Origin of the sequence: Rhodobacter sp. Har01 (assembly GCF_020564565.1) — a bacterium.
Classification (GTDB): domain Bacteria; phylum Pseudomonadota; class Alphaproteobacteria; order Rhodobacterales; family Rhodobacteraceae; genus Pseudogemmobacter.
The window spans coordinates 1-46,893 of record NZ_JAJCTD010000011.1; the positions used below are offsets into that span (position 1 = coordinate 1).

The 46,893-nt window shown below is 66.1% G+C and carries 60 protein-coding genes, 1 tRNA gene and 2 pseudogenes; 50 read left to right on the top strand and 13 right to left on the bottom strand.

The annotated features are described in order from the left end of the window. The 13 genes and pseudogenes from tuf to brnA form a co-directional block, all read left to right on the top strand. A pseudogene (tuf, locus tag LHP98_RS17835) lies at positions 1-164 on the top strand (elongation factor Tu); the annotation flags it as partial. 60 nt (positions 165-224) lie between these two features. After that, positions 225-533: a 30S ribosomal protein S10 gene (gene rpsJ, locus LHP98_RS17840; protein ID WP_023666234.1), complete on the top strand. Its 309-nt coding sequence runs from the start codon at positions 225-227 to the stop codon at positions 531-533. Positions 534-545: 12 nt separating this feature from the next. After that, positions 546-1,274, top strand: a complete 729-nt coding sequence (rplC, locus tag LHP98_RS17845) for a 50S ribosomal protein L3 (RefSeq protein ID WP_227253916.1) — start codon at positions 546-548, stop codon at positions 1,272-1,274. Then, positions 1,271-1,891, top strand: coding sequence for a 50S ribosomal protein L4 (gene rplD / locus LHP98_RS17850; RefSeq protein WP_227253917.1), 621 nt, complete (start codon positions 1,271-1,273; stop codon positions 1,889-1,891). Before rplC ends, rplD begins: the two co-directional genes overlap by 4 nt. Then, the gene (locus LHP98_RS17855; protein ID WP_227253918.1) at positions 1,888-2,184 is read left to right on the top strand and encodes a 50S ribosomal protein L23; all 297 of its coding nucleotides are present in this window, start codon (positions 1,888-1,890) and stop codon (positions 2,182-2,184) included. The genes rplD and LHP98_RS17855 overlap by 4 nt, the downstream gene beginning before the upstream one ends. Positions 2,185-2,346: 162 nt before the next feature. Then, complete coding sequence (rplB, locus tag LHP98_RS17860; RefSeq protein WP_227253919.1) at positions 2,347-3,186, top strand: 50S ribosomal protein L2; 840 nt, start codon at positions 2,347-2,349, stop codon at positions 3,184-3,186. A gap of 3 nt (positions 3,187-3,189) precedes the next feature. Beyond that, positions 3,190-3,468 (top strand): 30S ribosomal protein S19, encoded by a 279-nt coding sequence (rpsS, locus tag LHP98_RS17865; RefSeq protein ID WP_227253920.1) that lies wholly within the window; start codon positions 3,190-3,192, stop codon positions 3,466-3,468. A 3-nt stretch (positions 3,469-3,471) separates the two neighbouring features. Continuing rightward, positions 3,472-3,852: a 50S ribosomal protein L22 gene (rplV, locus tag LHP98_RS17870; RefSeq protein WP_227253921.1), complete on the top strand. Its 381-nt coding sequence runs from the start codon at positions 3,472-3,474 to the stop codon at positions 3,850-3,852. Continuing rightward, entirely contained in the window at positions 3,852-4,583 is a 732-nt protein-coding gene (gene rpsC / locus LHP98_RS17875) for a 30S ribosomal protein S3 (protein WP_227253922.1), read from the top strand. Before rplV ends, rpsC begins: the two co-directional genes overlap by 1 nt. 13 nt (positions 4,584-4,596) lie before the next feature. Continuing rightward, positions 4,597-5,010 carry a 50S ribosomal protein L16 gene (gene rplP / locus LHP98_RS17880; protein ID WP_227253923.1) on the top strand — a complete coding sequence of 138 codons (414 nt, stop codon included), beginning with the start codon at positions 4,597-4,599 and terminating at the stop codon, positions 5,008-5,010. Between the two features lie 80 nt (positions 5,011-5,090). Beyond that, positions 5,091-5,714 (top strand): TIGR02466 family protein, encoded by a 624-nt coding sequence (locus tag LHP98_RS17885; RefSeq protein WP_227253924.1) that lies wholly within the window; start codon positions 5,091-5,093, stop codon positions 5,712-5,714. A 40-nt stretch (positions 5,715-5,754) separates the two neighbouring features. After that, positions 5,755-6,024: a BrnT family toxin gene (locus LHP98_RS17890; protein ID WP_227253925.1), complete on the top strand. Its 270-nt coding sequence runs from the start codon at positions 5,755-5,757 to the stop codon at positions 6,022-6,024. Further along, complete coding sequence (brnA, locus tag LHP98_RS17895; RefSeq protein ID WP_227253926.1) at positions 6,011-6,262, top strand: type II toxin-antitoxin system BrnA family antitoxin; 252 nt, start codon at positions 6,011-6,013, stop codon at positions 6,260-6,262. Before LHP98_RS17890 ends, brnA begins: the two co-directional genes overlap by 14 nt. Before the next feature lie 6 nt (positions 6,263-6,268). On the opposite strand, the gene LHP98_RS17900 is transcribed toward brnA, so the two are convergent. Further along, complete coding sequence (locus tag LHP98_RS17900) at positions 6,269-6,697, bottom strand: hypothetical protein (protein ID WP_227253927.1); 429 nt, start codon at positions 6,695-6,697, stop codon at positions 6,269-6,271. A gap of 233 nt (positions 6,698-6,930) precedes the next feature. Between LHP98_RS17900 and rpmC the strand changes: the two genes are divergently transcribed. From rpmC to LHP98_RS18050, 30 genes are all read left to right on the top strand, one after another. Further along, positions 6,931-7,131, top strand: coding sequence for a 50S ribosomal protein L29 (gene rpmC / locus LHP98_RS17905; protein ID WP_227253928.1), 201 nt, complete (start codon positions 6,931-6,933; stop codon positions 7,129-7,131). Between the two features lie 11 nt (positions 7,132-7,142). Continuing rightward, on the top strand, positions 7,143-7,382 hold the full coding sequence (gene rpsQ, locus LHP98_RS17910; protein WP_108644075.1) for a 30S ribosomal protein S17: 240 nt from the start codon (positions 7,143-7,145) through the stop codon (positions 7,380-7,382). Between the two features lie 64 nt (positions 7,383-7,446). Beyond that, entirely contained in the window at positions 7,447-7,815 is a 369-nt protein-coding gene (gene rplN / locus LHP98_RS17915; RefSeq protein ID WP_013066055.1) for a 50S ribosomal protein L14, read from the top strand. Next, on the top strand, positions 7,815-8,120 hold the full coding sequence (gene rplX, locus LHP98_RS17920) for a 50S ribosomal protein L24 (protein WP_227253929.1): 306 nt from the start codon (positions 7,815-7,817) through the stop codon (positions 8,118-8,120). Before rplN ends, rplX begins: the two co-directional genes overlap by 1 nt. Next, complete coding sequence (rplE, locus tag LHP98_RS17925; RefSeq protein ID WP_227253930.1) at positions 8,120-8,680, top strand: 50S ribosomal protein L5; 561 nt, start codon at positions 8,120-8,122, stop codon at positions 8,678-8,680. Before rplX ends, rplE begins: the two co-directional genes overlap by 1 nt. 18 nt (positions 8,681-8,698) lie before the next feature. Continuing rightward, positions 8,699-9,004 (top strand): 30S ribosomal protein S14, encoded by a 306-nt coding sequence (gene rpsN, locus LHP98_RS17930; protein ID WP_227253931.1) that lies wholly within the window; start codon positions 8,699-8,701, stop codon positions 9,002-9,004. 13 nt (positions 9,005-9,017) lie between these two features. Next, complete coding sequence (gene rpsH / locus LHP98_RS17935) at positions 9,018-9,416, top strand: 30S ribosomal protein S8 (protein ID WP_227253932.1); 399 nt, start codon at positions 9,018-9,020, stop codon at positions 9,414-9,416. Positions 9,417-9,426: 10 nt separating this feature from the next. Then, positions 9,427-9,960, top strand: a complete 534-nt coding sequence (gene rplF, locus LHP98_RS17940) for a 50S ribosomal protein L6 (protein WP_227253933.1) — start codon at positions 9,427-9,429, stop codon at positions 9,958-9,960. A gap of 14 nt (positions 9,961-9,974) precedes the next feature. Continuing rightward, positions 9,975-10,334 carry a 50S ribosomal protein L18 gene (gene rplR, locus LHP98_RS17945; protein ID WP_227253934.1) on the top strand — a complete coding sequence of 120 codons (360 nt, stop codon included), beginning with the start codon at positions 9,975-9,977 and terminating at the stop codon, positions 10,332-10,334. An 11-nt stretch (positions 10,335-10,345) separates the two neighbouring features. Continuing rightward, a complete protein-coding gene (gene rpsE / locus LHP98_RS17950) occupies positions 10,346-10,921 on the top strand; it encodes a 30S ribosomal protein S5 (RefSeq protein ID WP_227253935.1) in 576 nt (191 codons plus the stop codon). A 2-nt stretch (positions 10,922-10,923) separates the two neighbouring features. Next, on the top strand, positions 10,924-11,142 hold the full coding sequence (gene rpmD / locus LHP98_RS17955; RefSeq protein ID WP_227253936.1) for a 50S ribosomal protein L30: 219 nt from the start codon (positions 10,924-10,926) through the stop codon (positions 11,140-11,142). Positions 11,143-11,476: 334 nt separating this feature from the next. Further along, a complete protein-coding gene (locus LHP98_RS17960) occupies positions 11,477-11,917 on the top strand; it encodes a GFA family protein (protein ID WP_227253937.1) in 441 nt (146 codons plus the stop codon). 99 nt (positions 11,918-12,016) lie between these two features. After that, entirely contained in the window at positions 12,017-12,415 is a 399-nt protein-coding gene (locus LHP98_RS17965) for an ectoine synthase (protein WP_227253938.1), read from the top strand. A gap of 204 nt (positions 12,416-12,619) precedes the next feature. After that, the gene (gene rplO / locus LHP98_RS17970) at positions 12,620-13,087 is read left to right on the top strand and encodes a 50S ribosomal protein L15 (protein WP_227253939.1); all 468 of its coding nucleotides are present in this window, start codon (positions 12,620-12,622) and stop codon (positions 13,085-13,087) included. Between the two features lie 107 nt (positions 13,088-13,194). Further along, positions 13,195-14,553, top strand: a complete 1,359-nt coding sequence (gene secY / locus LHP98_RS17975) for a preprotein translocase subunit SecY (protein ID WP_227253940.1) — start codon at positions 13,195-13,197, stop codon at positions 14,551-14,553. A 3-nt stretch (positions 14,554-14,556) separates the two neighbouring features. Then, positions 14,557-15,210 (top strand): adenylate kinase, encoded by a 654-nt coding sequence (locus LHP98_RS17980; protein WP_227253941.1) that lies wholly within the window; start codon positions 14,557-14,559, stop codon positions 15,208-15,210. A gap of 185 nt (positions 15,211-15,395) precedes the next feature. Then, on the top strand, positions 15,396-15,764 hold the full coding sequence (gene rpsM / locus LHP98_RS17985) for a 30S ribosomal protein S13 (RefSeq protein ID WP_227253942.1): 369 nt from the start codon (positions 15,396-15,398) through the stop codon (positions 15,762-15,764). 15 nt (positions 15,765-15,779) lie between these two features. After that, complete coding sequence (rpsK, locus tag LHP98_RS17990) at positions 15,780-16,178, top strand: 30S ribosomal protein S11 (RefSeq protein WP_227253943.1); 399 nt, start codon at positions 15,780-15,782, stop codon at positions 16,176-16,178. Between the two features lie 118 nt (positions 16,179-16,296). Further along, on the top strand, positions 16,297-17,313 hold the full coding sequence (locus tag LHP98_RS17995; protein ID WP_227253944.1) for a DNA-directed RNA polymerase subunit alpha: 1,017 nt from the start codon (positions 16,297-16,299) through the stop codon (positions 17,311-17,313). Between the two features lie 139 nt (positions 17,314-17,452). Next, positions 17,453-17,866 (top strand): 50S ribosomal protein L17, encoded by a 414-nt coding sequence (gene rplQ, locus LHP98_RS18000; protein WP_227253945.1) that lies wholly within the window; start codon positions 17,453-17,455, stop codon positions 17,864-17,866. A 169-nt stretch (positions 17,867-18,035) separates the two neighbouring features. Continuing rightward, entirely contained in the window at positions 18,036-18,647 is a 612-nt protein-coding gene (locus LHP98_RS18005; RefSeq protein WP_227253971.1) for an autoinducer binding domain-containing protein, read from the top strand. 54 nt (positions 18,648-18,701) lie between these two features. Then, positions 18,702-19,289, top strand: a complete 588-nt coding sequence (locus tag LHP98_RS18010; protein WP_227253946.1) for an acyl-homoserine-lactone synthase — start codon at positions 18,702-18,704, stop codon at positions 19,287-19,289. A gap of 149 nt (positions 19,290-19,438) precedes the next feature. Continuing rightward, positions 19,439-20,830 carry a trypsin-like peptidase domain-containing protein gene (locus tag LHP98_RS18015; protein ID WP_227253947.1) on the top strand — a complete coding sequence of 464 codons (1,392 nt, stop codon included), beginning with the start codon at positions 19,439-19,441 and terminating at the stop codon, positions 20,828-20,830. Positions 20,831-20,860: 30 nt separating this feature from the next. Next, on the top strand, positions 20,861-22,174 hold the full coding sequence (locus LHP98_RS18020; RefSeq protein WP_227253948.1) for a replication-associated recombination protein A: 1,314 nt from the start codon (positions 20,861-20,863) through the stop codon (positions 22,172-22,174). Positions 22,175-22,206: 32 nt separating this feature from the next. After that, the gene (ttcA, locus tag LHP98_RS18025; protein WP_227253949.1) at positions 22,207-23,079 is read left to right on the top strand and encodes a tRNA 2-thiocytidine(32) synthetase TtcA; all 873 of its coding nucleotides are present in this window, start codon (positions 22,207-22,209) and stop codon (positions 23,077-23,079) included. Between the two features lie 90 nt (positions 23,080-23,169). Beyond that, a complete protein-coding gene (locus tag LHP98_RS18030) occupies positions 23,170-24,711 on the top strand; it encodes a putative bifunctional diguanylate cyclase/phosphodiesterase (protein ID WP_227253950.1) in 1,542 nt (513 codons plus the stop codon). A 155-nt stretch (positions 24,712-24,866) separates the two neighbouring features. Further along, the gene (gene yidC, locus LHP98_RS18035) at positions 24,867-26,879 is read left to right on the top strand and encodes a membrane protein insertase YidC (protein WP_227253951.1); all 2,013 of its coding nucleotides are present in this window, start codon (positions 24,867-24,869) and stop codon (positions 26,877-26,879) included. Continuing rightward, positions 26,876-27,634 carry an MOSC domain-containing protein gene (locus LHP98_RS18040; RefSeq protein ID WP_227253952.1) on the top strand — a complete coding sequence of 253 codons (759 nt, stop codon included), beginning with the start codon at positions 26,876-26,878 and terminating at the stop codon, positions 27,632-27,634. The genes yidC and LHP98_RS18040 overlap by 4 nt, the downstream gene beginning before the upstream one ends. Then, positions 27,625-28,275: a ribosome biogenesis GTP-binding protein YihA/YsxC gene (gene yihA, locus LHP98_RS18045; RefSeq protein ID WP_227253953.1), complete on the top strand. Its 651-nt coding sequence runs from the start codon at positions 27,625-27,627 to the stop codon at positions 28,273-28,275. Before LHP98_RS18040 ends, yihA begins: the two co-directional genes overlap by 10 nt. 59 nt (positions 28,276-28,334) lie before the next feature. Beyond that, positions 28,335-29,951 (top strand): MFS transporter, encoded by a 1,617-nt coding sequence (locus tag LHP98_RS18050; RefSeq protein WP_227253954.1) that lies wholly within the window; start codon positions 28,335-28,337, stop codon positions 29,949-29,951. Here LHP98_RS18050 and LHP98_RS18055 read toward each other — a convergent pair. Then, a complete protein-coding gene (locus LHP98_RS18055) occupies positions 29,948-30,679 on the bottom strand; it encodes an SDR family NAD(P)-dependent oxidoreductase (RefSeq protein WP_227253955.1) in 732 nt (243 codons plus the stop codon). The two genes, LHP98_RS18050 and LHP98_RS18055, sit on opposite strands and share 4 nt — an antisense overlap. Positions 30,680-30,814: 135 nt before the next feature. Here LHP98_RS18055 and argB point away from each other — a divergent pair, with 135 nt between their 5' ends. The 3 genes from argB to LHP98_RS18070 all read left to right on the top strand — a co-directional run bounded on the left by argB (position 30,815) and on the right by LHP98_RS18070 (position 32,956). Next, a complete protein-coding gene (gene argB, locus LHP98_RS18060; protein ID WP_413687726.1) occupies positions 30,815-31,693 on the top strand; it encodes an acetylglutamate kinase in 879 nt (292 codons plus the stop codon). Positions 31,694-31,820: 127 nt separating this feature from the next. Continuing rightward, the gene (locus LHP98_RS18065; protein WP_227253957.1) at positions 31,821-32,456 is read left to right on the top strand and encodes a ferredoxin; all 636 of its coding nucleotides are present in this window, start codon (positions 31,821-31,823) and stop codon (positions 32,454-32,456) included. Then, positions 32,453-32,956, top strand: a complete 504-nt coding sequence (locus LHP98_RS18070) for a SixA phosphatase family protein (protein ID WP_227253958.1) — start codon at positions 32,453-32,455, stop codon at positions 32,954-32,956. The genes LHP98_RS18065 and LHP98_RS18070 overlap by 4 nt, the downstream gene beginning before the upstream one ends. A 69-nt stretch (positions 32,957-33,025) precedes the next feature. On the opposite strand, the gene LHP98_RS18075 is transcribed toward LHP98_RS18070, so the two are convergent. From LHP98_RS18075 to rpmH, 10 genes are all read right to left on the bottom strand, one after another. Next, on the bottom strand, positions 33,026-33,793 hold the full coding sequence (locus LHP98_RS18075; protein WP_227253959.1) for an amino acid ABC transporter ATP-binding protein: 768 nt from the start codon (positions 33,791-33,793) through the stop codon (positions 33,026-33,028). 10 nt (positions 33,794-33,803) lie between these two features. Then, positions 33,804-35,597 (bottom strand): amino acid ABC transporter permease, encoded by a 1,794-nt coding sequence (locus LHP98_RS18080; RefSeq protein WP_227253960.1) that lies wholly within the window; start codon positions 35,595-35,597, stop codon positions 33,804-33,806. A gap of 1 nt (position 35,598) precedes the next feature. Beyond that, positions 35,599-37,185: an amino acid ABC transporter permease gene (locus LHP98_RS18085; RefSeq protein ID WP_227253961.1), complete on the bottom strand. Its 1,587-nt coding sequence runs from the start codon at positions 37,183-37,185 to the stop codon at positions 35,599-35,601. 131 nt (positions 37,186-37,316) lie between these two features. Beyond that, complete coding sequence (locus LHP98_RS18090) at positions 37,317-38,333, bottom strand: amino acid ABC transporter substrate-binding protein (RefSeq protein WP_227253962.1); 1,017 nt, start codon at positions 38,331-38,333, stop codon at positions 37,317-37,319. A gap of 231 nt (positions 38,334-38,564) precedes the next feature. Further along, entirely contained in the window at positions 38,565-39,272 is a 708-nt protein-coding gene (locus LHP98_RS18095) for an ATP12 family chaperone protein (RefSeq protein WP_227253963.1), read from the bottom strand. Between the two features lie 12 nt (positions 39,273-39,284). Next, entirely contained in the window at positions 39,285-40,304 is a 1,020-nt protein-coding gene (locus LHP98_RS18100; RefSeq protein ID WP_227253964.1) for an RluA family pseudouridine synthase, read from the bottom strand. Beyond that, positions 40,301-40,684 carry a fluoride efflux transporter CrcB gene (gene crcB, locus LHP98_RS18105; RefSeq protein ID WP_227253965.1) on the bottom strand — a complete coding sequence of 128 codons (384 nt, stop codon included), beginning with the start codon at positions 40,682-40,684 and terminating at the stop codon, positions 40,301-40,303. Before crcB ends, LHP98_RS18100 begins: the two co-directional genes overlap by 4 nt. 31 nt (positions 40,685-40,715) lie before the next feature. After that, positions 40,716-40,982, bottom strand: coding sequence for a membrane protein insertion efficiency factor YidD (gene yidD, locus LHP98_RS18110; RefSeq protein ID WP_227253966.1), 267 nt, complete (start codon positions 40,980-40,982; stop codon positions 40,716-40,718). Beyond that, positions 40,979-41,422 carry a ribonuclease P protein component gene (rnpA, locus tag LHP98_RS18115; protein WP_227253967.1) on the bottom strand — a complete coding sequence of 148 codons (444 nt, stop codon included), beginning with the start codon at positions 41,420-41,422 and terminating at the stop codon, positions 40,979-40,981. Before rnpA ends, yidD begins: the two co-directional genes overlap by 4 nt. A 38-nt stretch (positions 41,423-41,460) precedes the next feature. Next, positions 41,461-41,595, bottom strand: a complete 135-nt coding sequence (gene rpmH, locus LHP98_RS18120) for a 50S ribosomal protein L34 (protein WP_227253968.1) — start codon at positions 41,593-41,595, stop codon at positions 41,461-41,463. Between the two features lie 233 nt (positions 41,596-41,828). On the opposite strand from rpmH, the gene LHP98_RS18125 reads away from it, so the two are divergent. The 4 genes from LHP98_RS18125 (at position 41,829) to LHP98_RS18140 (ending at position 45,574) form a co-directional block, all read left to right on the top strand. After that, the gene (locus tag LHP98_RS18125) at positions 41,829-42,533 is read left to right on the top strand and encodes a TVP38/TMEM64 family protein (RefSeq protein WP_227253969.1); all 705 of its coding nucleotides are present in this window, start codon (positions 41,829-41,831) and stop codon (positions 42,531-42,533) included. Further along, complete coding sequence (locus LHP98_RS18130; protein WP_227253970.1) at positions 42,533-43,951, top strand: dihydrolipoyl dehydrogenase family protein; 1,419 nt, start codon at positions 42,533-42,535, stop codon at positions 43,949-43,951. Before LHP98_RS18125 ends, LHP98_RS18130 begins: the two co-directional genes overlap by 1 nt. Before the next feature lie 146 nt (positions 43,952-44,097). Next, complete coding sequence (locus LHP98_RS18135) at positions 44,098-45,438, top strand: sensor histidine kinase (protein WP_227253972.1); 1,341 nt, start codon at positions 44,098-44,100, stop codon at positions 45,436-45,438. 59 nt (positions 45,439-45,497) lie between these two features. Then, a tRNA-Arg gene (locus tag LHP98_RS18140) sits at positions 45,498-45,574 on the top strand. Between the two features lie 347 nt (positions 45,575-45,921). Here the strand turns inward: LHP98_RS18140 and LHP98_RS18145 are convergent. Further along, positions 45,922-46,893, bottom strand: a pseudogene (locus LHP98_RS18145) (hypothetical protein); the annotation flags it as partial.

Consider the following 46,893-nt stretch of genomic DNA (forward strand, 5'->3'; position numbering starts at 1 on the left):
CCGTGCAGCTGCCGGAAGGCACCGAGATGGTGATGCCGGGCGACAACCTGAAGTTCGAGGTCGAACTGATCGCGCCGATCGCGATGGAAGAAAAGCTGCGCTTCGCCATCCGCGAAGGCGGCCGCACCGTCGGCGCCGGCGTCGTCTCGAAGATCATCGCGTAACCAGAAGCGGTCGGGCGGGGGGTCCCCCCGCCCATCCCTTTCCCGAAGGAAACCAACAAGATGCAAGGTCAGACCATCCGCATCCGGCTGAAAGCCTTCGATTACCGCGTTCTGGATGCCAGCACGCAGGAAATCGTCAATACGGCGAAACGCACGGGTGCCCAGGTTCGCGGGCCGATCCCGCTGCCGAACAAGATCGAGAAGTTCACCGTTCTCCGTGGTCCGCACATCGACAAGAAGTCGCGCGACCAGTGGGAGATCCGCACCCACAAGCGCCTTCTCGACATCGTTGACCCGACCCCGCAGACCGTGGACGCGCTGATGAAGCTCGACCTCGCCGCCGGCGTCGACGTCGAAATCAAAGTGTAAGGGGGCATGGAAATGCGCTCTGGCGTTATCGCAAAGAAGCTGGGCATGACCCGGCTGTTCCTGGAAGACGGCAAGCAGGTTCCGGTGACGGTGCTGCAGCTGGATGCCCTGCAGGTGGTTGCCCAGCGCACCGCCGACAAGGATGGCTACACCGCCGTCCAGCTGGGGGCCGGCACGGCCAAGGTCTCCCGCACCACCGCCGCGCAGCGCGGCCACTTCGCGCGTGCGAACGTGGCCCCCAAGCGCAAGCTGGCGGAATTCCGGGTCAGCCCCGACAACCTGATCGAGGTGGGCGCGGAAATCACCGCCGACCACTACCTCGCGGGCCAGTTCGTGGATGTCGCGGGCACCTCGGTCGGCAAGGGCTTTGCCGGCGCGATGAAGCGGCACAACTTCGGCGGCCTGCGGGCCAGCCACGGTGTGTCGGTCTCGCACCGCTCGCACGGCTCGACCGGCCAGTGCCAGGACCCCGGCAAGGTGTTCAAGGGCAAGAAGATGGCCGGCCACATGGGCGCCGCCCGGGTGACCACGCAGAATCTGCAGGTCGTTCGCACCGACGTTGCCCGTGGCCTGATCATGATCAAGGGCGCGGTTCCCGGTGCGGCCGGCGGCTGGGTCACCGTGAAGGATGCGGCGAAGAAGCCGGCCCACAAGGACGCCCCGCGTCCGGCGGGCGTGCGGGCTGCTGTCGCCGCTGCTGCTCCGGCTGCCGAAGTGGCTGCCGAAGGGGGTGAAGCATGAAACTCGACGTGATCAAGCTGGACGGCGGCAAGGCCGGCTCCATCGACCTGGACGAGGCGCTGTTCGGCCTTGAGCCGCGCGCCGACATCCTGCACCGCGTGGTGCGCTGGCAGCGGGCCAAGGCCCAGGCCGGCACCCATTCGACGCTGACCCGCGCCGAAGTGTCCTACTCGACCAAGAAGATCTATCGCCAGAAGGGCACCGGTGGCGCACGCCACGGCTCCCGCAAGGCGCCGATCTTCCGCCATGGTGGCGTCGTCAAGGGCCCGACCCCGCGCAGCCACGCCCATGACCTGCCCAAGAAGGTGCGGGCCCTGGGTCTGCGCCATGCCCTTTCGGCCAAGCTGAAGGCGGGTGAGCTGGTGATCGTGGACAGCCTGGCGATGGCGGAAGCCAAGACCGCGATGCTGGCCAAGACCGTGTCCGAGCGGGGCTGGAAGCGCGTGCTGGTGATCGACGGGGCGACGGTCGACGCGAACTTCGCGCTGGCCGCCCGCAACATCGACGGCATCGACGTGCTGCCGACCATCGGCGCCAACGTCTATGACATCCTCAAGCGCGACACCCTGGTGATCACGAAGGCCGGTGTCGAAGCCCTGGAGGCCCGACTGAAATGACCGCGAAACCCGAACACTACGACCTGATCAAGAAGCCGATCATCACCGAAAAGGCCACCATGGCCTCGGAGGCGGGGGCGGTGGTCTTCCAGGTTGCGATGACGGCGACCAAGCCGCAGATCAAGGAGGCGGTCGAGGCCGTCTTCGGCGTCAAGGTGAAGGCGGTGAACACCACCATCACCAAGGGCAAGTCGAAAAAGTTCCGCGGCCGTCAGGGCGAGCGGAGCGACAAGAAGAAGGCCTATGTGACCCTGGAAGCCGGGAACACTATCGACGTCTCCACGGGCCTCTGATAGAAGCCCGCGAATCCTGCGGCCCCGGCTTTCCGGGGCCGTCTGGTTTTCCCCCGGAATCCGAATTTTCGACGAAAATTCGGTCCCGGGACACCACCGGGGATCTTCGGAGCCCTAAACCCCGGGTCCTTGCGACCCTGAAGCAAACGGAAGACAGTAATCATGGCACTCAAGTCGTATAAGCCGACGACGCCTGGCCAGCGCGGGCTGGTTCTGATCGACCGTTCGGAGCTGTGGAAAGGCCGTCCTGTCAAAGCCCTTACCGAGGGTTTGATCAGCCAGGGCGGGCGGAACAACACCGGACGTATCACCATGTGGCACCAGGGCGGCGGGGCCAAGCGCCTCTACCGCGTGGTGGACTTCAAGCGCCGCAAGTGGGACATGCCCGCTGTGGTCGAGCGGATCGAGTATGACCCGAACCGCACCGCCTTCATCGCCCTGGTCAAGTATCCCGATGGCGAGTTGGCCTATATCCTGGCGCCGCAGCGCCTGGCCGTGGGCGACAGCATCGTTGCCGGCGCCAAGGTCGACGTCAAGCCGGGCAACGCGATGCCGTTCAGCGGCATGCCGATCGGCACGATCGTCCACAATGTCGAGCTGAAGCCCGGCAAGGGCGGCCAGATGGCCCGCGCTGCCGGCACCTATGCGCAGTTCGTCGGCCGTGACGGCTCCTACGCGCAGATCCGCCTGTCGTCGGGCGAGTTGCGGATGGTCCGGCAGGAATGCATGGCCACCATCGGTGCCGTGTCGAACCCCGACAACAGCAACCAGAACTTCGGCAAGGCGGGCCGCATGCGCTACAAGGGCATCCGCCCGACGGTGCGCGGTGTCGCAATGAACCCGATCGACCACCCGCACGGCGGCGGCGAAGGCCGCACCTCGGGCGGCCGTCACCCGGTCACACCTTGGGGCAAGGGCACCAAGGGCAACCGCACCCGCTCGAACAAAGAGACGGACAAGTACATCGTCCGCTCGCGCCACGCCAAGAAGAAAGGGCGCTGATCCATGTCCCGTTCCATCTGGAAAGGCCCGTTCGTCGATGGCTATCTGCTGAAGAAGGCAGAGACCTCGCGCGCCTCGGGCAAGAGCGAGGTGATCAAGATCTGGTCGCGCCGCTCCACCATCCTGCCGCAGTTCGTGGGCCTGACCTTCGGCGTCTACAACGGCAAGAAGCATATCCCCGTCGCGGTGACGGAAGAGATGATCGGCCAGAAGTTCGGTGAATACTCGCCGACCCGGACCTACCACGGCCACGCCGCCGACAAGAAAGCGAAGAGGAAATAAGCCATGGGTGCGGAAAAGAACCCCCGCCGCGTGGCGGACAACGAGGCGATGGCGATTGCGCGCATGCTGCGCACCAGCCCGCAGAAGCTGAACCTGGTCGCGGGCATGATCCGCGGCAAGAAGGTGGACAAGGCCCTGGCTGACCTGACCTTCTCCAAGCGCCGCATCGCCGGTGACGTGAAGAAGTGCCTGCAGTCGGCCATTGCCAACGCCGAGAACAACCACAACCTCGACGTCGACAGCCTGGTCGTCGCGGAAGCCTGGGTCGGCAAGAACCTGGTGATGAAGCGGGGCCGTCCGCGGGCCCGTGGCCGCTTCGGCAAGATCATGAAACCGTTCAGCGAGATCACCATCAAGGTGCGTCAAGTCGGGGAGACTGCGTAATGGGTCAGAAGGTCAACCCGATCGGGATGCGCCTGCAGGTCAACCGGACCTGGGACAGCCGCTGGTTCGCCGAGTCCAAGGACTATGGCAATCTGCTGCTGGAAGACCTGCGGATGCGCGAGTTCATCCACAAGGAAGTCAAGCAGGCCGGCGTCAGCAAGGTCATCATCGAGCGGCCGCACAAGAAGTGCCGCGTGACGATCTTCACCGCGCGCCCGGGCGTGATCATCGGCAAGAAGGGCGCCGATATCGAAACCCTGCGCAAGAAGCTGACCGCCTTCACCAAGTCGGAACTGCACCTCAACATCGTCGAGGTCCGCAAGCCGGAAGTCGACGCCCAGCTGGTGGCCGAATCGATCGCCCAGCAGATGGAACGCCGCGTGTCCTTCCGTCGCGCCATGAAGCGCGGCGTGCAGAACGCGATGCGGATGGGGGCGCTTGGCATCCGCGTGAACGTCGCCGGCCGTCTTGGCGGCGCCGAAATCGCCCGGACCGAGTGGTATCGCGAAGGCCGTGTGCCGCTGCACACCCTGCGCGCCGACATCGACTATGCGCTGAGCGAGGCCGAAACCCCCTACGGGATCATCGGCGTCAAGGTCTGGATCTTCAAGGGCGAGATCCTGGAACACGATCCGCAGGCCCACGACCGCCGCCTGGCGGAAGCGGCCGAAGGCCCGTCGTCGCGCGGCCCGCGTCGTGAACGCGGCGACCGCGACCGCGAACGCGCGTAAGGAGTAACAAGAGATGCTGCAACCGAAGCGCACCAAATACCGCAAGATGCACAAGGGCCGCATCCATGGCGAAGCCAAGGGTGGGTTCCTGCTGAACTTCGGCTCCTTCGCCCTCAAGGCGACCGAGCCCGAGCGCGTCACCGCGCGGCAGATCGAGGCGGCCCGCCGCGCGATCACCCGCCACATGAAGCGCCAGGGCCGGGTCTGGATCCGCATTTTCCCGGATGTTCCGGTCTCGGCCAAGCCGGTGGAAGTGCGGATGGGCTCGGGCAAGGGTTCGACCGAATACTGGGCCGCCAAGGTCCAGCCCGGCCGGATCATGTTCGAGATCGACGGCGTGAACGAGGAAATCGCCCGCGAAGCCCTGCGCCTTGGCGCGATGAAGCTTCCGGTGACCTCGCGCATCGTCGCCCGCGAAGACTGGTAGGGGCAGGGGCGCAAGCCCCGACCCGGGAAACATGGCCCCTGCCGGAAACGGCGGGGGCTTTTCGTTGCAAGGAGCCCGCCATGGCCGAGATCACCTCGCTCTTCGTCACCCGCCTCTATCGCGCGCGGCTGAATGACCTCGCCCGCCGCAAGGTCGACCCCGAAGAGCTGCGCGACAGCTGCGAGGCCATCGCCGACGATGACGAGGCCGGCCAGGCCTGGTGCGAGGAGCAGGGCTATCCCGGCTACACCTCCTATGCCTCGCTGAACGACCTGCCCTGGCGGTTCCCGATCTTCGGTCTGGTGGAAAAGGCGCTGGACCGCCACGTCGCCGCCTTCTGCGACGACCTCGGCTTCGACCTTCAGGGCAGGAAGCTGAAATGCAACGCGCTCTGGATCAACATCCTGCCCCAGGGCGGCACCCACGCCAGCCACATCCACCCGCATTCGGTGATCTCCGGCACCACCTACGTGGCCATGCCCGAAGGCACCAGCGCCCTGAAGCTGGAAGACCCCCGCCTGCCGATGATGATGCTGGCCCCGGTGGTGAAGAAGGACGCGGCACCCGAGCTGCAGCGCTTCGTCTACGTCAAGCCCTCGGTCGGCGAGGTCCTCCTCTGGGAAAGCTGGCTGCGTCACGAAGTCCCGATGAACATGGCCGAGGAAGACCGGATCTCGGTCAGCTTCAACTACGGCTGGGCTTGAGAAGGATTGAAACGGTATAGTTTCGATCCTATATTGCCCCATGGAGTTCGAGTTCGACCCGGCCAAAAGCGCCGCCAACAAGGACAAGCACGGCATCGACTTCGTCGAGGCGCAGGCGTTGTGGCTGGATGGCGGGCTTGAGGTTGTCTTGTCGAAGGCCCGTTTGGCCGATGAGGAGCGTTTCCTCGCAATTGGCCGGATCGCTGGCAAGCACTGGACCGCGATCTGCACGTTGCGCGGGGAAGCGATCCGCATCATCTCGGTCCGGCGGGCACGGAAAGAGGAGGTAGGATACTATGAAGGCGAATGAGACCACGAAGGCACCCAAGGCAATCACGGCGGCCGAGTTGGACGAGAAGTTCGACAACGGTGAAGACGTCAGTGAGTTTTTCGACTGGTCCAAAGCCCGCCGCCCCAATCAGGAACCGCGGCGGGTGAACGTGGACTTCCCGGCCTGGATGGTTCGAGACCTCGACAAGGAAGCCGGGCGACTGGGCGTCACGCGGCAGTCGCTGATCAAGATGTGGATTGCGGAGAAGTTGGGGTAGGGTGCGCTACAGCGCACCTTCGCCAGATGCCGATCCTGCTAAACGCTCCGTCAACTCGCTAACCGTCAGAATGGTTACCCCGAACGCCTCGCTCAACTGATGGCGACAAGACAGGAAGTGTTTGTCGTCGGTGACGAACACGTCGCGTTTGCTTTCGATATGCCTCTCTAGATGAAGGCAGTCGCCGTGGTTCTGTCTGCCTACGATCCTTTCGATCTCCGAATACTTCGAGTCATCGCTGGCCCAGACAGATTTGTCCCATCCACCAAGGGGTGAGTCCCACACCGCGATTGGTGGTTCTTGGTTCTTGAGCTTCTTTGTGTCTTGAATGCCCTCGATTGAGACACCAAAGAGTTCGACCAGACCGGCTGCTTCGAGTTTTCTCAGGGCCTTTAGGTCTGCGTTCCTGTCAACTGAAACTGTAAGCTTGCCCATGCGAACCACCTTATCTCTGAACGCCAGTTGGATCGCATGGTGATGCAAGGTTCTTGGCTTGTCCACGAACGTTGACCCCCAACTTCCCCCTTGCCCCCCCACCCCCTTCCCCCCTATACGGGCGCATCCGCGATTCCGGGGCGACTCGGACTCGACGGTTTGTCATTGATCCGCCAGGTCCACGGTGACCCTGCACGCAGGGGCCGTCTGGCGATTGTGGAAGGAAGGGCGCAATGGACGCCAAGGAACTGAAGGCCAAGACCCCCGACCAGCTGCGCGACAGCCTGGTCCAGTTGAAGAAGGAAGCGTTCAACCTGCGCTTCCAGGCTGCGACCAACCAGCTTGAGAACACCGCCCGCATGCGCGCCGTCCGTCGCGACGTCGCCCGCATCAAGACCGTTCTCGGCCAAAAAGCCGTCGAAGCTGCGAAGTAAGGGGAAAACCAATGCCGAAACGCATCCTGCAAGGCGTCGTCACCTCGGACAAGAACGAGCAGACGATCACCGTTCTTGTCGAACGTCGCTTCAAGCACCCGCTGCTGCAGAAGACCGTCCGCAAGTCGAAGAAATACCGCGCCCATGACGCGGAGAACAAGTTCAAGGTCGGCGATACCGTGCGCATCGAAGAATGCGCGCCGATCTCGAAGACGAAACGCTGGACCGTGGTGACCGAAGCTTCGGCTTAAGTCCCGCGGTCTCGAACGAAACCCCAGGGCCGCAACCGGTCCCTGAAGGTCGGGAGACTGACAAATGATCCAGATGCAGACGAATCTGGATGTCGCTGACAACTCCGGCGCGCGCCGGGTGCAGTGCATCAAGGTTCTTGGCGGCTCGCACCGCCGCTATGCTTCGGTCGGCGACATCATCGTGGTGTCGGTGAAGGAAGCCATTCCGAAAGGCCGCGTGAAGAAGGGTGACGTCCGCAAGGCCGTTGTCGTTCGCACCGCCAAGGAAGTTCGCCGTGAAGACGGCACCGCGATCCGCTTCGACCGCAATGCCGCCGTCATCCTGAACAACCAGGGCGAACCGGTCGGCACCCGTATCTTCGGGCCGGTCGTGCGCGAACTGCGGGCCAAGAACTTCATGAAGATCATCTCGCTTGCGCCGGAGGTGCTGTGATGGCCGCCAAGCTCCGCAAGGGTGACACGGTGATCGTGCTCACCGGCAAGGACAAGGGCAAGACCGGCGAGATTTCCGCCGTCATGCCGAAGGACAACCAGGCCGTCGTCGACGGCGTGAACGTCTCGATCCGCCACACCAAGGCCTCGGCCGCGTCGCAAGGTGGCCGCCTGCCCAAGGCAATGCCGATCGACCTGTCGAACCTCGCGCTGGTCGACAAGACCGGCAAGGCCACCCGCGTCGGCTTCCGCGTCGAAGGCGACAAGAAGGTGCGTTTCGCCAAGACCACCGGGGAGGCGATCTGATGCTGGACGTGCAAACCTATACCCCGCGCCTGAAAGCCGAGTACAAGGACAAGATCCGCGCCGCCTTGAAGGAGGAATTCTCCTACAAGAACGACATGCAGATCCCGCGCCTTGACAAGATCGTGCTGAACATGGGCGTCGGCGAAGCGGTCAAGGACACCAAGAAGGTGAAGCAGGCCGCCGAGGAACTGGCGCAGATCGCCGGCCAGAAGGCCGTGATCACCAAGGCCCGCAAGTCGATTGCCACCTTCCGGGTGCGCGAAGAGATGCCCTTGGGCTGCAAGGTCACCCTGCGCGGCGACCGGATGTACGAATTCCTCGACCGACTGATCAACGTGGCGCTGCCCCGCGTCCGCGACTTCCGCGGCGTCAAGGCAACCTCTTTCGACGGCCGCGGCAACTATGCCATGGGCCTGAAAGAGCAAATCGTCTTCCCGGAAATCAACTTCGACAAGGTCGATGAGGTTCTGGGCATGGACATCATCATCTGCACCACGGCGAAGACCGACACGGAAGCGAAGTCGCTCCTGAAGCACTTCAACATGCCGTTCACGGCCTGATCGCGAGGAACCTGAGATATGGCAAAGAAATCCATGGTGAACCGCGAAGTGAAGCGGGCCAAGCTGGTGAAGCAGCATGCTGCCAAGCGGGCCGCGCTCAAGGCGGTGATCTACGACCAATCGAAGCCCATCGAGGATCGCTTCAAGGCGACCCAGAAGCTGGCGCAACTGCCCCGCAACTCGTCGGCGACGCGGATCCACAACCGCTGCCAGCTGACGGGCCGTCCGCATGCGTATTATCGCAAGCTCAAGCTCAGCCGCATCATGCTGCGTGAACTGGCCTCGTTCGGCCAGATCCCCGGCATGGTCAAGTCGAGCTGGTAAGGGAGGACAGAAGATGTCGATGAACGATCCTCTCGGCGATATGCTGACCCGCATTCGCAACGCGCAGATGCGCGGCAAGTCCACCGTGATTTCGCCCGCCTCGACCCTGCGCGCCCGCGTCCTGGACGTGCTGGCCTCGGAAGGCTACATCCGCGGCTATGAGAAGGCCGACACCACCAACGGCCAGGGCGAATTCACCATCAGCCTGAAGTACTACGAAGGCGAGCCGGTCATCCGCGAGTTGAAGCGGGTCTCCAAGCCGGGCCGTCGCGTGTACATGGGCGTCAAGGAAATCCCCTCGGTCCGCAACGGCCTGGGTGTCTCGATCGTCTCCACGCCGAAAGGCGTCATGTCCGATGCAAATGCACGCGCTGCCAATGTTGGCGGCGAAGTGCTTTGCACCGTGTTCTGAGGAGGGTGGAATGTCCCGTATCGGCAAGAAACCCGTCACGCTGAGCAAAGGCACCTCTGCCTCGGTCAGCGGCCAGACCATCGAAGTGAAGGGGCCGAAAGGCACCCGCAGCTTCACCGCGGGCGACGATGTCACCATCGCCATCGAAGGCGATGTGATCAAGGTCACCCCGCGCGGGCTGTCCAAGCGCGCGCGTCAGCAGTGGGGCATGACCCGCTCGATGATCGACAACCTGGTCACCGGCGTCACCACTGGCTTCAAGAGGGAAATGGACATCACCGGCGTCGGCTATCGTGCCGCGGCGGCGGGCAACATCCTGAAGCTTTCGCTTGGCTACAGCCACGAAGTGAACTTCGAAGTGCCGAAGGGGGTGACCGTCACCACCCCGAAGCAGACCGAGATCATCGTGGAAGGCATCGACCAGCAACTGGTCGGCCAGGTCGCCGCGAACATCCGCGAATGGCGCGCCCCCGAGCCCTACAAGGGCAAGGGCATCCGCTACCGCGATGAGTATATCTTCCGCAAGGAAGGCAAGAAGAAGTAAGGGGCGCGAAAGAAATGGCGAACACCAAGAGAGAGCTGTTCCTCAAGCGCCGCATGCGCGTCCGGAACAAGATCAAGTCGACCTCGCACGGCCGTCTGCGTCTGTCTGTCCACCGCTCGTCCAAGAACATCTCGGTCCAGTTGATCGACGATGCCAAGGGCGTGACCGTTGCTGCTGCCTCGACGCTCGAGAAGGATCTCGGCTTCGTCGGCAAGAACAACGTCGAAGCGGCGGCCAAGATCGGTGCGGCAATTGCCGAACGGGCCAAGAAGGCTGGCGTCGAAGTATGCTACTTCGACCGCGGCGGTTTCCTCTTTCACGGCAAGATCAAGGCTTTGGCCGATGCTGCCCGTGAAGGCGGCCTGAAGTTCTGAGGAGAGATCAAATGGCAGAACGTGACAACCGTCGGGACGGCCAGCGTGGCGGCGACCGGCGTGATCGGGCCGAGGAAACGCCGGAATTCGCTGACCGTCTGGTGGCGATCAACCGGGTGTCCAAGACGGTGAAGGGCGGCAAGCGCTTCGGCTTTGCGGCTCTCGTGGTGGTCGGTGACCAGCGCGGCCGTGTCGGCTTTGGCAAGGGCAAGGCGAAAGAAGTGCCCGAGGCCATCCGCAAGGCCACCGAGCAGGCCAAGCGCAGCATGGTCCGCGTCGCCCTGCGCGACGGCCGCACCCTGCACCACGACATGGAAGGGCGTCACGGCGCCGGCAAGGTCGTTATGCGCACCGCCGTTGCGGGCACCGGCATCATCGCCGGCGGCCCGATGCGCGCCGTGTTCGAAATGGTTGGCATTCAGGATGTCGTTGCCAAGTGCATCGGCTCGACCAACCCCTACAACATGATCCGCGCCACCTTCGACGGTCTCAAGCACGAAACCTCGCCCCGGTCGGTGGCGGCGCGTCGTGGCAAGAAGGTCGCCGAGATCCTGCGCAAGCCGGAAACCGAAGCGGTGGAGGCCTGATCATGGCAAAGAAGACGCCCGCCGCGGATGCGGCAAAGAAGACGATCGTCGTGAAGCAGGTGGCCTCGGCCGCCCGCCGTCCCGAAAAGCAGACCGCGACCCTCAAGGGCCTTGGCCTGAACAAGATGAACCGCACGCGCGAGCTGGAAGACACCCCGGCCGTGCGCGGCATGGTCAACAAGATCAGCCACCTGGTGACGATCATCGAAGAGCGCGGCTAATCGCCTGCGCCGGGCGCAGGGAGGGCAATCCGCCCACCGCCCGATCAAAATCAAGCGCCCCCGCGGAAACGCGGGGGCGCTTTGCATTCAGGGCCTTCGCTTGCCCTTGCCCGATTTCCCAGCCTGCGGCCCCGGCCGCACGCCCCTTGCCCTGCGGCCTTGCGGCCCCCGGGCAATCGGGCCGGGCGACCGTCCACCGGACGGTCGCTGTCCGGCCCTCTGGCCCCCGGCTCGACCGTTTCGCGATTTCCTGCATCGGTGCTACGCTCTTTCCCGACTCGGCCGCGCCTTGAGGAGAGGGGGCGGCAGGGGGGTATAGGGGAGGGAGAGACCCATGGCCGCGAAATATGCCGGGGGCTGCGCGCATGTCCATGTGACGGCGTCGGCCGAGCCGATCGACAATCACGAATGCCACTGCAACGTCTGCAAGGCCGTCACCGGGCAGCACAGCACGCATGTCGCCTTCTTCAACCACGGCGACATCCAGGCTGACCACCCGGAGAAGATGAAGCGTGTCCCCTTCAACGCGCAGAACCCCGATGGGCCGCTGGAGATTTGTCTCTGTACCGATTGCGGGGCGGTGCTGATGCTGGACGACAAGCAGAAACGCATCCGTGTGGCGGTGCCCAACGTCATGGGCTATGACGACGCGGCCTTCCCCAAGGCGACCTACCATGCCTTCTGGGACGAAACGAAGGGCTATCCCGCCCCCACCGATGGCCGCCCCGTCTATTCCGGCCTGCGCCCCGAATTCCACTGGCCGGCGGGGGCTTGATCCGGTCGCCGCGCGCGGGCCATGATCGCTGGGGCGGGTGAGCCCCGCCCCAAGGCTTTCCGGCCCTTTCACGGCCCCGCACCCCATACGGAAAGCCCGATGATCGTCCGCACCCTCGCCTCCATCCTGAACACGCCCGCCCATGTGAAGGGCGAAGCCTTCGAGAGCCGCCGCATCCTCTTGGCCGCCGATGGTCTGGGCTATTCGCTGCACGACACCATCTGCCGCGAGGGCACCGAGCAGCATCTGGAGTACCGCAACCACGTCGAGACCAACTACGTCATCGAAGGCTGGGGCGAGGTGGTGAACGTCGTCTCGGGCGAGGTATTTCCCCTGGCGCCCGGCACCGTCTATGTGCTGGACCGGCACGAGGCCCATGTCTTGCGGGCCATCCGCAGCGACATGCGCATCATCTGCATCTTTACCCCGGCGCTGACAGGCACGGAAAAGCACGATGCCTCGGGTAGCTATCCGGCGCCGGTGGGGGGGATTTCCTAACAAATCCTTAAGTCGGGGCCGTAACCCATTGGAATCCTTTGCGGCCCGAAGTGTCCCATGATGGGACACCCGTCTTTGCTTGCCAGACCCCCGGCAAGGGTGTATGGCCCCGCGGTGGCCCGATCCGGCCGCGAGAATCAACAAGAAATGCCGTGTTGGCCCCATCCGTCGCAGGCGGGGCTATTCCGGCCAAGGAGATGCGACATGAAACTGAACGAGCTTTCCGACAACGCAGGCGCCACCCGCAAGAAAAAGCGCGTGGCGCGCGGCCCGGGTTCGGGCAAGGGCAAGACCGCCGGCCGCGGCATCAAGGGCCAGAGCTCGCGCTCGGGCGTGGCGCTGGGTGGCTACGAAGGCGGCCAGATGCCGCTCTATCGCCGCCTGCCGAAGCGCGGATTCTCGAAGCCGAACCGCAAGGAATTCTCGGTGGTGAACCTCGGCCTGATCGAGAAGTTCATCGCCGCCGGCAAGCTGGACGCGAAAGCCGAGATCACCGAGGACGCGCTGGTCGCGGCCGGCCTGACCTCGACCAAGCGCGACGGCATCCGCGTGCTGGCCAAGGGCGAGATCAAGACCGCCGTCAAGCTGGTGGTCACCGGCGCCTCTGCCTCGGCCATCGAGGCGGTGAAAGCTGCCGGCGGCTCGATCACGGTTGCGACTGCCGCTGAATAAGAGGTTGTGAGCGGCGTCATCGTCGCTTACATCATCACCAGTTTTCCAGCGCGCCGCCGGACCGGGAAAACGGTCCCGGCGGCGTTGTCCATGCAAAAGGGCACCCTATGGCATCCGCCGCAGAACAGATGGCCGCAAACCTTTCCTGGGGCGCGCTTGGCAAGGCGACCGATCTTCGGAGCCGCATCTTCTTCACCATCGGCCTTCTCATCGTCTATCGCCTGGGCACCTATATCCCGGTGCCCGGCATCGACGGCGACGCCCTGCGTGAGTTCATGACGAAGGCCGGGCAGGGCATCGGCGGGATGCTGAACATGTTCACCGGCGGTGCGATCAGCCGGATGGGCATCTTCGCCCTGGGCATCATGCCCTACATCAGCGCCTCGATCATCGTGCAGCTGTTGTCCACGATGTATCAGCCCTGGCAGCACCTGAAAAAGGAAGGCGAGCAGGGCCGCAAGAAACTGAACCAGTACACCCGCTACGGCACGGTGGCGCTGGCGCTGTTCCAGGCCTACGGGATCGCCATGTCGATCCAGGGCGGTGGTCTGGCCCACACCCCGGGCATCTTCTTCACCCTGTCCTGCGTGATCACCCTGGTCGGTGGCACCATGTTCCTGATGTGGCTGGGCGAGCAGATCACCAGCCGCGGCATCGGCAACGGCATCTCGCTGATCATCTTCGTCGGCATCGTGGCCGAGATTCCCGCTGCCATCGCGCAATTCCTGGCGCAGGGCCGGTCGGGCGCGCTGTCCACGCCGGTGATCCTGGGCATCATCGCCATGGTGATCGCCGTCATCACCTTCGTGGTGTTCATGGAGCGCGCCCTGCGCAAGATCCACATCCAGTATCCGCGCCGCCAGGTGGGGATGAAGGTCTATGACGGCGGCTCATCGCACCTGCCGATCAAGGTCAACCCGGCGGGCGTGATTCCGGCGATCTTCGCCTCGTCGATCCTGCTCTTGCCGACCACGGTCAGCACCTTCTCGGGGCAGAACACCAACCCGGTGCTGTCGTTCATCAGCGCCTACCTGGGCTATGGCCAGCCGCTGCACCTGGTCTTCCTGGCGGCGCTGATCGTGTTCTTCAGCTACTTCTATACCTCGAACGTCAGCTTCAAGATCGACGACGTGGCCGAGAACCTGAAGACCCAGGGCGGCTTCATCCCCGGCATCCGGCCCGGCAAGAAGACCGAGGAATACCTGGAATACGTGGTCAACCGCGTGCTGGTCCTGGGTTCGGCCTACCTTGCGGCGGTCTGTCTGCTGCCCGAAGTGCTGATCTCGAAGATCGGTGTTCCGTTCTACTTCGGCGGCACCTCGGTGCTGATCGTGGTCTCGGTCACCATGGACACGATCAACCAGGTCCAGTCGCACCTGCTGGCCCACCAGTACGAGGCGCTGATCGAGAAAAGCCAGCTGCGCGGCAAGCGGCGCACGGCGCCCAAGGCTCCGGCGCGTCGATAGACCATGGCGAAGAACATCATCCTTCTGGGCCCCCCGGGTGCGGGCAAGGGCACGCAGGCCAAGCGTCTGGAAGAGACGCGCGGCATGGTTCAGCTTTCCACCGGCGACATGTTGCGCGAGGCGATGGCCTCGGGCAGCGACATGGGCAAGCGCGTCGCCGCGATCATGGACCGGGGCGAGCTGGTCACCGATGAGGTCGTCATCGGCCTGATCGAGGAAAAGCTGGGGCAGGGCACCTCGGGCGGGGTCATCTTCGACGGTTTCCCGCGCACGCTGAAGCAGGCCGATGCCCTGGGCGCGCTGATGGCGCGCCTTGGCCGGACGCTGGACGCGGTGATCGAGATGCAGGTTGACGACGCGGTGCTGGTGCGGCGGATCACCGGCCGCTACACCTGCGGCCAATGCGGCGCGGTCTACCATGACGAGACCCGGCCGACCAAGGTTGCGGGCACCTGCGACGTCTGCGGGTCCACCGAAATGAAGCGCCGGGCCGACGACACCGAAGAGGCGCTGAAGACCCGGCTGATGGAATACTACAAGAAGACCTCGCCCCTGATCGGCTATTACTATGCCAAGGGTCAACTGCGGTCAGTCGATGGCCTGGCGGAAGTGGACGCCGTCGCCGCAGCCATCACGAAAGTTCTTGACAAGGTGTGAATACCCCGCCCCGCGCCCTTGACGGGGGCGGCAAAAGCCCATATGGCACGGCGTCCCGCTGCGGAATCGCCCGCCGCGTGGTTTCCCCGTTTGATGGGAAGATCGTTGTCCCGGACCGAAAGCCCGGGGCGCAGTTGTGAAAAAAGGTTCCGGCACGACGGAACCGCAACGAAAGGAAAAGCGCCTTGGCACGTATCGCTGGCGTCAACATCCCCACCCAGAAGCGGGTTCCGATCGCGCTTCAGTACATCACCGGCATCGGCCCGGCGAATGCCGCGACGATCTGCGAGGCGCTCAAGATCGACACCGCCCGCCGGGTGAACCAGCTGACCGATGCCGAGGTCCTGGCGATTCGCGAGTACATCGACGCGCACTTCACCGTCGAGGGCGACCTGCGCCGCGAAGTCAGCATGAACATCAAGCGGCTGATGGACTTGGGCTGCTACCGCGGCCTGCGCCACCGCAAGGGCCTGCCGGTCCGCGGCCAGCGCACCCATACCAACGCCCGCACCCGCAAGGGCCCGGCGAAGCCGATCGCCGGCAAGAAGAAATAAGAGGAGCGCAAGAGCATGGCACGTGATCCGAAAGCCGCCGCGCGCACCAAGCGCAAGGAACGCAAGAACATCGCCACTGGCGTGGCGCATGTGAACAGCTCGTTCAACAACACCAAGATCCTGATCTCGGACGTCCAGGGCAATGCGATTGCCTGGTCGTCGGCTGGCACCATGGGCTTCAAGGGCAGCCGCAAATCGACGCCCTACGCTGCCCAGATGGCCGCCGAGGACGCTGGCCGCAAGGCGCAGGAACACGGCGTGAAGACGCTGGAAGTCGAAGTCCAGGGCCCGGGTTCGGGCCGCGAATCGGCGCTGCGCGCGCTGGCCGCCGTGGGCTTCCAGATCACCTCGATCCGCGACGTGACGCCGCTGGCGCACAACGGCTGCCGTCCGCCGAAGCGCCGCCGCGTCTGACGCGCTGAAAATACTGCCGGGCCATGCGTCTTGCGTGGCCCGGTTCATGTTTTGAAAGACCCTCGGGCGCCCCGCCCCATCGGACCATGGGGGCGGCGGCTGGAATGGAGGACAGTCCATGATCCACAAGAATTGGCAGGAACTGATCAAGCCGACGCAGCTGGTCGTGAAGCCGGGCGCCGACCCCAACCGGGTCGCCACCGTCATCGCCGAACCGCTGGAGCGCGGCTTTGGTCTGACCCTGGGCAACGCGCTGCGTCGGGTGCTGCTGTCGTCGCTGCAAGGCGCGGCGATCACCAGCGTGCAGATCGACAACGTGCTGCATGAATTCTCCAGCGTCGCCGGGGTGCGGGAAGACGTCACCGACATCGTGCTGAACCTCAAGGGTGTGGCGCTGAAGATGGACGTCGAGGGGCCGAAACGGCTGTCGATCTCGGCAAAGGGTCCGGGCGTCGTCACTGCCGCCGCCATCTCGGAATCGAACGGCATCGAGGTGCTGAACAAGGACCACGTGATCTGCCACCTTGACGAGGGCGCGGACGTGTTCATGGAACTGACGGTTTCGACCGGCAAGGGCTATGTCTCGGCCGACAAGAACCGCCCGGAAGATGCACCGATCGGCCTGATCCCGATCGACGCGATCTATTCGCCGGTCAAGAAGGTCAGCTACGAAGTGCAGCCCACCCGCGAAGGCCAGGTGCTGGACTATGACAAGCTGACGATGAAGGTGGAAACCGACGGCAGCCTGACGCCGGAAGATTCGGTGGCCTATGCCGCGCGCATCCTGCAGGACCAGCTGGGAATCTTCGTCAACTTCGAGGAGCCCGAGGCGGCGAAGTCGGGCGAAGTGGACGCGGGGCTGGAATTCAACCCGCTGCTCTTGAAGAAGGTGGACGAGTTGGAGCTTTCCGTGCGTTCGGCCAACTGCCTCAAGAACGACAACATCGTCTATATCGGCGACCTGATCCAGAAGACCGAGGCCGAGATGCTGCGGACTCCGAACTTCGGCCGCAAGTCCTTGAACGAGATCAAGGAAGTGCTGTCGGGCATGGGCCTGCACCTGGGCATGGACGTCGAGGACTGGCCGCCGGAGAACATCGAAGACCTGGCCAAGCGCTTCGAAGATCAATTCTGACAGGTAGGATGGGCAGTATTGCCCATCCTGCGCGACAAATGCCCGGACTGCCGGGGAACACATGGCGAAAGCCCAAGGTGAGCGGGGCCAATCGTAGGCCCCGCCGGACAAAGCAAAACACGCAGACCAGGAGATTCCGATGCGTCACTCCAGCGGCTACCGCAAACTGAACCGCACCCACGAACACCGCAAGGCGCTGTTCGCCAACATGGCCGGCAGCCTGATCGAGCACGAGCAGATCAAGACCACCCTGCCCAAGGCCAAGGAACTGCGGCCGATCATCGAAAAGCTGATCACGCTGGCCAAGCGCGGCGATCTGCACGCCCGCCGTCAGGCCGCCAGCCAGTTGAAGCAGGACCAGTATGTCGAGCGCCTGTTCGCCATCCTTGGCCCGCGCTACAAGGACCGTCAGGGCGGCTACGTCCGCGTGCTGAAGGCCGGCTTCCGCTACGGCGACATGGCCCCGATGGCGATCATCGAGTTCGTCGATCGTGACCCGTCGGCCAAGGGCGCCGCCGACCTTGCCCGCACCGAGGCCGCCGACGCCGAGTGACGCGCGGGCCAAGACGCAGCGACACGGGAACCCGCCTCTTGGCGGGTTTTCGCTTTTCTTGGGCCGTCGTGTCGCGAGGTCATGGTATCGTTGCCGACGTCCAATGCTGGCCCGCCGGCAGAAAAGTGGTTAAGGTTGAACGAATCCTGCTCTAGGAGTGTCCAGGTTGATGGCGCAGGTGAAGAGGTTGACTGAGTTGTACGAGGAACTGAGCAGGCTTGCCCCCGAAGGCTACGCGGTCGGCCTTCACATTCGATACGCAACCCCATTGGTGTACCACAACCAGTATCCGTCCGCGTGGGTCAAATATTACAACGAGAACTCTTATTACCTTCGCGACCCGCTTGTGTTCTGGGGAATAGGCTCCACCGGAACCCGGCGGTGGAGCGAAATCCCGCTGCCTGACCCATTCGACTTGCTGAAAAAGGCCGCTGCCTACGGAATGCGTTTTGGCGCGGTCTCCTCATACGGCCCCATTTTTTCGCGCTCGATGGCGGGAGTCTGCCGATCCGACCGCGAATTCACGGATGGCGAAATGGAAAGCCTGGCCGACATCACGGCGCGCCTCCATATCGCGGCCAAACCGCCTTCGGAACTGTCGAAAGCACAGATCGAAGCCCTGCAATGCATCGCCAATGGGGACCGTCACACTGCTGCCGCAGAAAAGCTGGGGATTTCCGAAAGCGCCTTCAAGGCACGACTGAAGTCCGCTCGAATAAGACTGGAAGCGCGAACGACCTCGGAAGCGCTTAGAAAGGCACGAGAGTATCGTATGCTCTGAGCATGTGCGGTTTCCCTCTGACCGGTTTTACCACCCCAGAAGGAGACTCTGAAAATGGAAGTCACGACACTTTCTTTCGAAAACCTGCACAAGCATGGCGAGTTGTTTGCCAACATGTTCCGGGCCCGGCACAAGGCCTTTATCCAGCATAACAAGTGGGACCTGCCGCAGGCCAACGGCATGGAGTTCGACCAGTACGACACCCCGGCCAGTCGCTGGGTGGCCGTGCACAAGAACGGCCAGATCCTGGCCGGTATCCGGCTGACCCCGACGACGCACCGCTGCGGGATCTATTCCTACATGATCCGCGACGCGCAGAAGGGTCTGCTCAGCAGCATCCCGTCGAACCTGCTGTATGACGAGGCCCCGGTCGCCGACCACATCTGGGAATCGAGCCGCGTCTTCGTGTCGGAACTGGTGCCGGCGGCCGACCGGATGCGGGTGCAAATGCAGTTGCGGCAGGAAATGGTGATCTCGGCCCGGAACCTGGGGGCGACCTCGGTGCTGGGTCTGATCCCCGAAGTCTCGCGCCGTCTGGGGCGTCGGGTTGGCCTGGACTGCGAGCCGGCCGGGCCGATCCTGAGCTTTGACGGCCTTGATTGCGTCTGCGTCTCGATTTCGATGGCGTCCAAGCTGCATTGACCAGGGGTGGTCAGGTGGGGTTCGAGAGGGGTCTTCCCTGAGGGAGGACCCCACCCTTGTCCATGCACGGGCCTGTGACGACGCAGCCGTTGTCAGCCCGCCGGCCCGGACGCAAGGTAGCGGCCGCACGACACACGGGAGCCGCCCGCATGATCCGACTTTTTCGCGCGCCGATCCTGGCGCTGGCCGCAAGCCTGCCGCTGGCAGCGCCGGCCGAGACCACCGTTCCCGCAAACCAGGCCGAGATCGCGCTGTCCTTCGCGCCGGTGGTGCAGGCGACCGCGCCCGCCGTGGTGAACATCTATGCCCGCCAGGTGGTGCAGGACCGCGTCAGCCCCTTTGCGGGCGATCCGTTCTTTGACCAGTTCTTCGAAGAATTCGGCGCCACCCAGCCGCGCATCCAGAATTCACTGGGCTCGGGTGTGATCGTCTCGGCCGACGGCATCGTGGTGTCGAACTACCATGTGGTCGCCGACGCCACTGACATCCGCGTCGTGCTGGCCGACCGCCGCGAATATGCCGCGACCCTGCTGCTGGCCGACCCGCAGGCCGACCTTGCCATCCTGAAGGTCGCCGCCGAGGCCCCGCTGCCCGCTCTGGAGTTGGGCGACAGCGAGGCGCTGCAGGTGGGCGATCTGGTGCTGGCCATCGGCAACCCCTTCGGCGTCGGGCAGACCGTCAGCTCGGGCATCGTCTCGGGGCTGGCGCGGTCGGCCCTGCAGGTGGGCGACGGGACGGGCTATTTCGTGCAGACCGATGCGCCGATCAATCCCGGCAATTCCGGCGGGGCGCTGGTCGACATGGCCGGCCGGCTGGTCGGCATCAACACCGCCATCGTCACCCGTGACGGCGGCTCGAACGGCATCGGCTTTGCCATCCCGTCCGATCTGGTCGCCGCCGTGGTGGCCCAGGCCCAGGCCGGCGAGACGCAGTTCACCCGCCCCTGGGCCGGTCTCACCGGGCAAGAGGTTGACGGCGCCCTGGCCGAGGCGCTGGGGATGGCCCGCCCGTTGGGCGTTCTGATCACCGCGATGCACCCGCAAAGCCCCTTTGCCGCCGCCGGGCTGGCCGAGGGCGATGTGGTGCTGTCGCTGGGCGGGGCGGCAATCAACACCCCGCAGGAATTCCTGTTCCGCCTTTCGGTGCTGGGCGCCGGCACCGCGCAAGAGGTGCGCTATCTGCACGACGGGGCCGAGGCCGTGGCGCAGGTTGCCATGGCTGCCGCCCCCGACACCCCCGACCGGCTGGCGCTGCAGGTGACGCAGGACGTGATCCTGCGCGGCGCGACGCTGGCCCGGATCAACCCGGCGGTCATGTCCGAACTTGGCCTGTCGCTGGATGCGCGGGGCGTGGCGCTGATCGCAACGCAGGACATCGCGCGCGAGGTGGGGTTGCAGCCGGGCGACATCCTGGTCGCGATCAACGGCCAGCCCGTCTCGACGCCCGACGAAGCCCTTGCCGCCGCAAGTGTCGCCTCGCGCCGCTGGCAGATCGACCTGATCCGCGCCGGCCAGCCGCTGCGCCTGCGCTTCCGGCTTTAGATTCCCCGTCACCGCGCCTAGATTGGCGCCATGGCCGATCTTTTCGACAACGCCGCAGCACCCCAGCACGACGCCCCCCGCCCGCTGGCCGACCGGCTGCGGCCGCGGTCCCTGTCCGAGGTGATCGGGCAAGAGGCCGTGCTGTCGCCCGAAGGCCCGCTGGGGGCGATGCTGACGGCGCGGTCGCTGTCGTCGCTGATCCTCTGGGGGCCGCCCGGGGTGGGCAAGACAACCATCGCGCGGCTGCTGGCGGCCGAGACCGACCTGCATTTCGTGCAGATCAGCGCCATCTTCACCGGCGTGCAGGACCTGAAGAAGGTGTTCGAAACCGCGAAGTTCCGCCGCCAGAACGGCCAGGGGACGTTGCTCTTCGTCGATGAAATCCACCGGTTCAACAAGGCCCAGCAGGATGGATTCCTGCCGCATATGGAGGACGGCACGATCCTCCTGGTCGGCGCCACCACCGAAAACCCCAGCTTCGAGTTGAACGCGGCGCTCTTGTCGCGCGCGCAGGTCATCATCCTGGAACGGCTGAGTCTGGCTGACCTGGAGCGTCTGGCGCAGCGGGCCGAAAAGGACCTGAACCGCGCCCTGCCGCTCAAGGCCGAGGCGCGCGAGGCGATGCTTGAGATGTCGGATGGTGATGGCCGGGCGCTGCTGAACCTGATCGAGCAGGTGGTGGCCTGGCGGCTGGATCATCCGCTGGACCGTGATGAGCTGGCCAAGCGCCTGATGCGCCGCGCCGCCCGCTACGACAAATCGGGGGATGAGCATTACAACCTGATCTCCGCCCTGCACAAAAGCATCCGCGGCAGCGACCCCGATGCCGCTCTGTACTGGTTCGCGCGGATGCTTGAGGGCGGCGAAGACCCGCGCTTCCTGGCCCGCCGGCTGACCCGGATGGCAGTGGAAGACATCGGCCTGGCCGACCTGCAGGCGCAGGAGGTGTGCCTGCAGGGCTGGCAGACCTACGAACGGCTGGGCAGTCCCGAGGGCGAGTTGGCGCTGGCGCAGGCGGTGATCTACCTTGCCCTCGCGCCCAAGTCGAACGCCGGCTACATGGCCTACAAGGCCGCCCGCGCGCTGGCCCGCGACACCGGCAGCCAGATGCCGCCCCGCCACATCCTGAACGCGCCGACGCGGCTGATGAAGGACATCGGCTATGGCGCCGGCTATGCCTATGACCACGATGCCGAAGACAGCTTTTCAGGACAGGACTACTTTCCCGAAGGCATGCGCCGGCCGGTGCTGTACACGCCCCCCGAACGCGGCTTTGAACGCGAGCTGAAGAAGCGCATCGACTATTTCGCCAAGCTCCGCGGCAAGCGGCAGGGCGGTTCTTGACGCAACGCCCGATCCGGGCCTAAGGGGCGCCGATGCTGGACGAACCCGACGACATCCATCCACTGTTCCACGGCGCCCCCAAGTCGACCGCGTTCCGCAAGCTGCGCAAGCGGCTGGTGCAGGCCGTGCGCGAGGCCATCGAGACCTACGGCATGGTGCGCCCCGGCGACCGCTGGCTGGTCTGCCTGTCGGGGGGCAAGGACAGCTACACCCTGCTGGCCGTGCTGACCGAGTTGAAGTGGCGCGGCCTGCTGCCGGTGGACCTGCTGGCCTGCAACCTCGATCAGGGCCAGCCCGGATTTCCCGCGACCGTCCTGCCAGAATTCCTGACCCGCATGGGCGTGCCGCACCGGATCGAATATCAGGATACCTATTCGGTGGTGACCTCGAAGATCGCGCCCGGGGGCACCATGTGTTCCTTGTGTTCCCGCCTGCGCCGCGGCAACCTGTATCGCATCGCGCGCGAGGAAGGCTGCTCGACCGTCGTGTTGGGCCACCACCGCGACGACATTCTGGAAACCTTCTTCATGAACCTGTTCCACGGCGGGCGGCTGGCCAGCATGCCGCCCAAGCTGGTGAACGAGGACGGCGATCTGTTCCTTTGCCGACCATTGGCCTTTGTCCCCGAGGCTGATTGTGACCGCTTCGCCCGCGGCATGAATTACCCGATCATCCCCTGCGACCTGTGCGGCAGCCAGGAGGGCCTGCAGCGGGCGCAGGTGAAGAAGCTGCTCGATGAGTGGGAAAGTCGCAGCCCCGGCCGCCGGCAGGTGATGTTCCGGGCGCTGATGAACGTGCGCCCCTCGCACCTGGCCGATCCCGGGATTTTCGATTTTCTCGGCCTGGCCCTGGGTCGGCCCGGAACGGATCATGAAAATGCAAGGCAACTTCGCCTGCCGGATTAACGAAGCCATCAACCCTTTCGGCCTTTATTCGCCCTGCGATCGTGGTCTTCGGAAGCGCGACCGACGACGGGCAGCGGAAGGAATGTGCAGATGGCCTTGGCAGGGATCAACGATGCAGCGAAGCGCCTTGCCCTGCACCTGGCCTGGGTCCGCCGCCCCGAGTTCCTGATCTTTCTGCCGGCGATCACGCTCGCCGGTTTCTGGTTGGGTGGCGAACGGGTTCTGCTGGCCCTGGCGCTGGGACTGCCACTGCTTTTTGCGGCGACCAGCCCGTCGATGACCAGCGTCAAGGGCGCGCGCTGGGATGAAGAGGACGGGTCCGCCGTCGGTCGCGCGATTGCCGCGATGGACCGCATCCTTCAGCTTTCCACCGAAACCGGTCGCAACACCGCCTGCCTGGTGATCCAGTTCGACGATCTCGATGCTCTGCTCGACCGCCACGGCCGCTCGGCCCAGGCCGAGGTGCTGGCCCGCACCTCCGACCGCATCCGCGGCGCGCTGCGCATGGGCGACCTGGTGGTCCACCTGCAGGGCGGCCCGCTCGCCGTGGTCCTTGCCCCGGTGCGCCGACTTGACCTGGAAATGCTGGTGCAGATGAGCGCCCGCCTGCAAGAGGCGATCACCGCCCCCATTTCGCTTGGCGGAACCCAGATCTACGTGACGGTGTCGGTCGGCTTCTGCGTCGGTGGTAGGTCGCCCGAACCGACCGGACGGTCGCTGCTGGACGCCGCACAGACCGCCGCAGACGAAGCGATGCGCCACGGTCCTGGTGGTATCCGCGCCTGGTCGGCCGACATGGCACAGCACCGCGCAGCCCGCGACGCCTTGCGCGACGATCTTGAGTCCGCGCTGGACAGCGGGCAAATCCGGCCGCACTTCCAGCCGCAGATCTCGACCGACACGGGTGAGATCTCCGGCTTCGAGGCGCTGGCGCGTTGGCACCACCCCGAGCGTGGCTGTCTGGCGCCCTCGGAATTCCTGCCCAGCGTCGAAGGCAGCGACCTGACCGAACGGCTGGGCGAAGTGATGCTGTATCACGCGCTTACCGCCCTGGTCGGCTGGGACAAGGGCGGGCTGCGCGTGCCCTCGGTCTCGGTCAACTTCTCGGCCGCAGAACTGCGCAATCCGCGCCTGCCCGAACGGATCAAATGGGAACTGGACCGCTTCGACCTCAAGCCCGACCGGTTGACCGTGGAGATCCTGGAAACCGTTGTGGCCGTGACCGACAATGACATGATCGTGTCGAACATCGCCCAGCTTGCCGCCCTGGGTTGCGGCATCGACCTCGACGATTTCGGCACCGGCCATGCCTCGATCTCGACCATCCGCCGCTTCACCGTCCGCCGGCTGAAGATCGACCGCAGCTTCGTCACCCGGGTCGATCAGGATCGCGAACAGCAGCGCATGATCTCGGCCATCGTCTCGCTGTCCGAACGGCTGGGACTGGAGACCCTGGCCGAGGGGGTCGAGACCGCGGGCGAACATGCGATGCTGTCGCAACTGGGCTGTGGCCACGTCCAGGGCTTCGGCCTGGCGCGACCGATGCCTCTGGAGGAAGCGACAGCCTGGATCGGCCGGCACATGAACCGGCAGGACCGCGTGCCGCGGATCGGGATGAAGAGCGGCCGCTGACGTCACGCCGGGACCCTGGGCAAGGCGCGGTTTCGCCGCGCGGAAGGGCGCCTGCGACCTGTCGCCCGTGTCGATACGGCCGAAACTGCTTGACCTTTCCCGCCCCCTTCTGTTGAAGCAACGCCGATCCCCTTTTCACGTTCGGCGGTGTCCTGATGGGCGACAACAACAACCGGAACCTGATCCTAGCCACGGTTCTGAGCTTCCTGGTCATCCTGGTCTGGTTCGTGCTGTTTCCGCCGCCGGAACCGCCGCCCGAAGCCCAGACCGACACCGCAGCCCTGACCGCGCCCGAGACGGCCCCGGCCCCTGCCGCGACGGCCGCCGATACCGGCGCCGCGACCGCCGTGCCGGACTCGCCCCGTCTGACCATCGACACGCCCGAACTGAAGGGCTCGATCTCGATGAAGGGCGCGCGGATCGACGACCTGTCGTTGAAAAGCTACCGCGAGACGCTGGACCCCGCCTCGCCGACCGTGCGGCTCTTGTCGCCCGTGGGCGAAGAACACCCGTTCTATGCCGTCTTCGGCTGGCTGCCCGGAACGGGCCTGGCCCAGGGCGAGGTGCCGGATGCCCGCACCGAATGGCAGATCGCCAAGGGCACCACGCTTGCCCCGGGCCAGCCGGTCACCCTGCAATGGGACAACGGCAAGGGCCTGACCTTCCTGCGTGAAATCGCTGTGGACGAGGACTATCTCTTCACCGTCTCGGATACCGTGCAGAACGGTGGCACCGCCTCGGTCGGCCTTGCGCCCTATGGCATTATCGCCCGTCACGGCCTGCCGCAGATGCAGAACATCTTCGTCGTCCACGAAGGCGCCGTCCGCCGGACCGACGGCACGCTGGAAGAGACCAATTACGACGATGTGGTCGATCTTGACGTTGATCCGGCCGAAGGCGCCGCGGCCGAGATCGTGCAGTCGCAGGGCGACGGCTGGATCGGCTTCACCGACCACTACTGGATGGCGATTCTGGCGCCCGAACAGGGCAAGCCCTTCACCCAGGTGACCAAGCACGTCGCCGAGGGCGACATCTACCAGACCGAGGTGCGCCAGCCCGTCGTGTCGGTTGCCCCCGGCCAAAGCGTCACCAACAGCACCCGGCTGTTCGCGGGTGCCAAGGAATGGGAACTGATCCGCACCTACGAAGACAAGGCCGGCATCCCCGGCTTCATCGATTCCATCGACTGGGGCTGGTTCTACTTCCTGACCAAGCCGATCTTCCACGTTCTGCACTGGCTGCACGGGCTGATCGGCAACATGGGCCTCGCCATCATCGCGCTGACCTTCGTGCTGAAGCTGATCGTGCTGCCTCTGGCCTACAAATCCTACGTCTCGATGGCGCGGATGAAGGAACTGCAGCCCGAGATGGAAGCGATCAAGCTGCGCGCCGGCGAGGACAAGCAGCGCATGCAGCGCGAAACCTTGCAGCTGTACAAGGAAAAGAAGGTGAACCCGGCCGCGGGCTGCCTGCCGATCCTGATCCAGATTCCGATCTTCTTCAGCCTCTACAAGGTGATCTTCGTCACCATCGAGTTGCGCCACGCGCCGTTCTTCGGCTGGTTGAAGGACCTGTCTGCGCCTGACACGTCGTCGATCTACAACCTTTTCGGGGCGCTGCCCTGGGCCGCGCCGATGCCCGGCACGCTGATGGCGACGATCTTCATCGGCGTGCTGCCTATCCTTCTGGGCATCACCATGTGGCTGCAGCAGAAGCTGAACCCGGCGCCCAGCGACCCGGTTCAGCAGCAGGTCTTTGCCTGGATGCCCTGGATCTTCATGTTCATGTTGGGCAGCTTTGCCAGCGGTCTGGTGGTCTACTGGATCGCCAACAACATCATCACCTTCACCCAGCAATACCTGATCATGCGCAGCCACGGGCACCGGCCCGACATCTTTGGCAACATCAAGTCGGGGTTCCGCAAGAAGGATGCCGCCGCCGCGGCGGCCCTGGCGCCGGCGGGGAAACCCGCGGCCTCCGCCAGACCGGCTGCCGCGCCCAAGTCCAAGCCAGCCTTGGCGCCGGCCGCTGTGGCCGCGCCCGAGGCGGCGGCAGGGGACGCGCCGGTGCCGCAAGCCGAGCCGGTGCCGAAGCCGGTGGCCAAGGCGCCGCAGAAGGCGCGCGCGAGGGCCGCAGCCAAGCCGCCCTCGCGTGGCAAGAAGAAATGACCGCACAGGTCGCGCACCTGGTCCGCCACCCGATCAAGTCGGCAGGCTTTGAAACGGTAGAGCGGGCCACGCTGACGCGTGACGCGGCCTTCCCCTTCGACCGGCTCTGGGCTGTCGCCCATGCCGCCGCGCGCCTGTCCGACCCGCTGGCCTGGGCGCCAAAGCTGAACTTCCTGCGCGGCTGGGGCTCGGCCGAACTGATGGCGGTCTCCTGCACCTCGGACCCGGAGGCGGGCGCGGTGACGCTGTCGCATCCCCGCCGCCCGACCGAGACATTCCGCCCCGACGACGCGCCCGACGCGGCCCGGCTGATCGACTGGCTCAGACCGCTGTGGTCCGACACCCGGCCTGAACCGGCCCGGGTGATCCGCGTGCCCGGCCAGGCGATGACCGATCAGGACCAGCCGCTGGTCTCGATCAACAGCCTGTCCTCGCTGGCCGATCTGGCGGCCCGGCTGGGGCAGGATCTGTCGATCCACCGCTTCCGCGGCAACATCTGGGTCGCCGGCTGGGCCCCCTGGCAGGAGCTTGCGATGATTGGCCAGGAGATCACCCTCGGATCGGCCCGCCTGCGGGTCGAAGAGCCCGTCGGTCGCTGCCAGGCCACCGGCGCGAACCCCGAGACCGGCGCCTTCGACGCCGACATCATGGCGGCGCTGGAAGGCCACTTCGGCCACACCGATTTCGGCGTCTTCGCCCGGGTGATCGAAGGCGGCACGGTCGCCCTTGGCGATACGGTGCGCACATGGGCCTGACCTTCACCCTGGCTCCCGAACCCGAGGATGACGCCCGCGAAGACGGGCGCCTGCTGTTCGCCGGCCCGGTCGAGTTCGTCAAGGGCGTGGTCGCGATGTCGGGCTTGCCACCAGCCGACCGGCTGGAATTCTGCTTTGCGGGCCGCTCGAACGTGGGCAAGTCCAGTCTGATCAACGCGCTGACCGGCCGCAAGAACCTGGCCCGGGCCTCGAACACCCCGGGGCGGACGCAAGAGATCAACTTCTTTGCCTTGGGCGAAGCCCGTTACATGGTCGACCTGCCCGGCTATGGCTATGCCGAGGCACCGGTGGCCATCGTCGCCAAGTGGCAGGCGCTGCTGAAGCAGTACCTTCAGGGCCGCCAGACCCTGCGCCGGGCCTTCGTGCTGATCGACACCCGGCACGGCGTCAAGGAAGTGGACGAAGAGATTCTTGCGCTTCTCGACCGGTCCGCGGTGACCTTTCAGGTGGTGATGACAAAGGCCGACAAGGTGAACCGCGCCACGCGCGAGGCCAACATCGCCCAGGTGATGGCGGCGCTGCAGAAGCACCCTGCCGCCTACCCCGAGATCGTCGTCACCAGCAGCGAGAAGGGCGAGGGGATCGAGGCCCTGCGCGCCCTGATCGCCACGCTGGAGTAACTGCGCAGGCTGGAAAGCCGGCGCAGGCTGCGTCACAAAGGGGGCCGGAAGGTTCTCGCATGACTGACGCCCGTTCGCCGCTGGCCCCTCTGTCCCACCCGAATTTCCGTCTGATCTGGACGGCGACGCTGGTGTCGAACCTTGGCTCGCTGGTGCAGGGTGTGGGGGCGGCCTGGCAGATGGCCGAACTGACCTCGTCCGAGCGGATGGTGGCGCTGGTGCAGGCCTCGACCACGCTGCCGATCCTGGTGCTGGCGGTGGCGGCGGGGGCTGTGGCCGACAACTTCGACCGCCGCCGGGTGATGCTGGCCGCGCAAGGCTTCATGGCCGTGGTGTCGGCCCTGCTGGCGCTGGCGGCCTGGGCCGAAGTGCTGGGGCCCTGGCGCCTGCTGGCCTTCACCTTCCTGCTGGGGCTGGGCTCGGCCCTGCACCTGCCCTCCTGGCAAGCCTCGATGCGCGATCTGGTGCCGCGCGAAGACCTGCCCGCTGCTGTCACGCTGAACTCGGTCAGCTTCAACCTGATGCGCTCGATCGGGCCGGCCCTGGGCGGGCTGATCGTTGCCTCTTACGGGCCGGCGGCGGCCTTCGGGCTGAATGCGGTCAGCTATCTGGCGGTGATCTACGCGCTGGCCCGCTGGCGCCCGCCGCAGGAAGACCGCACCCTGCCGGCCGAAAACCTGGGCAGCGCGATCCTGGCCGGGCTGCGCTATGTGACGCTGTCGCCCAACCTGGTGCTGGTGATGGGGCGCGGCTTCCTGTTCGGCTTTGGTGGCGTTGCCCTGATGGCGCTGATGCCGCTGGTGGCCCGCGACAGGTTGGGCGGAGACGCCACCAGCTTCGGCCTGATGCTGGGCATCTTCGGCCTGGGGGCCATCGGCGGGGCCTTTCTGTCCGCGCGCATCCGGGCGGCATTCCGGCTTGAGACCATCGTGGCCGGGTCATTTGCGGCCTTTGCGGCGGGAACCGCCGGCCTGGCGCTGGCGGGCAGCATCCTGGCCGCCGTGCCGGGCCTGATGATTGCGGGCGCCTCATGGGTGCTGGCGCTGTCGAACTTCAACGTGTCAACCCAACTGGCCACGCCGCGATGGGTGGTGGGGCGGGCGCTGGCGATCTACCAGTCATTGGCCTTTGGCGGCATGGCGCTCGGCGCCTGGGTCTGGGGCCATCTGGCCGAGGCGACGACGATCCCGACCGCGCTGTATTCCGCGGCCGCCTTCCTTGCCCTGGGCGGGGCCATCGGGTTCTTCCTGCCGATGCCGGCGCTGTCGGATGCCAACCTTGACCCGGCCAACCGCTTCAACGCCCCGGCGCTGCGGCTGGACCTCAAGGCCCGGTCGGGGCCGATCATGGTGATGGTCGACTGGGACATCCCGCCCGACAGGACCGAGCCCTTCCTGGCCCTGATGGCCGAGCGGCGCCGCTTTCGCCGCCGCGATGGCGCCCGGCAATGGGCGCTGCTGCGCGACCTTGAGAACCCCGACCTCTGGGTCGAAAGCTACCATGTGGCGACGTGGATCGAATACCTGCGCCACAACCAGCGCCGCACCGCGACCGACGCCACCAACTTCGACCGGCTGATGGAGCTGCACCGGGGGCCGGACAAGCCCCGAGTCCACCGCATGATCGAGCGCGGGACCGTGCCCGACCGCGATGACCTGCCGCTGCTGGACCCCTAGACGTGCTGGGCGCCGTTCACTTCAAGCTCGGCGCCCGAGATATAGCTGGACTGGTCCGAGCACAGGAACCAGATCGCATCGGCCACCTCGGACGGTTGTCCCAGCCGCTGCATCGGCAGCTTCTCGACGATCTTGTCGGTGCCGGGCGACAGGATCGCGGTGTCGATCTCGCCCGGGGCGATGGCGTTGACGCGCACGCCCAAGGGGCCGAAATCATGCGCCATTTCCCGCGTCAACGCGGCCAGCGCGGCCTTTGAAGTGGAATAGGCCGCGCCCGCGAAGGGGTGCACCCGGCTGCCGGCAATCGAGGTGACGTTGACCACCGCACCCTTGGCGGCGGACAGCTCGTTCATCAACCCGCGGGCCAGGATGATGGGCGCGAAGAAGTTGACGTGGAAGACCTGGCCCCAGGTGCGCAGGTCGGTGGTCAGGGTGTTCAGGCGCGCGCCGCCGGGGCCCTTGGGCGAGATGCCGGCGTTGTTCACCAGCGCGTGCAACTTGCCGTCTATCCGCTCGCGCACCTGCTCGATGGCGGCGATGGTGGCGTCGGGCGAGGCAAGGTCCAGCTGGACATGCGCCTCGCGGCCGCCGGGCCAGGGGCAGCGCGGGTCGAACGGATGGCGCGAGCAGGTGAGGATCTGCCAGCCCTCGCGCTCGAACCGTTTCACGGTGGCGTGGCCGATCCCGCGCGAGGCGCCGGTCAGCAGCAAGGTCTTGCGTTCACTCATGTTCTGCGGCCTCCTGCGCCACCCTCTGAAGCTAAGCTGGCAAAGGTGAAAGACAATCCCCGCTTGGCAGGCGGGGCGAAAAGTCTTATGCGGCGCCTGAACCCGGAGGCCCTGATGAAGCGGCAGACCCTGACCATGCAAGAAGCCCAAGCCACCGCCAAGATGCTGTCCGAAGCGCTGCCCTATCTGCAGCGGTTCTCGGGTGCGGTGGTGGTGGTCAAGTTCGGCGGCAATGCCATGGGCGACGATGCCGCGATGGCCGAGTTCGCCCGCGACATCGTGTTGATGAAGCAGGTGGGCGTACACCCGGTGGTGGTCCACGGCGGCGGGCCGATGATCAACGACATGCTGGGCAAGCTGGGCATCAAGTCGGAATGGGTGCGCGGCAAGCGGGTCACCGACAAGGCCACGGTCGAGGTCGTCGAGATGATCCTGTCGGGCCTGGTGAACAAGCGGATCGTGCAGGCGATCATGGATGCCGGCGGCCGGGCCGTGGGCATTTCTGGCAAGGACGACGACCTGATGGTGTGCGAGGCCGACGACCCCGAACTGGGCTATGTCGGCCGCCCGGTCGAGATGAACGTGCAGGTGCTGCGCGACCTTTATGGGGCTGGGATCATTCCGGTTGTGGCCCCGGTGGCGACGGGCATGAAGGACAACGAGACCTTCAACGTGAACGGCGACACGGCGGCGGGGGCCATCGCAGGGGCGCTGCACGCCGACCGTCTGCTGCTTTTGACCGACGTGTCGGGGGTGAAGAACGCTGCCGGAGAGGTGATGACGCAGATCACGCCGGAAGAGATTCGCCAGATGACCGCCGAGGGGGTGATCTCGGGCGGGATGATCCCCAAGACCGAGACCGCGCTGATGGCGATCGAGCAGGGCACACGGGCCGTCACCATCCTGGACGGCCGCATCCCGAACGCCTGTCTGGTGGAGCTGTTCACCGACCATGGGGCGGGGTCGCAGATCCGGTCGACCGCGCCGCGGGTCAAGCCGCACGCGCCGCGCTAAGCTGTTGCGGGCGCCGCGTTAATTGGCGATGGCGTGACGTTTTCAGAGGTATGCGCTGCGTCGGCACAACGTATGGCTGACGTATGGCAGACGTCGGGCCGTGGCGCCGCGAAGGGGGACGTTAACGATGATCAGCGAATCATCCCTGGACGCCCTGCTGGCGCCACACCGTCTGGCGGTGCTGGGCGGCTTTGCCGCCGCAGAGGGCGACCTGCCCGAAGGCACCCGGACGCTGGTGCTGGTCGGCCCGGCCGAGGGGTTCTGGCCGCACCTCAAGGCGCAACCCGAATGGGACGGCGCGCCCGACCCGGTTGACCGCTGGTCGGCCCGGGTGCTGGGCGCGCTGGCGCGCGATCTGGGCGGCATCGCGCTGTTTCCTTTCGGCGGCCCGCCGTACCACCCGTTCTACACCTGGGCGCTGCGCACGGGGCGGTGCTGGGACAGCCCGGTGCGGCTCTTGGTGCATGAAAGCCAGGGCCTGTGGGTCAGCTTCCGGGGCGCGCTGGCGTTGCCGCAGGCGCTGGACCTGCCACCCGCCGCCCGGCCCTGCGACGGCTGCGCCGCGCCCTGCCTGACCGCCTGCCCCGTGGGGGCGCTGGGCGCCGGCGGCTATGACGTGCCGGCCTGCCATGCCTGGCTGGACGGGGGTGGGGCAGAATGTCTTGCCGGCGGCTGCCTGGTGCGGCGCGCTTGCCCCGTCTCCCAAGGCTATGCAAGGATGCCTGAGCAATCGGCCTATCACATGAGGCAGTTCCACCGATGAAGCGTCTGATCCTGACCCGGCATGCCAAGTCCAGCTGGGACGACCCCACCATGGCCGACCACGACCGGCCCCTGAACGAGCGGGGCAAGGCGGCGGCGGCGGACCTGGGGCAGTGGTTGTCATCGCGCGGGTATGTGCCGCAAGAGGTGCTGTGTTCCGACAGCCTGCGCACCCGCAAGACATTTTCCGGCATTGCCCCTGCACTGCCCGGCACCCCGGTGCTTGAACTGAAGCCGGCGCTGTATCACGCCGGGCCGGACGTGATGATGGCGGTGCTGCGCCACGGCAAGGCGGATGTGGTGATGATGATCGGCCACAACCCCGGCATCGCGGAATTTGCGCACCGGCTGGTGTCGAAAACGCCGGCCAGCCCGGATTTCACCCGCTACCCCACCGGCGCGACGCTGGTGGTGGATTTCGCCGTGGACACCTGGACTGAGGTGGAATTCGGCCAGGGCGTGCCGGTCGACTTCGTGGTGCCGAAAGAGATCGCAGGCTGATCCCGGAAAACGAAATTCGCGCGAATTTCGTTTTCTTCCCGATTTTCGTCGAAAATCGGCTCTCGTCGGTCAGTGACCCAGGATCTGGCTCAGGAACAGCTTGGTGCGGTCGCTTTGGGGGTTCGAGAAGAACTCGCGTGGCGCGTTCTGTTCGACGATCTGGCCCTGGTCCATGAAGATCACCCGGTTCGCGACGGCCTGGGCGAAGCCCATTTCGTGGGTGACGCAGATCATTGTCATGCCTTCTTCGGCCAGGGCGATCATGGTGTCGAGAACCTCCTTGATCATCTCGGGGTCAAGGGCGCTGGTCGGCTCGTCGAACAGCATGATGCGGGGCCGCATGCACAGACTGCGGGCGATCGCCACGCGCTGCTGCTGGCCGCCGGACAGTTGCCCCGGGAACTTGTGCGCCTGTTCGGGGATCTTGACCTTGCCGAGGAAGTACATCGCGGTTTCCTCGGCCTCGCGCTTGGGCACCTTGCGGACCCAGATCGGCGCGAGGGTGAGGTTTTCCAGGATCGTCAGGTGCGGAAACAGGTTGAAGTGCTGGAACACCATGCCAACCTCGGAGCGGACCTTGTCGATGTTCTTGAGGTCAGAGGTCAGTTCGGTGCCGTCCACGACGATGTGGCCGGACTGATGCTCTTCCAGCCGGTTGATGCAGCGGATCAGGGTGGATTTGCCGCTGCCCGACGGCCCGCAGATCACGATCCGCTCGCCCTTCTGCACCGTCATGTTGATGTCGCGCAGCACGTGGAACTGCCCGAACCACTTGTTCATGTTGCGGATCTCGATGGCGATTTCGTCCGAGACCTGCATCCGGTTCGCGTCAGCCATGCGGCGGCTCCTATCGGTGATCGGTCTTCAGCTTGCGCTCGAGATACATCGAGTATCGCGACATGCCGAAGCAGATGAGAAAGAAGATGACGCCGACGAAGATGTAGGGCTCCCAGTAGATGCCCTTCCAGTTGATGTCGGCGCGGACGATCTGCGTCACCCCGCGGAGGGGGTCGAGAAGGCCCACGAAGGAGACCAGCGTGGTGTCCTTGAACAGGCCGATGAAGGTGGAGACGATGCCGGGGATGCTGATCTTCAGGGCCTGCGGCATGATGATCAGCCGCTGCGCCTGCCAGTAGTCAAGGCCCAGGGCATCGGCCGCCTCGTACTGGCCGCGGGGCAGGGCGGCAAGGCCGCCACGCACCACCTCGGCCAGGTAGGCGGCCGAGAACAGGGAGGCCAGGATGATGACCCGCAGGATCAGGTCGAAATTCGTGCCGGGCGGCAGGAAATAGGCCAGAAGCAGCGAGGCGGTGAACAGAAGGGTGATCAGCGGCACGCCGCGGATGAACTCGATGAAGCCGACCGACAGGACCTTGACGAGCAGCATGTCCGAACGGCGGCCCAGCGCCAGCAGGATGCCCAGCGGCAACGAGCAGGAGATCGCGGTGACGCCGATCACGATGGCCAGCAGGAAGCCGCCGAAATCGTCAGACCGGACCGGGACCAGCCCGAAGGGCATCCAGGCCGCAAGCTGTGCCACCACGGCGTCATGAGCGAACATCCAGTAGGCCCCCAGCGCAAGAAGCCCGCCGAAGACGCCAAGGCCGGCGGCACGGTTCCGGGCGGCGATGAAGACACCGACGGCCGCCAGCACGGCGCCAATGCCGATGAACGGGGCGAAGCCGAAATCAACCAGTTGCGAGGCGTTCAGGTTCAACGCGTAGCTGACCCAGCGCAGGCCGGCGACCAGGGCCCAGACCGCCATGGACACGGCCCAGACCAGAGCCGAAAGCAACATGCCGAAGGCCTTGGCAAGCGGACCGCTGTCGGCAAAGAAGCCGGGGTAGAAGTCGGCCGCCGCCATCTTGCCCAGAAAGTCGGCGGTGACCGAGTCGAGGTAGCCGATCACGGTGGACGCAACCAGGGCCGCGCCCAGGGCGACGGCAAGGGCATAGACCAGGTTCAGGGCCGGCATCCGGCTGCGGCCGTAAAGCAGGCCGGCAACGACGCCCAGGGCCACCGCGAACACCGCCGAGACCGGTGCCCAGACCGATCCGCCCCAAAGCAGCCAGACCACCAGGAAGGGAAACAGCAGGGTGACCCAGATCAGTTGCCGCGGCGCGATCCAGGCCAGGGCGAAAAGCGCCAGCATGAGAATGCCCGCAAAAAGGTCGATGCTGGCCGGTGAGGAAAGCCCGACCATGGCGGCCACGGTCAACACGCCCGCCGCGCCGGTCAGCACCGCGCCCTTGCGGTCGTTCCAGTACAGCACCGGCGCCAGGGCCACGAACATCAGGCCGAAGGCCAGCACCGGGCGCCAGTACATGTCGACCGGGAAGAAGCCGAAGATATACTGGTGCCAGCGGGCCTTGATGACGGCCCAGCAGGCGCCGCTGTCGGCGCCCTCGGCGGCCAGGATGCTGCGGCATTCGCCCAGGGAACTGGCGGTCCAGATGCCGTTCCACCACCAGGGGAAAGCGATGGCCACCAGCCAGACGACCAATGCGGTGCTGAGCACGGTGAGCAGGGTGTTGAGAGGCCCGGAGAACAGGTTCTCGCGCAGCCATTTGAAGATGCCGCGCTCGGTGACGGGTGGCGATGCCGAGGGCAGCATCGCGCTGCGGACGAAGGGGCGGTCCATCTCAGCGCTCCTTCAGCTTCACGGCGGCGTTGAACACGTTCATCACCGAGGAAATCAGCAGGCTGATGATGAGGTAGATCAGCATCATCAGCAGCATGCATTCCAGCTCGCGCCCGGTCTGGTTCAGCGAGATGCCGCCCAGCGTGCCCTTGAGGTCAAGGTAGCTGACGGCGATGCCGAGCGAGGTGTTCTTGGTCAGGTTCAGGTATTGCGAGATCAGCGGCGGAATGATGACCCGCAGCGCCTGCGGCAGGATGATCAGGTTCATCGTGCGGCCCGGGCGCAGGCCCAGGGCGAAGGCTGCCTCGCTTTGCCCACGGCTGATGGCCATGATGCCCGAGCGAACGATCTCGGCGATGAAGGCGCCGGTGTAGAGCGACAGCGCGACGACCAGCGCGGTGAAGCTGTGCTGGACGAGTATCCCGCCCTGGAAGTTGAAGCCCTTCGACACGCCGGCCTCGTCGGTCGCGAAGGCGGGGATGTCGAGGTGGAAGCCCATCGCCCAGAGCAGCGCAATCGTGGGCAGGAACAAGATCGCCAGTGACTGCCACCAGGTCGTCGGGCGGTTGCCCGTTTCCTCTTGAATGGCCCGGGCCCGGCGCAAGAGCGCAAGGTTGGCAAACACCGAAAGGGCAATCACGGCCAGCGTCGCAAGGACCGAGTAGTTGACGGGAATGGTGGCGATCTCGGTTCCGCCAAGCGGACGGTCAAGGATCGGCGCCGGAACATAGGCGCCCCGGTTGGTCAGCGCCGTGCTGTCGAACAGCATCTTCTGGTTTGCCGGTTCGGTCTGGACGGTGCCCTGCGCCGCCAAGGTCTCGGTGGCGCGAGTCAGCCCGTCGTTGAACAGCGTGAGGGCAAGGCCGATCCAGACCACGGCGGCAGCGGCCGGGATCAGGGCGCGCGTCGTGCCCGACGCGGCGAGGCGGGTGGCGGCGAATTGCCAGGACGCGACGACAAGCCCGATGCCGATGACGAGCCACAGGAAGAACGGCATGCTGAAGACATAGATGCCGGTGATCCGGTCAAGCAGGCCCGCGCTTTCAGCCACAGTGCCGGCCCCGGCAAGAGCGGCGCGCGCCTCGATCATGGCGGCGGTCACCTTGAAGTCACTGGGCGCCGGCTGCGTCTCGGAGGTCACGACGAAGATCAGGATGATCCACAGAAGCAGCGGCACGTTCCGGAAGATCTCGACATAGACCGTCATCAGACGGCCGACGATCCAGTTGTTCGACAGCCGAAGGACGCCCGCGAAGACGCCGATGACGGTGGCGAAGACACAGCCCAGCGCAGCGACGGCCAGGGTGTTCAACAGGCCGATGATGGTGGCGCGGCCGTGCGTGCTGTCGTTGGTGTAGGGGATCAGCTGCTGCTCGATGTCATAGCCGGCGCGCTGCCAGAGAAAGCCGAAGCTGATGTCCTTGTCCTTGGCCGCCAGGTTCTGAACGGTGTTGTCCACCAGCCAGCCGACGAGCAGCAGAAACAACAGCAGCACGACCACCTGAATGGTGATCGAGCGGAATCGCGTATCGTAGATCAGCATGGAAAGCCGGAAGCTTTCCTTCGGCACATCGGTGGCCAATGCCATGCGTTACTTCCCCTGGGCCCGTCCGTTTTCCGGCTTTCCTGCCGGTTATGCCGCGGCGATGCGCGTGGATCGGGAAGTCTTGAAAGGAAACGGGGGCGCCACCGTTGCCGGACGCGCCCCCGTCGGGTGCCTTAGCGGAACGGCGCCGCGTATTGCAGGCCGCCCTGCGTCCACAGCGCGTTCAGGCCGCGCGCCAGGCCGATCGGCGTGGCCGAGCCGATGTTGGCCTCGAAGATCTCGCCATAGTTGCCGCCGGCCATGATCGCCGCCTTGAAGGCGCCGTTGTCGAGGCCCATCATCTTGCCGTAGTCACCTTCCAGGCCCAGCATCCGGCGGATTTCCGGGTCGGTCGTGGTGGAAGCCACTTCTTCGATGTTGGCCTTGGTGATGCCCTTTTCCTCGGCGATCAGAAGCGCGTTGAAGGTCCAGCGGACGATGTCGCCCCACTGGTTGTCGCCATGGCGGACGACCGGGCCAAGCGGTTCCTTCGAGATGATTTCCGGAAGGATGATGTGGTTTTCCGGATCGGCCATGGTGGCGCGCGCCGCGGCCAGGCCCGAGGCGTCGGTGGTGTAGGTGTCGCAAGCGCCGGCCAGATACTGGCGCTGGGCCTCGCTGTCATCCTGCACGGTGACCGGGGTGTAGCTGATGTTGTTGAACTTGAAGAAGTCCGCCAGGTTCAGCTCGGTCGTGGTGCCGGTCTGAATGCAGACCGTGGCGCCGTCCAGTTCCTTGGCGGAAGATACGCCGAGGTCTTTCTTCACCATGAAGCCCTGGCCGTCGTAGTAGTTGACGGCGACGAAATCGAGCTTGAGGTCGTTGTCGCGGCTGTAGGTCCAGGTCGAGTTGCGGACCAGCAGGTCCACTTCGCCCGAGGCCAGCGCGGTGAAGCGCGTCTCGCCGGTGGTGGGCACGAACTTGACCTTGGTCGGGTCGCCCAGAACGGCGGCGGCGACGGCGCGGCACAGCGCGACGTCAAAGCCGACCCAGGTGCCGTTCGCATCGGGCATGCCAAAGCCGGTCAGGCCGGTGTTCGAACCGCAGATCAGCTCGCCCCGGGCCTTGACGTCATCCAACGTGCCGGCGGTCGCCGCGCCAACGATCATGGTCGTGGCGGCGAGCGCGCCGAAAAGTGCCGATTTCTTCATAGTTACCTCTTCCTGAGTTTCCGCCGCTAGCCGGCGGAGGTTGTTGGTGCCCTGCGGACGCGCAGGGGCGAGTCTTGCGGAGGCATGCCCCCGAGTTTCGGCAGTTTCCGCGAAAGCGGTTTGGATGGTCAAGAGCACATCGGCCGCAACCTCAGAAACGCCCATCTTGAAGGGATTCCAGGCCAATTCCGTGGGCTGGTGGGCAATTGACCTTGGGTCAGAGACCGGGTGTCACAGGCACAGATCGTAGAATCGGTGCGCGTGCAGGAAAGCCTCTCGCCGAAGGGCCGCCGCTTCGGCCGCCTCTTCGTCGGCGCCCCAATCGGCGATCTGCCAGTCTTCGTCGATTCGGCTGGCGTCCCAGGCGGCTTGCGGAGCGATGCGGCCATGAGTCACCGCAAGGGCCAGCACCAGCGAGCCGGGAATCGCCACCAGGTCGTGGAAGGCGGCCAGGCGGAACGGGTCCAGCGCGTCGATGCGGGCCTTGAGGGCCTGCAGACTGGCCGCCGGCTGGGCGACCGGGACCACGCCTTCGGTCACCGCCAGGGGGGCGCCAAGGCTGTCGGCAGCCCAGGCAAGGATCGGGTCCCACACGGTGGCCTGACGGGCCGCCAGGGCCGCCGGGTGCCCGGCACGGTAGCACAGCAGGTCTGACCCGCCGTAGTCGGCCAGCAGGGCCACCACCTCGGGGTGCTGTTTGGCCAGCTTGTCGATGGCCGAGTTTGCGGTGCGGGTGAAGGGCATCGTCTCGGGCCGCACCGCGCCGGTCTGGGCGTTCCATTCGGCGGCGATGGCCTGGGCCAGCCCGGCGGTGGGCACCACCAGCGGCGCCTTGGCGGGCGTCTTGACCGGGCGGCCGTCCAACGCGATGGCAAAGCCGCCCGGCGCGGGGTTAGCCGTGGCTTTGGTCCAGAAGCGTTTCATCGTCCAGCCGGTCATGCCCGCGCGCCCCTAGCCGAAGACCTCGAACGGGTCGGCGGGGACGTCGGTTTCCTTCCAGTCCAGCGCCTTCCAGGTGCGGGCCATGTGGTCGGGCAGGGGTGCGGTGAAGGTCATCACTTCCTTGGTGACGGGGTGTTCGATGGTGATCGAGCGCGCGTGCAGGTGCAGCTTTTTCGAGATGTCGCCGCCGATCGCCGCGCCCCAGCCTTCGCCGGTGTTGTCGGCCGCGCTGCCTCCATACTTGCCGTCGCCCAGGATCGGGTGGCCGATCTCGGCCATATGGGCGCGCAGCTGGTGGGTGCGGCCGGTGACCGGCTCCAGCGCCATCCACGACAGGCGGTTACCCAGGAACCAGAGGGTGAAATAGTCGGTCTGGGCGCGCTTGGCCTCGGGGTGGTCCTTGGCCTTGGCGGGATGAATGCACAGCATCTTCTCGCCCTCGCCGCCCTTGCCGCGGCCCGGGGCCTTTTCAAGGAAGAACTTGATCGAGCCCTGGCGCGGGTTCGGCACGCCGGCGACCACGGCCCAGTAGATCTTCCGCGCCGCGCGGGCCACCCGGTCGGTGCGCGCGAGCATGAGGATGCCCGAGGTATCCTTGTCCAGCCGGTGCACCAGCTTGGGGCGGTCCTTGTAGCCGAAGGTCAGCGCCTCGGACAGGCCGTCGACGTGGCGGTCGCCCTGTCCGCTGCCGCCCTGGCTGGGCAAGCCCGGCGGCTTGTTCAGCACGATCAGGTGCTGGTCGCGGAAGATCACCGCGTCCTGGATCATCTTGACGTCGGCCGCGGAAATGCGGCTGCGCTCGGACGGCGCGGGGGCCGGCGTGTCGGGCAGCGGCGGCACGCGGATGGACTGGCCGGGCGCCACCCGGTCCGACGATTTCACCCGCGCGCCATCCAGCCGAAGCTGGCCGGTGCGGCACAGCTTTTCGACAGCACCTTGGGTGATTTGGGGAAAGCGGCGTTTCAGCCAGCGGTCGAGGCGCTGTTCGCCCTCATCCTCGGTCACGGTCAGAAGCTGGACGCCGGTCATGCAAAGGCTCCGCGGAAAAGGTGCAGCGCCAGGGCGATGGCGGCAAGGGACAGGGTGATGGAGGCCGCGACATACAAGAGCGCAAGGCCGGTCTGGCCGCGTTCGTACAGCGTCAGCGTATCCAGCGAGAAGGCGGAAAAGGTGGTGAAGCCGCCGAGGACGCCGGTCATCAGGAAGGGGGCGTAGCGGTTGCCGAATTTCTCGGCCAGGGCGACGACGAGCAGGCCCATGAGGAACGATCCGACGACGTTGACGATCAGCGTGGCATAGGGAAAGCCGGTGCCCAGGAGGCGCCCTGAGGTGACGTTGACGATATAGCGCGCGGAAGAGCCGAGCGCGCCGCCAAGGGCGACCTGAACAAGGGTTGCTGCGGAAATCATATGCGGCCTATGCGGCGGGGTTGGTCGGGAGTCAACGGTGGCGGTCGGGGTGGCGGGTGCGGTCGAAGTCGGGGTCGGCGCCGGGAACCGGGTCGTAGCCGTGGCCGCCGAGGGGGTGGCAGCGGAAGATGCGTCGTGCGGCGAGGTATCCGCCCTTGAGGCCGCCGTGGCGCTGCAATGCCTCAAGCGCGTAGGCCGAACAGGTGGGCTGGTAGCGGCAGCCGTGGCCGACCCAGGGGCTGAGCAGCAGCCGGTAGGCGCGGACGGGCAGCGACAGGGCCCAGGCGAGCGGGGTCATGGCTGGCCCCCCGATCTTGTCGCGTGGACGGACGCGAGGGCGGTTTCGAGATCGGCCAGCAGGTCGGCGTAGGGGCGGGTGATGGTGGCCTTCGGGCGGGCGACCAGCACGTAATCCCAGCCGGGGCGGGCAAGGCGGGGCAGCACGGCCCGGGCCGCTTCGCGCAGGCGGCGCTTGGCGCGGTTGCGGGCCACGGCGTTGCCGATCTTTTTCGAGGCGGTGAAGCCGATCTGCACGGCGGTCGTGCCATCGCGGCGGTCACGGGCCTGCAGAAGGAATGAGCCGGTGCCCTGACGGCGGGCGGAGGCGGCCTTGAGGAACTCGGGCCGCGTTTTCATGACGGCGGGAATGCAGTCGGGGGGCACGCAAACGGAAACCGCCGGAGGCGCGGCGGGCGCTTCGGCGGGTTGCCTTGTGCCCTGTGCCTCCGGCGGCGTCATGTCGTCATCCTTCCGCGCGAAAGGCGCGGCGCGGACGCTTAGGCCGAAAGGACCTTGCGGCCCTTGGCGCGGCGCGCGGCCAGCACAAGACGGCCGCCCTTGGTGGCCATGCGGGCGCGGAAGCCGTGCCGGCGCTTGCGGACCAGGGCCGAGGGTTGATAGGTGCGCTTCATGGCGGCTCTCCGTCAGATCGGGTGCCCGAACCGCAAGGGATTCGAGGGCGGGAAGTTGAAGCCCGCTCTCTACGGGCGGCGGCGGCGGCTGTCAACGTGTGGGGCGCGGAATTCCTGCAAGAATTCGGGGCGCCGATCAAGGCCGCGTGAAGCGCGCGTGCTATCTGCAACAAAGGCTGGGCCTGCGCCGTACAACCGCTATGCCTGACCCGACCCTGCCCCAGGATGCCCCGATGCCCATGCTGCTGAAACGTCTGCCGATCCTGCTGATCCTGGTTGCCGCCGTGGCCGGGGCGGTGCTGTTGCGCGACCGGCTGTCGTTTCAGGCGCTGGCCGAGAACCGCGCGGCGCTGCTGGCGTTCCGCGATGCGCACTACGGGCAGGCGGTGCTGGTGTTCCTGGCGGCCTATGCGGGCATCGTGGCCTTCAGCCTGCCGGGCGCCACGGTGGCCACGCTGACCGGGGGGTTCCTGTTCGGCGTGTTCCCGGGTGTGGCGTTCAACGTGGGGGCCGCCACGCTGGGTGCCATCGCGGTGTTCCTGGCCGCCCGGGCCGGGTTCGGAGAAGCGGTGGCGCGGCGGGTGCAGGCGCAGGGCGGGGCCGGGGCGCGGCTGATGGAGGGGTTGCGGGCCAACGAATGGTCGGTCCTGCTCTTGATGCGGCTGGTGCCGGCGGTGCCGTTCTTTCTGGCCAACCTGATCCCGGCCTTTACCGGCAGCCGGCTGGTGCCGTTTGCGGTGACGACGTTCGTCGGCATCATCCCGGCGGCGCTGGTGTTCACCAGCCTTGGTTCGGGCCTGTCCGAGGTGTTTGCCCGGGGCGAGACGCCGGACCTGGGGCTGATCTTCGCGCCGCAGGTGCTGGGGCCGCTGTTGGGGCTGGCGGCGCTGGCGGCCCTGCCGATGGTGGTGAAGGCGTTTCGGAAAGGGGCGGTGTGATGGATCGGATCAGGACCGACCTTTGCGTGATCGGCGCCGGCTCGGGCGGGCTGTCGGTGGCGGCGGGTGCGGTGCAGATGGGCGCGCGGGTGGTGCTGATCGAGGCGGGCGAGATGGGCGGCGACTGCCTGAACGCAGGCTGCGTGCCGTCGAAGGCCTTGCTTGCCGCCGCTTCGGCAGCACAGGCGCAGCGGCGCGGGTTCCGCGGCGTGCCGGGGGTTGACCCGGCGGTGGATTTCGCCGCGGTGAAGGACCATGTCGCCGCGGTGATCGCCGCGATTGCGCCGCATGACAGCCAGGAGCGGTTCGAGGGGCTGGGCTGCAGGGTGATCCGGGCGCGGGCGCATTTCACTGGGCCGCAGGAGGTGGAGGCGGGAGGCATTCGGGTTTCCGCCCGGCGGTTCGTGGTGGCGACGGGTAGCCGCCCGCTGGTGCCGCCGATTCCGGGGCTGGAGGCGGTGCCCTACCTGACCAACGAGACGCTGTTCGCCCTGCGTGAACGCCCCGCGCATCTGTTGGTGATCGGCGGCGGGCCGATCGGGCTGGAGATGGCGCAGGCGCATCGGCGGCTGGGCTGCGCAGTGACGGTGGTCGAGGCGGCAGCCGCCTTGGGCCGGGAAGACCCGGAGATGGCGGCGGTGGTGTTGGCCGCGCTGCGGGCCGAGGGGGTGGAGATCCGCGAGGGCGTGGGCGTCGCCTCGGTTGCCGGGCGGGCCGGAGAGGTGGTGCTGCGGCTGGCCGATGGCCTTGAGGTGCGCGGATCGCACCTGCTGGTGGCGGTGGGCCGCAGGGTGGCGGTCGACGGGCTGGGGCTTGAGGCCGCGGGGGTGGAGTTCGACGCGCGGGGCGTGAAGGTGGACGCGCGGCTGCGGTCGGTGACGAACCGGCGGGTCTTTGCAGTGGGCGATGCGGCGCGCGGGCTGCAGTTCACCCATGTCGCGGGCTATCACGCGGGGGTGGTGGTGCGGCAGGCGGTGCTGGGGTTGCCGGCAAGGACGCGCAGCGACCACATCCCGCGGGCCACCTATACCGAGCCGGAACTGGCCCAGGTCGGCCTGACCGAGGCCGAGGCGCGGGCGGCGCATGGCGCGCGGCTGACGGTGGTGCGGGCCGGGTTCGACGGCAACGACCGGGCGGTGGCGGGCGCCCGGGGGCATGGGCTGGTCAAGCTGATGGTGGTGCGTGGCCGCCCGGTGGGCGTCAGCATCGCCGGCCCGGCGGCGGGCGAGTTGATCGGCTTCTGGGCGCTGGCGCTGGCGGCGCGGCTGAAGCTTTCCGCCGTGGCCGGAACCGTGCTGCCCTATCCGACGTTGGCAGAGGTGTCGAAGCGTGCGGCAAGCGCCTATTTTTCCCCGAAACTCTTTGATAATCCTGTGCTGAAAGCGGTGGTGCGGGTCGTGCAAAGGGTTCTGCCTTAGGTGCGGGTGGCGCCAGCCGGGGGTTTCACACCCCCGGACCCCCGTGGGATACTTGGGCAGAGAGGAAGGCAGGGCAGGTGGCGACGCGCGGGCGGTTCTTCAGAACGCTGTCGGGGCGGTTCCTGCTTCTGACCGTGGCCTTCGTGATGCTGGCCGAGGTTCTGATCTTCCTGCCCTCGATCGCGCGGTTCCGGGCCGACTATCTGCTGGAGCGGCTGCAGCAGGCACAGATCGCGGCGTTGGTGCAACTGGCCTCGGACGAGATGATAAGCCCCGAGCTAGAGGCCGAGTTGCTGCGCAATGCCGAGGTCTACAACGTGGTGCTGCGGCGGGACGACGTGCGGCAACTGGTGCTGTCCTCGACGGTGCCGCAGCCGATTTCGGCGAATTACGACCTGCGCGTGGCCGGCCCCTGGCAACTGATCCGCGACGCGCTGGGCACCCTGGTCGACAGCCGGAACCGGATCGTGCGGGTGATCGGAAACCCGGTGCAGGAAGGCGGGCAGCTGATCGAGATCACCATGCAGACCGAGCCTTTGCGCAAGGCGATGGCGCAGTATGCCGGGCGCATCCTGTATCTTTCGGCGCTGATTTCCGCGGTGACGGCGGTGCTGCTGTTCATCGCGGCGCAGAAGCTGATCGTGCAGCCGATCCGCCGGGTGGTGCGGCACATGCAGCTTTACGCCGAAGCCCCCGAGGATGCGCGGCGGGTGATCGCGCCGCTGTCCGAGGTGGAGGAGATGCGGGTGGCCGAAGAGGCGCTGGCTTCGATGCAGAAGCAGTTGACCGGCGCGCTGCGGCAGAAGGAACGGCTGGCGCAACTGGGCGGCGCGGTGGCCAAGATCAGCCATGACCTGCGCAACATCCTGACCACGGCGCAACTCTTCGCCGACCGGATCGAGGGCAGCGTCGATCCGGTGGTGGCGCGCTCGGCGCCCAAGCTGGTGAGTTCGATCAGCCGGGCGGTTTCGTTGTGCGAATCCACCCTGGCCTTCGGCAAGGCCGAGGAACCGCCGCCGCAACTGTCGCGCTTCGCCCTGCGGCCGCTGGTCGAGGAGGTGGTGGAAGGCGAAGCCCTGGTCGAGGCGGGGCCGGTGACCTGCGTGATCGACATACCCCCGAACCTGGCGATCCGCGCCGACCATGAGCAGTTGTACCGCGTGCTGTCGAACCTGATCCGCAACGCCCGGCAGGCGATCGAGGCGACCGGCGCGCCGGGGATGATCGAGCTGGCCGCCGGCGAGGACGAAGCGGAATGGGTGATCCGCGTCGGCGACACCGGGCCGGGCCTGCCGCAGAAAGCGCGGGAGAACCTGTTCGCCGCCTTCCAGGGCGGGGCACGCAAGGGCGGCATCGGTCTGGGACTGGCGATTTCGTCCGAGCTGGTGCGGGGCCATGGCGGCCGGCTGGACCTGGTGCGCAGCGACAAGGACGGCACCGAGTTCGCGATCCACCTGCCGAAGCTGGCTGATCTCGCTGGCGACTGATGGCAGCGATTTGGCTCTTGCGTTGCGGCGGCGGCGGGGCTACATCGCCAGCGCATTGCGGACCCGTAGCTCAGCTGGATAGAGCATCAGACTACGAATCTGAGGGTCGGGCGTTCGAATCGCTCCGGGTCCGCCATTCCCCCCATTCTCTGCGTCTCCATCCGCTTTCCAGCGGGATTTTCCTCGTCAGTTCAGCGGCTTGCGAAGTCGGCGCCTTTCGAGAGGCGAAGGTCGGCTCGAAAGACTGGTCAGCGTTGCTCACGCCGTCTCGGGAGGTCGAGCCGACCGACCCGGCCTGCTCGGAAACAGGGAAAGATCAGGGAAAATGCGGATCTCTCGACCCGTCGCACTTGCCGACCGGCGCATGGACCACAAGAAAGGTAAGCGCGCCCGATTGGTTGCGAGATTTTCCCTGTTCCCAGGCGAACAGGGGAAAGGATCTGCCCGATCAGGGAAAGAGATTCATCGGAACAGGGATCTTCCTCACCGGAACAGGGAGTCGAACCCCAAGCACTTCTCCTGCTCCGACCGGTCCAACGTCAGGTCGGTGCGCAGCATCCTCTCCGGGCTGACACCCTCCGGAACCTGACCCGCCAGAGTGGCCTGCTGGATTCGCGGCGACAGGAACGCCAGATAGCTGCGCCGTCGCATCCGGCTGCCAGCGGCACCCCCGGCCCCGTCGATATCCGAGCGACGATGCCCGGCACGACGCCGTGCCATTTCCTTGTGCGCATCGGCCAGGGCACGAAGAAGGGCCAGGTCAGGCTCAGGTGCACAATCGCCGACGATGAGCTTTGTCTCGATGCCGCGGCGGCGAAGGGAGAATGTGAAGGCAACCTGCAAAAGCTTCGGGTCAAGGGTCGCGGGCTGCACAACAAGGTGGGTGGCGATGGCGGCAGCGTCGAGGCGCAGGGTGAGGGTGCCGGCCGCGATGTCTCCGCGGTTCACCATCGTAGGCAACATGACCTGGGGTTCCCGCTCGATGGCAAATGGCAGAGCAAGCGCCTTGTCCTTGAGGATCAGCGCCGCGCGTGCGTCCACCTCTTGCAGCAGCCGGTGACGTTCGGCAGCGTGGCGCAGGTGGTTGACGATCTGGCGGGCCACCTCCTGCTCGAGCGGGATAGCTGGCAGCCGCAAACCACTGAGATCGGAGCCCGCGGTGATCAGCCGGTTCGAGACATAATAGCGATAGCTTCGTCCTTGCATGGACGTGCGGGTTGGGGTCAACCCATCGCCGGTCTCGTCGAAGAGCTTGCCCAGCAGCGGCGCTCTGACCCCGGCACTGCGGTGATGATCGGCGCGCAGGCCGGTGGTCCTGCGAAACACCTCAGGCGCATGTTCACCGGAAGAATCAGCAGTTCGGCGAACAGCGCGGTCAGCTTTGCCTGCTCTGCCAAGGTCTCCTCCAGCAGAGAGATCAGGTTCACCTGCGCGCCGACGGATCGTTCGTCTTTG

Bases quoted from the DNA above. Each gene is read 5' to 3' on its own strand.
- rpsJ (WP_023666234.1), top strand. From the start codon at position 225: ATGCAAGGTCAGACCATCCGCATCCGGCTGAAAGCCTTCGATTACCGC.
- rplC (WP_227253916.1), top strand. From the start codon at position 546: ATGCGCTCTGGCGTTATCGCAAAGAAGCTGGGCATGACCCGGCTGTTC.
- rplD (WP_227253917.1), top strand. From the start codon at position 1,271: ATGAAACTCGACGTGATCAAGCTGGACGGCGGCAAGGCCGGCTCCATC.
- LHP98_RS17855 (WP_227253918.1), top strand. From the start codon at position 1,888: ATGACCGCGAAACCCGAACACTACGACCTGATCAAGAAGCCGATCATC.
- rplB (WP_227253919.1), top strand. From the start codon at position 2,347: ATGGCACTCAAGTCGTATAAGCCGACGACGCCTGGCCAGCGCGGGCTG.
- rpsS (WP_227253920.1), top strand. From the start codon at position 3,190: ATGTCCCGTTCCATCTGGAAAGGCCCGTTCGTCGATGGCTATCTGCTG.
- rplV (WP_227253921.1), top strand. From the start codon at position 3,472: ATGGGTGCGGAAAAGAACCCCCGCCGCGTGGCGGACAACGAGGCGATG.
- rpsC (WP_227253922.1), top strand. From the start codon at position 3,852: ATGGGTCAGAAGGTCAACCCGATCGGGATGCGCCTGCAGGTCAACCGG.
- rplP (WP_227253923.1), top strand. From the start codon at position 4,597: ATGCTGCAACCGAAGCGCACCAAATACCGCAAGATGCACAAGGGCCGC.
- LHP98_RS17885 (WP_227253924.1), top strand. From the start codon at position 5,091: ATGGCCGAGATCACCTCGCTCTTCGTCACCCGCCTCTATCGCGCGCGG.
- LHP98_RS17890 (WP_227253925.1), top strand. From the start codon at position 5,755: ATGGAGTTCGAGTTCGACCCGGCCAAAAGCGCCGCCAACAAGGACAAG.
- brnA (WP_227253926.1), top strand. From the start codon at position 6,011: ATGAAGGCGAATGAGACCACGAAGGCACCCAAGGCAATCACGGCGGCC.
- LHP98_RS17900 (WP_227253927.1), bottom strand. From the start codon at position 6,697: ATGGGCAAGCTTACAGTTTCAGTTGACAGGAACGCAGACCTAAAGGCC.
- rpmC (WP_227253928.1), top strand. From the start codon at position 6,931: ATGGACGCCAAGGAACTGAAGGCCAAGACCCCCGACCAGCTGCGCGAC.
- rpsQ (WP_108644075.1), top strand. From the start codon at position 7,143: ATGCCGAAACGCATCCTGCAAGGCGTCGTCACCTCGGACAAGAACGAG.
- rplN (WP_013066055.1), top strand. From the start codon at position 7,447: ATGATCCAGATGCAGACGAATCTGGATGTCGCTGACAACTCCGGCGCG.
- rplX (WP_227253929.1), top strand. From the start codon at position 7,815: ATGGCCGCCAAGCTCCGCAAGGGTGACACGGTGATCGTGCTCACCGGC.
- rplE (WP_227253930.1), top strand. From the start codon at position 8,120: ATGCTGGACGTGCAAACCTATACCCCGCGCCTGAAAGCCGAGTACAAG.
- rpsN (WP_227253931.1), top strand. From the start codon at position 8,699: ATGGCAAAGAAATCCATGGTGAACCGCGAAGTGAAGCGGGCCAAGCTG.
- rpsH (WP_227253932.1), top strand. From the start codon at position 9,018: ATGTCGATGAACGATCCTCTCGGCGATATGCTGACCCGCATTCGCAAC.
- rplF (WP_227253933.1), top strand. From the start codon at position 9,427: ATGTCCCGTATCGGCAAGAAACCCGTCACGCTGAGCAAAGGCACCTCT.
- rplR (WP_227253934.1), top strand. From the start codon at position 9,975: ATGGCGAACACCAAGAGAGAGCTGTTCCTCAAGCGCCGCATGCGCGTC.
- rpsE (WP_227253935.1), top strand. From the start codon at position 10,346: ATGGCAGAACGTGACAACCGTCGGGACGGCCAGCGTGGCGGCGACCGG.
- rpmD (WP_227253936.1), top strand. From the start codon at position 10,924: ATGGCAAAGAAGACGCCCGCCGCGGATGCGGCAAAGAAGACGATCGTC.
- LHP98_RS17960 (WP_227253937.1), top strand. From the start codon at position 11,477: ATGGCCGCGAAATATGCCGGGGGCTGCGCGCATGTCCATGTGACGGCG.
- LHP98_RS17965 (WP_227253938.1), top strand. From the start codon at position 12,017: ATGATCGTCCGCACCCTCGCCTCCATCCTGAACACGCCCGCCCATGTG.
- rplO (WP_227253939.1), top strand. From the start codon at position 12,620: ATGAAACTGAACGAGCTTTCCGACAACGCAGGCGCCACCCGCAAGAAA.
- secY (WP_227253940.1), top strand. From the start codon at position 13,195: ATGGCATCCGCCGCAGAACAGATGGCCGCAAACCTTTCCTGGGGCGCG.
- LHP98_RS17980 (WP_227253941.1), top strand. From the start codon at position 14,557: ATGGCGAAGAACATCATCCTTCTGGGCCCCCCGGGTGCGGGCAAGGGC.
- rpsK (WP_227253943.1), top strand. From the start codon at position 15,780: ATGGCACGTGATCCGAAAGCCGCCGCGCGCACCAAGCGCAAGGAACGC.
- LHP98_RS17995 (WP_227253944.1), top strand. From the start codon at position 16,297: ATGATCCACAAGAATTGGCAGGAACTGATCAAGCCGACGCAGCTGGTC.
- rplQ (WP_227253945.1), top strand. From the start codon at position 17,453: ATGCGTCACTCCAGCGGCTACCGCAAACTGAACCGCACCCACGAACAC.
- LHP98_RS18005 (WP_227253971.1), top strand. From the start codon at position 18,036: ATGGCGCAGGTGAAGAGGTTGACTGAGTTGTACGAGGAACTGAGCAGG.
- LHP98_RS18010 (WP_227253946.1), top strand. From the start codon at position 18,702: ATGGAAGTCACGACACTTTCTTTCGAAAACCTGCACAAGCATGGCGAG.
- LHP98_RS18015 (WP_227253947.1), top strand. From the start codon at position 19,439: ATGATCCGACTTTTTCGCGCGCCGATCCTGGCGCTGGCCGCAAGCCTG.
- LHP98_RS18020 (WP_227253948.1), top strand. From the start codon at position 20,861: ATGGCCGATCTTTTCGACAACGCCGCAGCACCCCAGCACGACGCCCCC.
- ttcA (WP_227253949.1), top strand. From the start codon at position 22,207: ATGCTGGACGAACCCGACGACATCCATCCACTGTTCCACGGCGCCCCC.
- LHP98_RS18030 (WP_227253950.1), top strand. From the start codon at position 23,170: ATGGCCTTGGCAGGGATCAACGATGCAGCGAAGCGCCTTGCCCTGCAC.
- yidC (WP_227253951.1), top strand. From the start codon at position 24,867: ATGGGCGACAACAACAACCGGAACCTGATCCTAGCCACGGTTCTGAGC.
- LHP98_RS18040 (WP_227253952.1), top strand. From the start codon at position 26,876: ATGACCGCACAGGTCGCGCACCTGGTCCGCCACCCGATCAAGTCGGCA.
- yihA (WP_227253953.1), top strand. From the start codon at position 27,625: ATGGGCCTGACCTTCACCCTGGCTCCCGAACCCGAGGATGACGCCCGC.
- LHP98_RS18050 (WP_227253954.1), top strand. From the start codon at position 28,335: ATGACTGACGCCCGTTCGCCGCTGGCCCCTCTGTCCCACCCGAATTTC.
- LHP98_RS18055 (WP_227253955.1), bottom strand. From the start codon at position 30,679: ATGAGTGAACGCAAGACCTTGCTGCTGACCGGCGCCTCGCGCGGGATC.
- argB (WP_413687726.1), top strand. From the start codon at position 30,815: ATGCAAGAAGCCCAAGCCACCGCCAAGATGCTGTCCGAAGCGCTGCCC.
- LHP98_RS18065 (WP_227253957.1), top strand. From the start codon at position 31,821: ATGATCAGCGAATCATCCCTGGACGCCCTGCTGGCGCCACACCGTCTG.
- LHP98_RS18070 (WP_227253958.1), top strand. From the start codon at position 32,453: ATGAAGCGTCTGATCCTGACCCGGCATGCCAAGTCCAGCTGGGACGAC.
- LHP98_RS18075 (WP_227253959.1), bottom strand. From the start codon at position 33,793: ATGGCTGACGCGAACCGGATGCAGGTCTCGGACGAAATCGCCATCGAG.
- LHP98_RS18080 (WP_227253960.1), bottom strand. From the start codon at position 35,597: ATGGACCGCCCCTTCGTCCGCAGCGCGATGCTGCCCTCGGCATCGCCA.
- LHP98_RS18085 (WP_227253961.1), bottom strand. From the start codon at position 37,185: ATGGCATTGGCCACCGATGTGCCGAAGGAAAGCTTCCGGCTTTCCATG.
- LHP98_RS18090 (WP_227253962.1), bottom strand. From the start codon at position 38,333: ATGAAGAAATCGGCACTTTTCGGCGCGCTCGCCGCCACGACCATGATC.
- LHP98_RS18095 (WP_227253963.1), bottom strand. From the start codon at position 39,272: ATGACCGGCTGGACGATGAAACGCTTCTGGACCAAAGCCACGGCTAAC.
- LHP98_RS18100 (WP_227253964.1), bottom strand. From the start codon at position 40,304: ATGACCGGCGTCCAGCTTCTGACCGTGACCGAGGATGAGGGCGAACAG.
- crcB (WP_227253965.1), bottom strand. From the start codon at position 40,684: ATGATTTCCGCAGCAACCCTTGTTCAGGTCGCCCTTGGCGGCGCGCTC.
- yidD (WP_227253966.1), bottom strand. From the start codon at position 40,982: ATGACCCCGCTCGCCTGGGCCCTGTCGCTGCCCGTCCGCGCCTACCGG.
- rnpA (WP_227253967.1), bottom strand. From the start codon at position 41,422: ATGACGCCGCCGGAGGCACAGGGCACAAGGCAACCCGCCGAAGCGCCC.
- rpmH (WP_227253968.1), bottom strand. From the start codon at position 41,595: ATGAAGCGCACCTATCAACCCTCGGCCCTGGTCCGCAAGCGCCGGCAC.
- LHP98_RS18125 (WP_227253969.1), top strand. From the start codon at position 41,829: ATGCCCATGCTGCTGAAACGTCTGCCGATCCTGCTGATCCTGGTTGCC.
- LHP98_RS18130 (WP_227253970.1), top strand. From the start codon at position 42,533: ATGGATCGGATCAGGACCGACCTTTGCGTGATCGGCGCCGGCTCGGGC.
- LHP98_RS18135 (WP_227253972.1), top strand. From the start codon at position 44,098: ATGCTGGCCGAGGTTCTGATCTTCCTGCCCTCGATCGCGCGGTTCCGG.